We start from the raw sequence: 57671 nt of genomic DNA, 5'->3' as shown, positions 1-57671 counted from the left end.
CGGCGGGTGGCTTTCAACAACTCGTCAGTGGCGTTTCGACCCGCAGCAGCGGGGTGAAGCTGCCCGGCAGGTACACCGTCTGGATGCGGGTTTCGCTGGTCTGGGTGGTAGTCAGCCGGTCGCCGTCCCAGCCGTACCAGGTTTCTGCCGGGGCGGGGTCGCTTTGTCCGTTTGAGTGGCGGGAGTAATGCCAGACCCGTTTGCCGATACGCCGGCCCAGCGGGTCGTACACATAACGGCTTTCGGTTTGTTTTTCATGGTGCTGCGTCTGCGTGCAGTGCACCAGCCGGTGCTGGTTATCATATTCATAGCCCCATCTGCGGCGGTCATCTGCCCGGTATCCGGCGGTGGTCAGGCGGTCCGTCTTTTCCGTCAGCCTGCCGTGGCTGTCGTGATGATACAGGAAGAGCTCATCCTCTGAGAGGCGGTTATCGGGCCATGCCGTGAGAGTGTTGTGCGGATACAGCTGCGGGTCAGGCAGCCGGTTGCCTGCCGGGTCGGTGGCATACGCGAGGAAGTGCTCCTGCTGGTGGTCAACGGTACGGACCTGCGTCAGCCTGCCGCTGTCGCTGTAGTCATATTCTTTTGTCTGCCGCGGGCTGCGGATACGGATGAGCGCCCCGGCGTCGTTCCAGTCGTAATCGTAGCCGTAGTCGCGGTCCTGTAGCGGGCCATTCAGGTGACGGCTCTGCAGGTGTCCGCCCGGGGTGTAGGTGGTGGTGAGTTCGTGGGGGCCGAAACCGCGCTGTGTTTCCCGGTGCAGACGGTCGCGGGTGAACTCGATGAGCGGCGTGTCGCCAAGTTTCATCCCGGCCAGATAGCCGCTGCCGTAGGTCAGCCACTCCAGCACCGGCAGACCATCCGGTTTGACGCGGTTGATGAGCCCGGCGTGATATCCGTGCAGGGTTTCGTGCTGCCACAGCAGCGCGCCGGTCTGCGGATGCGTGACTGTCTGGCGTTCGCGGTTGAGGCGCCCGCGGGTGTCGTACCCGTAATGGACGGCCACCGGGTGGCCTTCGCTGAGATGGGTGATACTCTCCAGCCAGCCGTGTTCGTCATACAGCCACTGTTCGGTCAGCTCACCATTAACGGTGCGGTGACTCAGCCGGTCGCTCTCGTCATAGTGCCAGCCGGTAATGAGGTCCTCATCATCGCTCCGGGTGAGCCTGCCGCCCGGGTCATAGTGATAACGCTGCGTACGGCCGTCAAAACCGGTTTCTTCTGTCAGCCTGTCCATCGGGTCATAGGCAAACGTGGTGTGACGGTCGTTCTCGTTGGTCAGTTGCGTGACGCGCCCGGCGGCGTCGTACACCATCTGTCGGGTCAGCCCGCCCCGGGTGATACTGACGGCATGTCCGCGGGTATCGTACTGCGTTTCACTGCGGGTGCCGTCCGGGGATATCACGGTGGTCAGGTCGCCTGCCGGGCTGTAGCCATAGCGGGTTTCCAGGCCCTGGCCATCACTGACCTGAACCAGCCGACCCTGTGCATCATAGCGACGGGACAGACTGAGGCCTTCTTCGCGGTGCACCGCCGTCTGCTGCCCGAAGCGGTCGTACTCATAGCGGGTCTGATAGCCCGAGCAGTCGGTGAAGGTCAGCAACTGGCCGTAACGGCTCCAGGTCAGTTGCTTCCGGCTGCCGGTGGCGTCTTCAATGGCGGAGGGCAGGTCGCTTTCCGGGTCGGCGTAATGGTAACGGGTGACATCCCCGCTGCGGGCAGTTTCCGACACCAGTCTGCCCTGCGCATCATACTCCCGGCTACTGCGCACCCCATCCGGGTGATGGGTGGTCGTTAACTGCTGCTGGCGGTTGTAATCATAATGCACCCGCCTGCCGTCCGGCCCGGTGACGGAAGTGACCGCCCCCGAGGCAATATTCAGCCGGAACACGGTCTTACGCCCCAGGGCATCGGTCTGTGCCGTCAGGTGCCCGTAGTCATTAAATTCACTGTGAAGGATAGTGCCGTCGGCGAACACCTTTTTCACCACCCGCTTCAGGCCGCCTTCACCTTCGGTGTGCAGCACTTCACGGCGATGCAGGCTGTCGGTAATGATGACCCGGTTGGGTTCATACGCATACGCGTAACTCAGGCCACCCGGGTTGCTCTGGGTGATGACCCGGCCTGCGGCATCATACTCATACCGGCTCTCCGGCCTGCCGGCATAACGGTGGGCCACCATCCTGCCGGGATGCTGCGTGTCATAAGTAAAGGCGCGCACCTCTGACCCGCTGCGGTCATAGACCGCCACCAGTTCACCGCGCGGCGAGTACGCATAGCGCACCAGCGGCATAGCGGGTAAATCCTGCGGATATTCGGGGTCATGCGTGAGCCAGATTTCCGTCAGACGCACCCCGTTATCCACCCCAAACCGGGTCTGCGGCATATCAGCCATGCAGACATAATTCAGCCGGAAGCGACGACCTGCGCCGTCGGTAACGGTGGTGATGGCCCCGACAAATACGCCGTCAGCCTCGCGCTGATACCGCTGCGTGCGGCCAAAATTATCGGCCAGCCCGGTCAGCACCCGGTACGGCGGCAATGGCGCAGGCAAAACTTCATCAACGGAAGGAGCCCGCTCCGCCCAGCCTAAAATCCACCACGGGCCCAGCGTGCTGTTGGTGGCAAAATAAAGGTGGGGGCTTAAGCGTACCGTCTCCGGCAGGGTGTGCCAGAGTGATGCCAGCGGATTACTGTCATGAAGTTTTAACACCCCGCCGCGCATCAGCCAGAAGGATTCGTTGCGGCTGAAGGCCGACTCGCCGGGAAACAGCGGGTCAAAGAGAATGCTGCGCCCGTCGTTGTCGTTGAGGATGAGTACATTATCACGAATTTGCAGGCGGATATCCGAGGGGGCTTTCCAGCCGGGACCAAAGATGCCGACCGGGGCCGGGGTTTTCGTCTGGTAACTGCTGTAGGTACGGGAGAGCACAAAGGGCACTGGCCCCGGCAGGGCAAGGTCGGTCTCGCCGGGCAGGACTTTGGCGCCGAGCAACGGGTTCACCGGGCTCCCGGACACCACTCCGCCCGGGCATACTGAGCAGGCCACACCGGTCGGCGCGCCAATCATCACCCCGAGTGAACCCTGCACAATTGGGCCACCGATGGCCGTCATATCACCCTGTCGTGCCGCCGGTTTACCGCTCATGACCTTGTCCTGTTGAATAATAATGAGGGTCGAATATTAGGCAGGCAATACGATCGGCAACTGCGAGCCAGATCACGCAACAAGATAATAAATATTTGTTTTTAAATGGATTTATTCACAAGAATGATAATGTTAATAGCATGATTCCGGAGAACAATGTTTACAGCCTTTAACTCAGTGCCTTCCAGTCTGCGCGGGTATCACCCCATTATGGCAAATCTGACAAAACACCTGGCAGGTGCAGACAAACACCGTGAGCCTGCACGCTGTTAGGGTGAGCATGACGCAACTCAACACAACACCAAAAAACACAATAAGACGAGGTTAAGATGAGCCTTACTTCTTTCTCCGCCCGTAAGACGGCGTTGGCTGTGGCAGTGGCCCTGATGTGTAGCTGGCAAGCACCCGTATTCGCCCACGGCGGCGAAGCCCACATGGTGCAGATGGACAAAACGTTGCAGGATTTTGGCGCTGACGTGCAATGGGATGATTATGCCCAGATGTTCACCATCGCCAAAGATGGCGCTTACGTGAAGGTCAAACCGGGCGCAAAAACCGCCGTGGTGAACGGCAAAACCCTGGCGCTTCAGGTACCGGTGGTGATGAAGCACAACAAAGCGTATATCTCCGATACCTTTATCAACGACGTTTTCCAGTCCGGGCTGGATCAGACTTTCCAGGTCGAGAAAAAACCACACCCGCTTAATGCGCTGACAGCGGCAGAAATCAAAGAAGCCGTTGAGATAGTCAAAACCTCCCCGGATTTCAAACCGAATACCCGCTTCACCCAGATTGCGCTCGCCGAGCCTGAAAAAGCCAAAGTGTGGGATTTCGTCCTGAGCGGTAAAGCCGTGGACGAACCGCGTCTGGCGAACGTCACCATGCTCGACGGCAAACACGTCATCGAAAGTCAGGTCGATTTGCAGAGCAAGAAAGTGCTGCACTGGGAGCCGATTAAAGACGCGCACGGCATGGTGCTGCTGGACGATTTCTCCACCGTGCAGAACGTGATTAACGCAAGTTCTGAGTATGCCGACGCGCTGAAAAAACACGGTATCACCGACCCGACGAAAGTGATCACCACCCCGCTGACCGTCGGCTATTTTGACGGCAAAGATGGCCTGAAACAGGAAGACCGCCTGCTGAAAGTGGTCAGCTATCTCGATACCGGCGACGGCAACTACTGGGCGCACCCGATTGAGAACCTGGTGGCAGTGGTCGATTTAGAGCAGAAGAAAATCATCAAGATTGAAGAAGGCCCGGTCGTTCCTGTGCCGCTGACACCGCGCCCGTATGACGGCCGTGACCGCGTCGCACCGAAAATCAAACCGCTGGATATCATCGAGCCCGAAGGCAAAAACTACACCATCACCGGTGACATGATCCACTGGCAGAACTGGGATTTCCACCTGCGCCTGGATTCACGCGTCGGGCCGATCCTGTCGACCGTGACCTGGAACGACAACGGCACCAAACGCAAAGTCATGTATGAAGGCTCGCTCGGCGGAATGATTGTGCCTTACGGCGATCCGGATGTGGGCTGGTACTTCAAAGCTTATCTGGATTCCGGCGATTACGGCATGGGCACCCTGACCTCCTCGATTGCCCGTGGCAAAGATGCGCCGTCTAACGCCGTGCTGCTGGATGAAACCATCGCCGACTACACCGGTGCGCCGATGAACATTCCACACGCCGTCGCCATTTTTGAGCGTTACGCGGGGCCGGAATACAAGCACCAGGAAATGGGTCAGCCAAATGTCAGCACCGAACGCCGTGAGCTGGTTGTGCGCTGGATCAGTACTGTGGGTAACTACGACTACATCTTTGACTGGATTTTCCACGATAACGGGGTGATCGGCATCGATGCAGGCGCAACAGGCATCGAAGCGGTGAAAGGCGTGCAGGCGAAAACCATGCATGACCCAAGCGCGAAAGACGACACCAAATACGGCACGCTTATCGACCACAACATTGTGGGCACCACCCACCAGCACATCTACAACTTCCGTCTTGATATGGATGTAGATGGCGAAAACAACCGCCTGGTGGCGATGGACCCGGATGTGAAGCCGAACACCGCAGGCGGCCCACGCACCAGTACCATGCAGATTGATCAGCACACGATTGAAACTGAGCAGGAAGCCGCGCAGAAATTCGACCCGGGCACCATTCGCTTGCTGAGCAACACCACCAAAGAAAACCGCATGGGCAACCCGGTTTCGTACCAGATTATCCCGTACGCAGGCGGCACGCATCCGGTGGCGACCGGTGCAAAATTTGCGCCGGACGAGTGGATTTACCATCGTCTGAACTTTATGGATAAGCAGCTGTGGGTGACGCGTTATAAGGCCGATGAACGCTATCCGGAAGGTAAATACCCGAACCGGTCAACGCACGACACCGGTTTAGGGCAATACTCCAAAGACAACGAATCCATCGATAATCAGGATGATGTGGTCTGGATCACCACCGGCACCACGCACGTCGCCCGCGCCGAAGAGTGGCCAATCATGCCAACTGAGTGGGTTCACGCGCTGCTCAAGCCGTGGAACTTCTTCGATGAAACGCCGACGTTGGGTGAGAAGAAGAAGTAGTTTTCTGACTGACGCAAAGCCGAGCCCAGGTCTAACGACCTGGGCTTTATTTTTCATTCAGTGATTCAAAGATGGAAGGCGACTCGCTTCCCGGTCGGGAGCGTGACATCAATAGTCAATTCCCCCCCTAATGCCGCAACATAGCGTTTGAGCGTAGACAAACGTGGATCGTTGTCAGGCTGCTCCATTCTGGCCACAGTAGGTTGCTTTACCCCCATGGCCTCCGCGAGCTGGGCCTGCGACAGATTCAGCTCTTCACGCAACTGAGTCAGAATGACGACCTGCCGCAGCTCTTCCACTTTTTCTGCAACACGGCGTTGAGCCTCAGGGCTCTGCTGCGCCATCAATGCTTTTAGCGTAGACATACAGACTCCTTTACCTTGACAGGTGTTGACTAAACTCAGCGTCTGCAAGTTTGATCATCTCTTTATAAAAGCGCTTTTCATTCACGCCAGTTTTGTTGGCCGCGCAAAGAACCAGGGCTTTACGCTGTGGGTCGAAGGCAAAAAATGCCCTTACCGGCTCGCCTCCATGCTGAACCCGTAACTCTTTCATATTACTGTAGTGTGAACCGTGGACGGTATCGACAAAGGGTCGTCCAAGCTGTGGCCCATACTCTTCCAGCAGGTGCATGGCTGCCAGCATATCTATCTGAAGTGCTTCCGTTTGCTCCATGAACCAGTCGTCAAACAGTGTCGTTGTCTCAACGCCCCACATTTATGTTCCCTCATAGCTTATTGACTATAGCAGCGATATAGCATTCTCGCTATATCCTCAAGGGGCAGAACGCGACGATGCGTGGCAACTCGTAATCATTCGATGAGCGAATCATGCCGTTTCACGATTCAGTGACCATCGCCGGGCAATTTTCCCGCTTTCTCCGTATCCGCTAAACTCAAAGGATGGTCTGAGCGGGCATTGTGCATTACACTGCGCGCTGCAAAATTTGATGTTGTTGAAAGAATACTCAGAAGGTACTGGCGATGAACGGAACGATCACAACCTGGTTTGAAGATAAAGGTTTTGGCTTTATCAAAGATGAAAACGGTGAAAACCGCTATTTCCACGTGATTAAGGTCGCCAATCCTGAGCTTATCAAGAAAGACGCGGCGGTCACTTTCGAGCCGGGCACCAACAACAAAGGCCTGTCAGCCTTTGCGGTGAAAGTGCTGCCGGAAAGCAAATACATCTACATCGCTGGCGAAAAGATGAAGCTCACAGCCATCAAATCGTATGTCGTATTCAGCGAAGATGTGCCGGTCGACAGCAAAATCGACAAAGAAAACGCGGTGTTGTCTGTTGGGCTGCTGATGAACAGTATTCGCCCGAAAGACAGAGTTAAACCGGGCGAAACACGCTCAGTGAAGAAACTGGCAATCACCACTTTCCAGGGCACTACGTCTATCTTCTCTGAAGATGAGATTGATATTGAAGCCACGATTAAGATGCTGAAGGTGAAGTGAACGGCAGCACCCTTCCATCGTGTTACCCTCCTTCCGGAAACAGACCTTCTTTAGTCAGCCCAATCGCAGTATTCTCTTCCGGCACCTGCAAAATCAGGTGCCGGGTTTAGCATCCTGCGATATCTTAGTGGCGACATTCCGGCGCGCCTTGCGCCTTTTTTATGTCGTACGCACGGTCATACCTCAATGGCGGACCGGGCGGTGGCGTCGCAAGACGCGCCGGTGTCCACTATGGCCGGTAATGCTAACGCCGTTCGGTTCCGCCACCCGTGAAATTAGCATTTCCGCTGGCGGTAAATTTACCTCTTAGTGGAGTTTGTCTTATGACAACATTTCCCCATCCCGAGTACGAATCACTGGCCCTTTCCTTCAGCGCCGCCACCGATTTCAACATTCTGGCCGACTACTGTGACCTTTTTGCCCAGGACCTGATCGACTGTCACGAACCTGTGGCAAAACTGGCGCTGCTGGGCCGCCTGAACGCCGGACTCGCTCTTCTTCGCCCGGTCATCGGCCAGCCGATCCCTGCCCATCTTATCGCCCGCTTCACCGCCGAAAAGCTGCCCGATCCGCAGATGAATTTCGAACCCGAATCAGAAACACTGTGTGAATACTGCCAGTCCCTGACCCAGGTGCTGAGCCAGCAGTCGCTGCTGCCGGAAACAGAGACCACGCTGAAAGGTTTGCTGTGTGAACTGGTGTGGATGTTTGCCGCCAATATGCAGGCCCCGCAGTGGGTGACGACAAAACTGGTTTGATGGCACAATCTCCCCCTTCATGACTGAAGGGGGCCATTGCTTTCGCTACTTAGTCATTCTTTTCCCGCTTTCATCCACGACCCGCTCGCCATCTTCTTTCGTAAACGCCCCTTTCTGCGCTTCAGGCAAAATCTCAAGCAGCACTTCGGAAGGACGACACAAACGAGTGCCCATTGGCGTTACAACCACCGGGCGATTGATCAAAATCGGATGCTGAAGCATCAAGCCAATCAACTGCTCATCGGTAAATTTGTCTTCCGCAAGGCCCAGTTGTTCGTAAGGTTCTGTGTTCTTGCGCAGCAATTCGCGCGCGGTTATTCCCATATCGGCAATCAGTTTCACCAGTTCATCGTGTGACGGCGGCGTGTCGAGATAATGGATAATCGTCGGTTCGTTGCCGCTGTTGCGGATCATCTCCAGCGTGTTGCGTGATGTGCCGCAGGCCGGGTTGTGATAAATCGTGATGTTGCTCATAGCGGTTCTCGTTACAGGGTGAAAGAGAGTCGTAGCGCCAGCGCAGCCAGCGTAACAAACAGCACTGGCAGCGTCATGATGATGCCCGTGCGGAAATAATAACCCCAGGTCACAGTCATGTTTTTCTGTGCCAGGACATGCAGCCATAGCAGTGTGGCAAGACTGCCAATCGGCGTGATTTTAGGGCCCAGATCGCAACCAATCACGGTGGCATACACCATCGCTTCTTTGATAACACCCGATGCGGTACTGCCGTCTATCGACAGCGCTCCCACCAGCACGGTGGGCATGTTGTTCATGATTGACGACAGGAACGCCGTCAGGAAACCAGTGCCAAAGGTGGCTGTCCATAATCCCTTCTCTGCCAGTATGTTCAGCAGCCCGGAAAGGTATTCTGTCAGTCCGGCATTTTTCAGACCATAAACCACCAGATACATGCCAAGCGAGAAAATCACTATCTGCCACGGCGCGCCGCGTAAGACTTTCCCGGTGTTGATGGCATGGCCTTTTTTGGCAACCGCAAACAGCACTATTGCCCCGACTGCCGCAATCGCGCTGACAGGAATGCCCAACGGCTCCAGCACAAAGAAGCCTGCCAGCAGTAACACCAGCACAACCCAACCTGCTTTAAACGTTGCCCGATCCTTAATCACGCTGGCGGGTTCGGGCAGCAATGAAACGTCATACGTTGCGGGAATATCCCGACGAAAGAAGAAATGCAACATGCCCAATGTGGCTACGATGGCGGCAATATCGACAGGCACCATCACCGAGGCATATTCGGTAAACCCAAGCTGGAAATAGTCAGCCGAGACGATATTCACCAGATTAGAAACAATCAGCGGCAAGCTGGCGGTATCCGCAATAAACCCGGCGGCCATAACAAACGCCAGCGTCGTGGCCGGGCTGAAACCCAGTGCAAGCAGCATGGCGATAACGATAGGTGTGAGGATCAGCGCCGCACCGTCGTTGGCGAATAAAGCCGAAACCACTGCCCCCAAAAGCACTATCCAGGTAAACAGCAAACGCCCTCGCCCTTTTCCCCAACGGGAAACATGCAACGCTGCCCATTCGAAAAAACCGGACTCATCAAGTAACAGGCTGATGATAATCACGGCAATAAACGTCGCTGTCGCGTTCCAGACGATATTCCAGACCACCGGAATGTCATCCAGATGAATGACACCGAACAACAGCGCCAGTGCAGCACCGATACTGGCACTCCAGCCTATGCTCAGGCCTTTTGGCTGCCAGATGACCAGAACCAGTGTCAGTAAAAACAGACTCCCTGCCAGTAACATTTCAGGCTCCATATATATGATTATAAGAATGTGTTTGTGTGGATCAGCAAGATGTAGAGGCAGAATGTGCCAACCAGCCACGCACCTCTTCCCGCAGACAATGCCAGCTTGTGGTAATGGTCTCAGCTGCCCAGGCGGGCATATGCGGAGACAAACGGTAGTGAACCCATTTTCCTTCCCGGCGATCAAGCACTAACCCAGATTCGCGTAATATCGCCATATGTCGGGATATTTTAGGCTGTGGCTCTGACGTTGCCCCGCAGAGATCACAGACGCATAACTCGCCAGATTCTTTCAGAAGCAGGATGATCGCCAGACGGGTTTCATCCGACAGGATTTTGAAAAGCTGAATGGGCTGAAGCATGATGTTGTCCTGATGACACAGAATACACATATGATAAAACAGATATGTAAATTTAGATACAGCCAATACCTGTTCAGAGAATCGGGCGAACCATGGCATTTGCGGCCTTCTCTGTTAAACATTCACCCATGCTATAATTCGCCGCATCAGGGTAGTGAAAGGAATAGCCCATCGTGTTTAACCCCAAACGGACCGCCACTTTTGCGGCGATAGTCATTCTCAGCACGGCAGTGTTCTCTGGTCTGCTGTTTCGGGAATACCAAAGTCTGAAGAAATACATGGCTTACATTGCGGAGAATGGAAAATCCGCGCTGTTTCACGAAGAGTACATCAACCAGCGAGTGGCCTTTAGCCTGTCGACGGCGTTCTCAGCAACCCTGCCGGGGAGAGCAGGTTTCAACGATCCGCAGACTGTCTGTCAGCACGTTGAGCATATTAATGGCGTGTACGGTCTCAATCTGGCGGGGAAAACCTTTACGGCCCTGAATGGCACGCTGCAAACTCGCGATCCGCGATGCCTCGACTGGGCTTTCGATGTCCCTGAACTTTCGGTTTTGCTCGACAGCAACGCCAGCCCGTCGCCCAAATACAGTTTTTCCAACTATACCGGCTACATGTTCAATAACCGCCGCTATTATATCGATCTGGTGCATAACTATATCTATATTAACCGCCCTGTCGATACACGCCATTACACCTTCCAGAACTGGCTGGTCGCGGGAACCAGCGATATCGATATTGATAACAGCGCGATCTCTATCAATATCGACCGGGATGCGCTGAAGGATTTGCAAAGCGGGAACAGCATTGTGTCGCATATTTATCGCGACGGCTATTCGAAGAAAAATATTATCAGTATGCTTAACCCGGTATTTTCCAATGGTAAAATACGCGGCGTGATTGTGACCGATTTTAGCATCAGCGATCTGGTGACGTCGTTTTATACGCCAGACCGCCCTGCTTTGTGGACGTTTTTAACGATGTACGTTGAGGATAACAACAGCCACAAGGTTATCCATTTCCACAAACCGAAAGTTGCCTCATTTGATTTTATTGATCACAAAGAGGAGATCACCCGTTATTACACGCTCCACGCCAGCCTCGATTTTCTCTATTTTGTGCTGACCAATCTCTGGCTGTTTGTCCTTTACATCGTCATCACATTACTGCTGTGCCAGTACGCTCGGTATCAGTTAAACCGCCATGCGTCACTGACGAAAGACAATGTAACTGACCCACTCACCGGGCTGTTTAACCGTAAAATCATGTCGAAACAGCTGGAGGATAGCGTGCACGTGATGATCGGTAAGCATATCGGTGTGACGGTGATTGCCATCGACTGTGACGGGCTGAAACGCATTAACGATACATTGGGTCACGCAATGGGTGATCGGGCAATTAAATTGCTCGGCAAGGCTATCGAAAAATCGATTCGAAAAAGCGATTTTGGCATTCGTCTCGGCGGGGATGAATTCAATATTATTCTGGTTGATGCCAACCTGAATAAAGCGCGGGAGGTGATTATTCGGGTTGAGGATAAATTACAGGAGATGGATAGCGCCCGGCTGGTGTCGTTTTCATGGGGAAGTTATCAGATGACAGAACAGGACTCTTTCGAGACTGCATTTATCAAAGCGGATGAACTGCTGTACGAACACAAGCAAAGTAAATATACGCCCCGTCATCGTTAACAAGCACGGGGCGTGAAATCATCAATAGAACTGCAGGTTTAGCCCGGCAAACACCTGCCAGCGTGGCTGACCGGGTCCACGATCGGCAATCGAACCCTGAGGTTCAATAAAGAAGTTGTAGACCGTTTTGCCCTTCTTAACGACCTGTCCGATACCTAAGCCCAACGGCACGCTGTAGCTATCATTATGCAGATTGTAGGCCCAGATTGGCGCAGAGCGCAGATAGGTTCCGCCCCCAAGCTGATAGAACATAAACGGCTGGAAGGTCGCCAGATTCACCGCACTGCGGTCGCCTTCTCCCGCAAAACTGTGTTGCCAGGAAGCAAGATAGCCGTACTGAAACTTAGGTGAACTGGCGTTAAACAGCACGTTGACCAGTCCTGCCGACCACTTCCCGGTTCCCACCGCATCATCTGTGCCCGTAGGCGCCGTAATCTGTGGACCAAAGCCAAAGCTGACTGCCGGGTTCCCCGTGTCAATCAGCCATGACGCAAATAAGTTAAGGTCGCCGACACCGGTCTTATGAGCCCCATTCGGCGGTGTCGGATAAGTATTAACCGGTAATGAACCACGCAGAAGCCAGTTGCTATCACCTAATGAAAAGGGTTGCGCATAGCGAAGCCAGAACTGATTAGCGTCTTTATCGGTACCGCTGATGTCGCCAATGTAATAGTTCTGCATGTTGAATGCGGTCATATTCGCCAGCGGGTTATTCGCCTGCGCTGAATCACCTGCCGCATTCGCGATTAATGGACATGCCAATGCGGCCATTAATAACCCTGCTTTTACCCTACCTTTCATTAATGAATTCTCTTAATTGTTATAGTGGTTAAATGAGCTTAGCCGAAATCAGCAAAAAAGTATCTTGCCCACTGACCTCAACTTAGACGTGTTTCCCCAGAGGGTATCCCTGGCATCACGACGGCCTTCGCGTTTGGTATCACGCTTGTCACGACGGCAATCACGGTTGCTCTTATGGTCTTTCAGATAGCATTCGCGCTTTTCTACACGTGCCTCAGTCCGCGCATCCTGACGGATATCACGCGCCTTCTGGTGACGTTGATGCAAGTCATTCAGGCTGGCCTGTGCTGTCAATGTGGGAACAGAGGCAGCCAGAACGACCACAGCAGCATATAAGTAATTTTTCATAGAACATCCTCCTGGATATCTTTCATCCATTAAAAGGGCGTATTAATAAATGAAAAACTGGGTGATGACGACATTTATTAAAAGACGTTTGAAACGTTGAAAAATCATATCCCACACTTTTTAAGTGCCTTTATTCTCTGCCCTGCTCGGCATTATTCATTAATAAACGTTCAGCGACTTGATTAAGGCACACCTCTAACGGAATAATTTCTTTGATAAAACGCGTGCTTTTGCTCATTTTTATCCTACAGTTCATGAGGATAGAAGCTAAACACCTGCTCATTAAGGAAGCAGCTATGCCTATAACACGTAGAGAATTTTATAAACTGGCGCTGGGTTCAGCCGTCGGTCTGGCTGTCCTGAAAACCTCGTCTCCCGCCCTCGCGCAAGGGATTTCATTGAAGAAACCTTTGCCTTATGGCGCCGGTGAGAAAGGTGAAACCGATGGCGGTTTGCCACCCCGGGACGCGGCCTGCTCCATCGAAGATTTTGATTACCAGATTAAATACCAGCGCGCCTTTGAAGCCGTGTTGTGGAACATGCCTGCGGTCGCTATCTACAGCTTCCGCCGTGCCGCTTTTAATAATCTAGGCCTGAAAGACAACGACATCATCGCCTATTCAAAACCAGCCACTCCGCACCTGGAAGCCATCACCGCCAACAGCACAACGCCTTACATCACGGCGTTTACCGATTTGCAGAAAGGCCCAGTGGTTCTGGAAGTGCCCGCGGCCGGGGCAGATGGCAGCTTGTATGGTCAGATTGTGGATGCCTGGCAGTTCACCATTGCTGACGTCGGCCCTTCCGGGCTCGACAAAGGTAAAGGCGGCAAATTCCTGCTGACGCCTCCGGGTTACACCGAAGCGATTCCGGAAGGTTATCTGCACGTGCCTTCGCCAAACTACCGAGTCGCATTTGCTTTCCGCTCCGTTCAGGCGCCAGGCAAAACGACGGAAGATGCGTATCACTATTCTAAGCGTATGCGCATGTACTATCTCTCGGAAGCGGCGAATCCACCGACGCAAAAATTTGTCGACCCAGGCAACAAGCGTTACCCGACCCTGCCGTTCTACGACGAACGTCACTTCGAAGATTTGCACGCGGTGGCAAGCGTCGAACCTGTGCGTGAGCAAGACAAAGTCATGCTGGGCATGCTTTCTTCTCTGGGAATCGGTCACGGCATTAAATTCGATCCCGATGAAAAGACCAAAAAGGCGATGCGCCAGGCCGCGATTGACGCCTGGTTCTATATGCAATACTGGTACGACAATTTCCCGAAAGAGAAACTCTACTGGCCAGATCGCCACTACGCTTCCCTGCTGCAAACCGATGACAACAAGAAATTCACCTTCATCTATGAAGACAGAATTGACCTGATTAACCGTGCCGCTGAGTACTTCTGGTGTACCTATATGCCGCAAGTTCTGAGCGATAGCCCAGCGACTCAGTATCTGATGTGTCTCGCCGATAAAGACGGCAAGCTGCTGGAAGCCGGTCAGACGTACAAAATTACGGTGCCTGTAAAAATGCCGGTCAAGCAGTTCTGGGCACTCACCGTCTACAACCGCGACACCATGTCTTTCATCTACAGTGAAAGTGAGCGTACGACCCTGTCCTCTTACGATCTCGACAAGATGAAAAAGAACGCAGATGGCAGCGTCACGCTGTATGTCGGGCCAAAAGCCCCTGAAGGTCTGGAGAATAACTGGATCCCAACCAGTGGCAAACGCCCCTTACCGGCTATGCGCTTCTATGGCCCTACGGACGAACTGAATAACAAAACCTTTAAACTAGCCGATTTCGAACGCGTATAAACGTTTAATCATTACCGGAGTACGATATGAAGAAGTTAATCCTGGCCGCTGCGCTGTGCAGTGTTGCAATCCCTGCCTTCGCTCAAATCAGCGACAAAATGGCGGAAGATGCCTACATCTATGGTTACTCCATGGATGAAGCTTACAAGTTCTTCTACAACACCGCGGTGAAAACTGACACCCCGATGAACCGTTTCCAGAACATCCGCCATCTGGCAGATGACACCTATACGGATCACCCAACCATCAACAACGACACCTTGCACCTGCAGGGCTGGCTGGATGTGAGCGCTGAGCCGGTGATTGTTAGCGTCCCGGACATGGATAAGGGCCGTTACTGGATCCTGCACACCATGGACATGGGTCATTACACCACCTCCATGATCGGTTCCCGTACTCGTGGCACCAAAGGCGGCCACTTCATGTTCGCCTCCCGTACCTGGAAAGGTGAAGTGCCTCCAAGCGTAACCGAGGTCATTCGTGTTGATTCCGACATCCTGAAACTGATGGGCCGCATCATGGCTACTAGCCCAGAAGACACTAAAGTAGCTCTGGGTTATATGGACGACTGGAACATCCGTACCCTGTCTGCCTACCTCGGCGTACCTGGCCCGAAAGCGACCGTTCACAACTGGCCTGACCCAGCCAAAACCAACTGGCTGCAGCGCGTGAACTTCGTGCTGTGCGAAGGCGATATGGGTACTGCGGACAAAAAATGGATCGACCAGTACAAAGAAGCAGGTATCGAGCCTTGTAAAACAAGCTTCACCGCAGAACAACTGACCGCGGCGAAAAAAGGGGAAGAACTGGGCCTTGCGCACCTGAAAAAACTCCAGCCGACTATGACCACTTCTGAAGGCCTGCTCGGGACTCGTGAAGAACTGCAAAACCAGAAGCGTGATCTGTTCGCTGAAGGGACGCTGATCGGCCAGTGGGGCTTGCCGCCAGAAGAATCTGTTTATGCTCAGATTGTTAAAGGGTCCGATGGTCAGAGCATTAACGGTTCGAACGGTAAAAAATATCAGCTGCACTTTAAGGCGCCAAACGTCAGCCAGTTCTGGTCCTTTACCGTTTATGGCATCGACAACATGCTGATGGCTCACAACGAAATTAACCGTCACAGTCGCGGTGATCGCACCCTGAAACCTAACGCTGATGGCACTTACACCATCGACCTGAGCGCCAAAGGCGATGCGAACAACCCTAACTGGCTGCCGATTCCGGAGAAAGATGCTTACATCGTTCTGCGTATGTACGGCCCGGATAAGACCATCCGCGAAGGAAAATACCCAACGCCGACACTGGAAGTGGTTAAGTAAGAATCTAAGAATAAGGGATAGCAGTATCCTAAATTGAGTTAAGGTCTTTGCCCTTCATGACAATGCATGAAGGGCTTTTTTCGTCTAATATCTTGTTCATGTTCACGTTTTATCAGGTTCTTCATGATCACTTATCCAGTCAGACCTAAGGCCGCCATAGAGCGACTGATTGCTGTACTTCAGCCTTTGGGAAAAAAAATCGACATTGCCGCACGCAAGCGCCTCCCGTGGGATAAAGGGCACTCTCCTTTCCTGTATATTTTCCTTGAAGGCGAAATGTCCGTGTCGCGTATTTCTGACGGCATTTTGGTCGCCACCGCTGTTGACCCCCACATCTTTGGTTTTTCTGAAATGTTTCACCCAATGAGAAGCAATATGCTGCGGGCAGAAACAGACTGTGTGCTGTATAGGGTTGAGACGGACGTTGCGGAGCAAGCCATCGAGCAGCATGGCTTGTGGCGAGATGTCGCCGAGATTCTGGCGTTTCACACAAACACCATGCTGTGCCGCGATCTGCAAATTGTGAACCAAAGGACTTACCCTATTGTCTGCCACTATTTGCGCGAACTGGATGCATTGTCAGAAGAAACCAAGGAACGAGTGAACATCCTCAGCTATGTGCAGGAACGCACCGGCTTATCACGAAGCAGTATTCTGAATATTATTTCGTCGCTGAAAACCGACCGGCATATCGATTTTGTGCGCGGCGGTTATAAATTGCGTATCAACAGCCTTCCCGAATAACGCATTGTTCCTGCTCATGATACCAGCGACCTCCTCTGAGGCCGTTGGTATCACTGCCGTTGCTGCTATGAACGATGACCTTACGAGGCAGTACGCAAAATCAACAGAACCTTCAGCAAGCCTCTCCTTTCGGGCTTATATTCCCTGCGGATTATTTCAACACAACTGAAATGACGGTGTACATAGTACCCATTGCAGGTGTACTATGTACCCGCACAGGGAGAATGTGCCAGTGACCCATGCTATTGAGTTTATCGAAACCCCGCTCTTCACCCGGCAAATCAAGAGCATTGCCACAGATGATGAGCTGAAAGAGTTGCAAAAGGAGTTGATCCAGTATCCCGCCAGAGGCGATTTGATAGCGCAAACCGGTGGTCTGCGTAAAATCAGGATGGCGACAGGAAATCAGGGAAAAAGTGGCAGCGCGAGGGTTATCTATTTCATCGCATCCGAAGAGATTGTCTGGTTTGTGCTGGCGTACCCGAAAAGCGTAAAAGATTCGCTGACGGATGCCGAAAAATCAGCACTGAAGACACTCACCCAACAACTGAAAAATGAGGCGTGATATGACCTTTTTTAACGAGCTGAAAGCTTCGCTGGAAGAAGCCGTCGAAATTAAAAACGGTAAAAAAGCGGCAGGAAAAGTCACTCGCTATGAAATTGCCGATGTGCGAGCCATCCGCGAGCAACTTAACGTTTCTCAGAGTGAGATGGCGACAGCACTGGGCACCAGCGTGGATACCATCAAAAGCTGGGAAGCCAAAAGGCGAAACCCAACAGGACTTGCCGCTAAAGTGCTGGCCGTTATCCAGTCGGATCCCGCCTTCTTTCATGCGCTCGCGGCGCATTGAAAAAACGAGCGAGGGGCGCTACAGGCTGAACATTCACAGCCTGCCGCATTAATCCTCTGATGCGCTCCGGCGAAACGTTTTTCGGTACGCCAGCGGCGTCGTTTGCAGCCGCTGGCGGAAATAGCGGCGCAACAGCATGGCGCTGGAAAAACCGCTCTGCTGCGCCACCCTTTCAACCTGCATATCCGAAGATTCCAGAAAACGCTGGGCCAGTGCCAGCCGCTGGTTTAGCAACCACTGACTCAAAGTCGTGCCCGTCACTGCGGCGAAACGGCGGGTAAAGCTCCTGCGGCTTAACCCCGCTCTTTCAGCCAGACATTCCACGGTCAACGACTCTGTCAGGTTTTCCGTCGCCCAGGTCAGCGTGGCCAGAAAACGATCGCCGCTGCGGCTGTTATACACAGGCTGCTCGATATACTGCGCCTGCCCACCTTCACGAAACGGCGGCGTAACAAGCTGGCGGGCCACGCTGTTGGCCATCTGCGCTCCAAACTGATTGCGTACCAGCCACAAACAGCAGTCGATACTGGCCGACGTGCCCGCCGAGGTCACTATGTTGTCGCTATGTAGATAGAGCACATCCGGGTTGAGCCGCACCTGCGGATACAGTTTGCGAAAAGGTTCTACCCACTGCCAGTGAGTGGTGGCAGGTCGTCCATCCAGCAGACCAACGGCCGCCAGCACAAACGCCCCCATACACAATCCCACCACTTGTGCGCCCCGCTGCGCGGCTTCCAGCAACACGTCACGCAATGCGCAAGACGGCGCAACCAATGGGTCACTCCAGCTTGGCACAATCACAATCTCGGCCTCACGGGCAAAGCTCAAATCTCGCTCAACCTGAATGGAAAACCCCATGCTGGTTTTGAGCAGGCCGGGCGTGGCGGCACAAATAGCAATCTCATAGGCAGGCTGCCCGGTGGCGTCTTTAGCGGTTTCAAACACCGCAAACGGTACCGACAGGTGAAAAGGAATAATGTCATCAAAAGCCAGGATTGCTACACGCGTGGTCATGTCCGTCCTTATTGGCCCAAAAGGATCGCTTTTGGTACACCCGGTTCTGTTTTGTCTTCGCTACCCTTTCTACTATGGACAGCAATGCAAACCAACACAATCGATGAGGAATGTTATGACAACTGCACCCACTCTCAGAACGCTTGGCGGCGCAGCCCGCACCGCTGAATTACCGGCACACGCCACCGCGCTGGTGATCATTGATGTTCAGAACGAGTATTTCCCGGGAGGCAAACTACTGATTCCTGACGGACAGCGGGTACTGGAGAAAAACCAGCAATTAGTGGATTTCGCCAGAAGCCACGCGATGCCGCTCTTTTTTGTCCAGCATCTTGGTCCTGAAGACAGCCCGATTTTTGCCAAAGGCAGCGGCTTCGATGATTTCCACCCGGCGCTGCAACCGCAAACCGGCGACAGGATTATCCAGAAGGCAACGCCAAGCTCTTTCGTTGGCACGGAGCTGGAGTCGCAGCTTAAATCGGCCGGGATCCAGCAACTGATCGTCAGTGGTCTGATGACGCACATGTGCGTGTCCAGCACAGCCCGCGATGCAGTGCCAAAAGGTTTTAACGTGATAATCCCTGATGATGCCTGCGCAACGCGTGATGTGGCGGGCTGGGACGGGAAAATTGTCGGTCATCAGGAACTGCATCGCGCCGCGTTAACCGCCGTCGGCGATGTCTTTGCCGAAGTGATGTCGACAGAAGAAGTGACGGCATTGAGCGTGCGATAAACAGCCATCGGTGGACCGAACGGTCCTGTAGGCCGGGCAACCACAGGGCCGCCCGGCAATTTACATCAACCTCAATAACGCACGCAAACCGATTTGGTTTCACACCAGCCGTCGAGCCAGTCAGGGCCAAAATCTCGTCCGGTTCCGGACTGTTTCATGCCACCAAACGGCAGGTTAGGGTCGATAAGCGTGTGGCTGTTGACCCAAACTGTGCCCGCCTGTAAGCGGTCGGTGTAACTCAATGCCTGCGAAATATTCTGCGTCCAGACGCTGGCGGTGAGACCATATTCTGTCTCATTGGCCAGCTTCAGCGCTTCTTCGCCGTCTGCCACGCGAACCAGGTTCACCACCGGGCCGAACACCTCTTCGCGAGTCAGGCGCAAACGTGCATCAGGATTGACCACCAGCGTAGGACGAACGTAGTAACCCTGTCCTTCTGGCCCTGAATTACCACCAATTAACTCGGCATGATTCTGTTCGGCTTCATGAAGGAACGCCGCCACTTTGTCACAATGCGCACGCGACGCCAGCGGGTTAATCTGCGCGCTTTCAGACATCCCCGGCCCAACGCTCAGCGATTTCACCGCTTGCTCAAAACCGGTGACCAGGGTGTCAAACAGCGGCGCTTCGATATAAATGCGCGAACTGGCTGCACACACCTGCCCTTGATTGAGGAAACTGCCCATCATCAGGCCTTCAATCACCCACTGCGGATCGGCATCTTTCAGCACAATCGCCGGGTTTTTGCCGCCGAGTTCCAGCGTCACGCGCGTCAGTCTGTCTGCGGCTGTACGGGCAATCTGTTTACCGGTTTGGGTTGAACCGGTAAAGCTCACTTTCGCTACCTGAGGATGCGACGTCAGCGCAGAACCGCATTCCGCACCGCTTCCGGTAACCACGTTAAACACACCGTCAGGCACACCTGCTTCGCTCGCCAGTTCTGCCACTCGCAGCAGTGTCAACGGCGTGGTTTCTGACGGTTTGATAACAATCGAGCACCCTGCCGCCAGCGCTGGCATCACTTTCCACATGCCAATCATCAGCGGGAAGTTCCACGGTACAATTCCCGCGACAACACCCACCGGCTCTTTGCGAGTCCACGCCTGATAGCGTGCGCCTGCTGGCAGCGGAATGGAAACGTCCAGCGTTTGTCCGGTGATTTTGGTGGCGAGCCCGGCGGTATAGCGCATCCAGTTCAGCGTGCAAGCGACTTCAAACGCACGGGAAATATTGATCGATTTGCCCTGCTCCAGCGTTTCCAGTTGGGCGAGTTCTTCGGCATGTTGTTCAACCAAATCGGCAAAACGCAGCAAAATGCGTTCGCGTTCCGCAGGCAAGCGCCCCGCCCAACGGCGATCAACAAAAGCTCGCCAGGCGGACATCACTGCCGCATCCACATCTGCACGGTTAGCATCTGCGGTGGTGGCGATCGATTTTCCGGTTGCCGGGTCCCAGACGGTCAGGCGTTTGTCGCTGAGCGAGGCCTGCTGTTTGCCGTCGACATAAAGCCCGTGCTGGCGCGCCAAAAAGTGTTGCACGCTCTCAAGCAGTGCGACCTGTGAATCAGACATATCAGCTCCTTATTACCCTTCACGGTTTTGTTCAGTGTAGAGCCGGAGCGCACATTCTGTTTTTGTCTCTCTGTCATTCGCTTTGTCGCCTGTGACAGCCCTCGCAAACAGTGACAATAGTCGGCTTAGCGCCTGTTGCCGGTGATAGTTCTTTCGTATAGTCACCAGCACACCCTTGCTAGCGCAACATAAATGCAACATTGTGATAGCACTTTTTGACTGAGGCTGACTATGGCGCAGATATCCGGTGAAGAGCAGTTCCAGCAGTGGCTCGCACAGATTAACCATGAATGCGGGAATTTCGCCGCACGGCAACTTGAAGGAGCGTTTTCAGGGCATCTGGAAACCGGGTACACCCGCTCGCTAAAGCTCAGCACAGTCACCAGCGCCAACGTCAATCTGTACCGCACCAACCAAGAAATCAAAAGTTACAACGACAACTGGTTCTATACCGTTTTTCAGCTGGAAGGCCAGGCCATCATTGAACAAAACGACCGTCAGACGGTGATCCAGCCTGGGGATATCACTCTGGTGGATGCTTCGCGCCCCTGTTCGATAGTGTGGCAGCAGCCCTCACGACAAATCTCGTTATTGTTGCCAAGAAGTCTTGTCGAGCAGCAACTGCGGATCAGTGAAGGACACTGTGTGCAGCGTCTGGAGAAGTCGTTGCCGATGGTACAAATGAGCCACAGGTTGTTGCAGGAAAGCATGAGCAACCGCGAGCTGTCGGGCATTGAAAGCGAAGCGGCGCTGGAGGCGATTGTGTGCCTGCTGCGCCCGGTCTTACAGCAACAGGACCAGCAACCGAGCCGCCGCGAGCGGCAGTTTGAAAAAATTGTGCGGCTTATCGACGACCATATTCAGTCAGATTGTTTGCGCCCGGAATGGCTCGCAAACGAAACGGGGATGTCGGTGAGAAGCCTTTACCGCATGTTCGCCGATAAAGGCCTGGTGGTGGCGCAGTACATTAAAAACCGACGGCTGGATCTGTGTGCGAAGGCGCTACGCAGCGCCGCCGACGATGAAAAACTGGCAGGCATTGGCTTTAACTGGGGCTTTACCGACCACAGCCATTTCTCTACCGCATTTCGCCAGCGCTTTGGCATTTCGCCAGGCGAGTACCGGAAACAGCATCGGTGAAGGCCTTGTTCGGTGGCGCTACGCTTACCGAACCTACAAAATCCTCCCGGCCGGAGGTAGGCCTGTGCCAGCGCAGCGCCGCCAGGCAACATGTCACTTCTTCAGCCATTTGCCATTAATGCCCTTCACATACTCACCCGGCTGAGCGCGAGCGACCAGCTTTTGCCCGGCCATTTTGGCCACTTCATCTACCGGTATATTGTTGCTGTCAGCCAGTTGCTGATAGCTCTCACTGCGTGCATCGTTAATCTGCTTCACCAGCGCCAGCGTTTGTTTATCTTGCTTGAGTGGCGCCAGATAGCCGCTCAGCGTTTCACCGACCAGCCCTTCGGAACGAGCCTGCTCCAGCGTCAGTGCGAAGACGCTTTGGCTTATCAGACAGAGACTCAGCACCACCATAACCCCTAATTTCTTCATGATGGCCTCAGAACAGATCGCTACGTGATTTCAGTAAATCTTCGACGTCTTTGTCGACCTTGATATGAATTTCGTGTTCGATTTTGACATTCATATTGATAGTGATCGGCTCCTTCGGTGCGGCCACCTCAATCCTTGGTGTGCAGCCGCTCAGCGTCAATACGGCAATCCCGCCCAACAGGGCGATGGTGGTTTTCATTATTGCTCCTTACATTCCTTGCCTGCCTGGCAATGCGGCTGCGGAAGCGCCGTATTCTGCTCAAGCCACGCCTGAAGATTGTCGCCAAAGCGCAGGCTGCGCCACAGGTCGAACACATTTTCTTCATGGGTATAGTTTAAATTCACTTTGCCGGTTTTGCCGTCAGCCTGGCTGGTGCCGGACACCGTGGCTTGCAGCGTTAACACGCCAAGATTATCGAGATTGATTTTGGTCCATGAGCGGGTAATTTCCATATACCGTAACCAGTTAATGGCTGCCCCAGCGGCCATATTATCTTTCACGACTGCGTCCGCAGTGTCTTTATCTATGCGCAGCGTCATAGGGCCAGGGTTGCTCAGCCAGCCATCTTTGATTATCCACTTTTCATTGTTGAGCCACAGGGGCAGCGCACCGCTGACCGGGCCTGACATGGTGAACTGTTTCGGGTTTACTGCGCTTATCAATTCGCTGGTGGAAATATTCTGCACGCGCAGCAAAGCCGGATCGTGCTGCGGCATGCGCAGTTGCAGCATCGACAGCTTGCCGCCCATTACATCTACGTTGACATCACTCAGGATCAGCGGGTTTTCTTCGCTCCAGGGATAGCTGCCCTGCAAATCGGCGGTGAAATTATTCGCTGTGACCTGGTTGACGATTTCGCCAATGCGCAGCGACACCGGGCCACGCGTGCCGAGATCCCAGGTGCCCTGGCGGAAACGGAAGGGCAACACGAAATCCACGCCGTTGATTTGGTTATCTGGCATCCAGGCACTGCCGTTTTTCAGCACGCCGTGCCCGCCCGCTTCAAAGCCCTGCTCCGCGGCGGCAGAAAACGCCACCTGCGCATACAGCTCACCATCACGCAGATTCATTTTCCAGTCAGGTGGGATCAGCGGCTGGAAGACGCTCAGCGACTGCTTCGGCCACCACGCTTCACCGCGAAGACGTTCGCCATCCCAACGGCCATTCACCCGAACCGGGCCAATTTTCGCCGCATGCAGGTCGCCTTTAAACTGGAACCAGGTGGGATCGCGCCCGTCAACGCTGAACTTGAGCGTTGACGGCGGAAGCACGCTGCCGCCGCTGAAACGCGTTTCGCCCGCATCCATCGATAACGCGCCGGTCAAGGAAGGATGCTGTTCATCGCGGATCCAGTGAATCGGCTGTTCAAGCACCAGGCGTGGCTGGCTTACCGTCATCGTGCCGTATTGCAGCTTATCGAAGCCAGTCGACAGGCTATTCAGCACAATAGCGCTGTCTCGCCACTCGCCGTCACCTTTCACATCCCAGCGCGCCTGCATTGGGGTGAAATTGCCATCGCCCCAGTAACGCCAGCGCCAGCTGCCTTTGTCCGGCATAAAGTTGTCAGCTTGTCCGTCGAGGTGCAGAACAAAATCGCCAGTATCTTGTTCGTGCGCGCGCAAAATGGCCTGTAATCGCCCGGCAACGCCCTGGCTACTGACATGCACACCTGCCAGCGGCCAGCGAACTTCATCAATGTTTAAGGTATCAATCAGGCGACCACGCGAGCGCAGCAGTGAACCCGGTTCGAAGCTCAGGCGTGGATCAGTGAGTGGCCCGGTTAACGTAGCGGGCAACATGGCGTAGAGCACCAGATCGTCATACTTGGCTTCGCCGCTAAGATGTAAAGGCATGGCGCTGTTGTCCATGCTCAGCGTCCCCGGCCCGAGGGTCAGCACGGCATTACCTTTGCCTGCCTGGCCTTGCGTTAGCACGTTCAGGCGCCCGGCAATCTGCATTTTCTCAATGCCCTGCTGCCAGTTATCGATTTTCAGCCCCACGCGCCCGCTCAGTGGAATGCCTTCGAGCCACGGCCAGTTCCAGCGTCCGTCGCTGATGGTCAGTCTTTCACGCGTCAGTTCCCAGGGTAAATCCAGCAGCGGGTCATCGTTACCGCGCGCCATCACCACCAGCTGGCCCTGATTTTCACGCCATTCCAGTTCAGCATCCACCAGCGTGCCAGGCTCAGGTACCTGAAACGTGGAAACCAGATGACCATTAACCGGCAGCCCGTCCGGCACTAGCGGCATCGTGAACTCACCAACTAATTTGATCGGCGGGCGGTCTTCCTCAACCTGAGCTTCAAACTGGCTGACGGTCAGCGCCTGTCCGCGTAATTTTGCTTTAAGATGAACGGCGTCACCGTTATAGCTCAGTTCCTGTTGTGCTGGCGTCAATGACACGGCCAGCTTACCCTGCCATTTTTCCCACGGCGAAAGACGAAACTGATCGATAGTCAGCCAGCTGTAGGGCAACATGGACTGCCATTCGGCGAGCGTTCGCGGCGCGCCTAGCGTCGGCGCACTTTCTGGCAACTTGCTCAGACAGGCAGAATTGATGTCCAGCTGGCCAACGTGCAGTTGCCAGCGGCTGGGATGAGAAAGTTCAGCGTCGGTGAGTACCGCTAATTGGCAATCCTTAACCAGATAGCGCAGTTCCGGTAAACGCATGGAATGACGGGTAAAACGCGGGCTATGATCGATAGCGATGCGTGTGCCCGCAGGCAGCCAGATCCCGGCCAGCGTCGGCACCCAGTGCGTCAGCGTGAGCAGCAGCGTCAGTGGCAGAAGTATCAGCAACAGCAGTAGCGCAATTGCGGCTTTCCAGGTACCCTTCATGGGCGGTTAACATCCTGATTCTTTGTGATTAAAAGCCGAAGTGGCAAGTATTGTGGCATGTTCAACGCACCAGTTAAAGTCACCGTCAGGTTTAAGCATAGAGGATGGGGTCTGATGCGCATGCCGTTTCGCAAAAACATCCCTTCATTATGCTCTACACTCACTGTTATAACCTGATGATTAAACTAAAGTTTAATATTTGTAAGATAATTTGAATTATGCTACCGTGACGGTAAAATCACTGGAGAAAAGTCTTATGAAAATCGCAGTTTATAGCACAAAGCAGTACGATAAAAAGTATCTGCAAGATGTTAATGATGCATTTGGCTTTGAACTTGAATTTTTTGACTTCCTTTTAAGCGAAAAGACAGCTAAAACCGCTCACGGCTGTGAAGCGGTCTGTATTTTCGTCAACGACGACGGCAGCCGCCCTGTTCTGGAAGAGTTGAAAAATCATGGCGTTAAGTATATCGCACTGCGCTGTGCAGGCTTTAACAACGTTGATCTGGACGCTGCGAAGGAGCTGGGGCTGAAAGTGGTGCGCGTGCCAGCCTATTCCCCGGAAGCGGTAGCCGAACACGCCATTGGCCTGATGATGTCGCTGAACCGTCGTATTCATCGCGCCTATCAGCGGACCCGCGACGCTAATTTCTCGCTGGAAGGCCTGTGTGGTTTCACTATGTACGGTAAAACGGCGGGTGTTGTCGGCACCGGTAAAATCGGGGTGGCTACGCTACGCATCCTGAAAGGCTTTGGTATGAAGCTGCTGGCATTCGACCCTTATCCAAGCGAAGCAGCACTTGAACTGGGCGTGGAATATGTCGACCTGCCGACGCTGTTTTCGCAGTCAGACGTGATTTCTCTGCACTGCCCGCTGACCGAAGACAACTACCATCTGCTGAACCACGCAGCATTCGCGCAAATGAAAGATGGCGTGATGGTCATTAACACCAGCCGCGGCGGATTGATTGATTCCCAGGCCGCCATCGAGGCACTGAAAACCCAGAAAATCGGAGCGCTGGGGATGGACGTGTATGAGAACGAACGCGATTTGTTCTTTGAAGATAAGTCCAATGACGTTATCCAGGATGACGTGTTCCGCCGCCTTTCGGCCTGCCACAACGTGCTGTTTACCGGCCACCAGGCATTTTTGACCGCCGAAGCGCTGACCAGCATTTCCGAAACCACGCTGGAAAACCTGCGTCTTATCGCCAACGGCGAAACCTGCCCTAACGCTCTGGTTTAACCTTTTCTGCTCCCCGTTCGCGGGGAGCACTTTCAGATAATCCCCATTAACCCACCCGGTACCAGAATGTCATTCTGGTTTGGTAATATTTATTTGGTGAATAGTTAATGAGTCATATAAAAATGAGCGCCGCATTGTTGGCGGCCGGAATGCTGCTGGCAGGCTGTGTGTCCACCAGCGACGTCACTACCCAGCCTGAACAGCTTCAGCACCATCGTTTTGTGCTGGAAAGTGTCAACGGCAAGAACGTTAGCAGTGATAAACCGCTGGAGCTGAGCTTCGGCGAGAAGATGCACGTGTCCGGCAACATGTGTAACCGTTTCACGGGTGAAGGGAAATTGTCTGACGGCGAGCTCAAGGTGAAAAACCTGGCAATGACGCGCATGCTTTGCACCGATCCACAAATGAATCAACTGGATAGCCTGTTGAGCGCGATGCTGCATGACGGCGTTCAGGTGGATTTGACCGCCAATCAATTAACGCTCGCGACATCTCACGATTCGCTGGTGTATAAACTCGCCGATCTGGTGAACTGAGTGACTCAGTAGTTGCCGCAGCTCCCGGTGGCAAGAGACTGCTCGCTGCATCGCTTGCCATTGGGTAATGCGCACATCCCGATGGCCGAGCCATCAAGCTGACGGGCAACGGATAACGCGCCGCCAATCATCGCGCAGTTGGCCTGCCCGGAATCTGACATCGCCGCACGCATTCCTGGCGTGACGTGTGCCGCTGTGGCCTGCTGTTCTGGTTCACTGCTGCATGCGGACAATAACAGTGCCGCGCACCCTACCCAAAAAGCTGCTCGCATTCTCTTTACACTCCCCTGTCAAAAACGTTAGCAAAACCTGTTCATAATAGGCAGCAAGCGGCCTGCCGTCGAGAGACGAAACGCGCAAAACCTGGCCTGGAAACAATTTCTCGCAATTTTTATCGCCTAAATCCCTCTCTCACTTCTGCTCAAATGAACACCAAGGACACAAAAGCAAAAATGGCTTTCCCGACCCTTTGCTAAAATAAAAGGATAATTACAGGACTCGTCGACGTATCACGGGTCCCTTTTCTTGCGCAATGTAAGGGTGTCACATGATTACAACTGATGGTAATGGCGCTGTCGCGTCGGTGGCGTTTCGCGCCAGTGAAGTAATCGCCATCTACCCCATTACGCCGAGTTCTACCATGGCAGAACTGGCTGATGCGTGGGCGGGTAACGGGCTGAAAAACATCTGGGGCGACGTGCCGCGGGTGGTTGAAATGCAGTCAGAAGCTGGCGCGATTGCCGCCGTGCACGGTGCATTGCAGACCGGCGCGCTCTCGACATCGTTTACGTCTTCTCAGGGATTGCTGTTGATGATCCCAACGCTTTACAAGCTCGCCGGGCAACTGACTCCCTTTGTATTGCACGTCGCCGCCCGTACGGTCGCGACCCACGCCCTTTCTATTTTTGGCGATCATTCAGACGTGATGGCTATCCGCCAGACAGGTTGCGCGATGCTAAGCGCCGGCAGCGTGCAGGAAGCTCAGGATTTCGCCCTCATTTCCCATATCGCCACGCTCAAAAGCCGCGTGCCTTTTATCCATTTCTTCGATGGTTTCCGCACCTCACACGAGATCAACAAAATCGTTCCGCTAGCGGATGACACGATTCAGAATTTGCTGCCCCAGGCGGAGATTGATGCCCATCGTGAACGTGCGTTAAACCCTGAGCATCCGGTTATTCGTGGAACGTCCGCCAACCCGGACACCTACTTCCAGTCTCGCGAAGCCACCAACCCGTGGTACGACGCCGTGTATCAGCACGTTGTACAGGCAATGAATGATTTTGCCGCCGCAACGGGTCGCCAGTACAAGCCGTTTGAATACTACGGGCACCCACAGGCTGAGCGCGTTGTGGTGTTAATGGGATCGGCCATCGGTACCTGCGAAGAAGTTGTTGATGAATTGCTGACTCGCGGGGAAAAAGTCGGCGTGCTCAAAGTGCGTCTGTACCGTCCTTTCTCCGCTGAACATTTGATTGCTGAACTCCCGCAGTCGGTAAAAACGGTTGCCGTCCTTGACCGCACCAAAGAACCTGGTGCACACGCAGAACCGCTGTATCTCGATGTAATGAGCGCCCTCGCCGAAGCCTTTAATGCAGGAACGCGTGAGTTTTTACCACGTGTCATTGGCGGACGTTATGGCCTGTCTTCTAAAGAATTTGGCCCAGACTGCGTGCTGGCGATTTTCAACGAACTGAGCACGGCAAAGCCGAAGCCACGTTTCACCGTAGGTATCTACGACGATGTGACCAACCTTTCGTTGCCGCTCCCGGAAAATACCCTGCCTTCCACAGCTCGGCTGGAGGCGCTGTTTTACGGCCTCGGCAGTGATGGCAGCGTTTCCGCCACCAAGAACAACATCAAAATTATTGGTAATTCTACGCCGTGGTATGCGCAGGGCTATTTCGTCTATGACTCGAAAAAAGCGGGCGGCCTGACGGTTTCCCACTTGCGAGTCTCAGAGAAACCGATTCGTTCAGCGTATCTGGTTTCTCAGGCGGATTTTGTCGGCTGTCACCAGTTGCAGTTTATCGACAAGTATCAGATGGCTGAACGCCTGAAGCCTGGCGGGATTTTCCTGCTCAACACGCCTTACAGTGCCGAAGAAGTCTGGTCGCGTCTGCCTCAGGAAGTGCAGGCTGTCCTGAACCAGAAAAAAGCGCGTTTCTATGTCGTGAACGCCGCCAAAATCGCTCGTGAATGTGGGCTTGCGGCTCGTATCAACACCGTCATGCAGATGGCGTTTTTCCAGTTGACCCAAATCCTGCCCGGCGACAGCGCATTGGTTGAACTTCAGGGAGCCATCGCGAAAAGTTACAGCAGCAAAGGTCAGGAGCTGGTGGAGCGTAACTGGCAGGCGCTGGCAATGGCGCGTGAAAATCTCGCTGAGGTGCCGTTACAACCCGTCGATGGTAGCAGCCCGAATCGGCCGCCGGTGGTGTCCGATGCCGCGCCAGATTTTGTCAAAACCGTTACCGCGGCGATGCTTGCCGGGCTTGGCGATGCGCTGCCGGTTTCCGCCCTGCCGCCTGACGGCACCTGGCCAGTAGGCACGACCCGCTGGGAAAAACGCAATATTGCCGAAGAGATCCCTATCTGGAAGGAAGACCTTTGTACTCAGTGCAACCACTGCGTGGCGGCTTGCCCGCACTCGGCGATCCGCGCCAAAGTGGTTTCTCCTGAGGATATGGAGAATGCGCCAGCCAGCCTGCACTCTTTAGATGTGAAATCACGCGACATGCGCGGCCAGAAATACGTGCTGCAGGTTGCACCGGAAGACTGCACTGGCTGTAATCTGTGCGTAGAAGTTTGCCCGGCTAAAGATCGTCAGGATCCTGAAATCAAAGCCATCAACATGATGTCGCGTCTTGAGCATGTAGAAGAAGAAAAAGTGAATTACGATTTCTTCCTCGACCTGCCAGAGATCGACCGCAGCAAACTGGAACGTATCGACATACGCACTTCACAGCTCATCACTCCGCTGTTTGAATATTCTGGCGCGTGCTCCGGCTGTGGCGAAACACCTTACATCAAGCTGCTGACTCAGCTTTATGGTGATCGCATGCTGATTGCCAACGCCACCGGTTGTTCTTCTATTTATGGCGGCAACCTGCCCTCAACGCCGTACACCACGGATATCAACGGCCGTGGCCCGGCCTGGGCGAACTCATTGTTCGAAGATAATGCTGAGTTTGGTCTGGGCTTCCGCCTGTCAGTCGACCAGCATCGCCAGCGTGTCATGCGCCTGCTGGACACCTTCGCGGATAAACTGCCTGCTGAACTTAATGAAGCATTGCATGCCGAAGCGACGCCAGAAGTTCGTCGTGAGCAAGTTGCTGCCCTGCGTAAACACTTACAAGGTGTTGAAGGTGCGGCAGAACTGTTGACTGACGCGGATGCTTTGGTCGAGAAATCCATCTGGCTAATTGGCGGTGACGGCTGGGCTTACGACATCGGCTTTGGCGGCCTCGATCATGTCCTGAGTTTGACCGAGAACGTCAACATTTTGGTGCTGGATACGCAGTGTTACTCGAACACAGGCGGACAGGCTTCGAAAGCGACCCCACTGGGCGCAGTCACCAAGTTTGGCGAACACGGCAAGCGCAAAGCGAGGAAGGACCTTGGCGTTAGCATGATGATGTACGGGCATGTTTATGTGGCGCAAATTTCGCTGGGTGCGCAGCTTAATCAGACCGTGAAGGCGATTCAGGAAGCCGAAGCTTATCCTGGCCCGTCGCTGATCATTGCCTACAGCCCTTGCGAAGAACACGGTTACGATCTGGCGTTGAGCCATGATCAGATGCGCCAGCTTACCGCGACCGGTTTCTGGCCGCTTTATCGCTTCGACCCACGTCGCGTCGATGAAGGCAAACTGCCACTGGCGCTGGACTCTCGCCCACCTTCTGATGCGCTCGCGGACACATTGATGAAAGAGCAACGTTTCCGTCGCCTGAATGCACAGCAGCCAGAAGTCGCAGAGCAATTATGGCAGGACGCCGCGGCGGATTTACAAAAACGGTATGATTTCCTCGCGCAAATGGCCGGTAAAGCGGAAAAAGCCTCCAGCGACGAATAAGATGTAAAATTTAAAATTAAATAAAAAAGCCCGAACAATCGTTCGGGCTTGTCATTTTTAACATTGACAAAATAACAATTAAAAAAATACACACAGCAACATGCTTAATTTGTGTGACAATATAGGCATATAACGGCGCGATCTTAGCGACAATTTTGAAATCTGTATAATTTTTATCATGAATGGTTAAGCATTATTCATATATTTTGCCAATAATGATTTCATTTGAATTATTTCATTGAGATTTTACTCATATGGTTACAATTGAAACTTACCTTCTTTAGATATCTCTCCATTAGGATTGCTGCACTTCCCAAAGGAAGCAAAAGTATAAAAACAGCTTAAAGGATTATTTCAATGAAAAGAAAAGTACTGGCCCTGATGATCCCTGCGTTATTAACCGCAGGTGCTGTTCACGCAGCAGAAATTTATAACAAAGACGGTAACAAGCTGGATTTGTACGGCAAAGTAGACGGTCTGCACTACTTCTCCGATGACAAAGGCGCTGATGGCGACCAGTCCTACATTCGTCTGGGCTTCAAAGGTGAAACTCAGATCAACGACCAACTGACCGGTTATGGCCAGTGGGAATACAACGTGCAGGCGAACAACGCTGAAAGTGCTGACGGTAACCAGGCATGGACTCGTCTGGCCTTCGCTGGTCTGAAATTCGGTGACTACGGTTCATTCGATTACGGCCGTAACTACGGCGTTCTGTACGACGTGGAAGCCTGGACCGATGTGCTGCCAGAATTTGGCGGTGACTCTTACTCCAAAGCCGACAACTTCATGACCAACCGTGCGAACGGCGTTGCGACTTACCGCAACAGCGATTTCTTCGGTCTGGTTGATGGTCTGAACTTCGCTGTTCAGTACCAGGGTAAAAACGAGAACCCAGGTTCCGGTGAAGGCACCAACAACGGCGATCGCGAATACCGTAACGCCAACGGCGACGGTTGGGGCATCTCCTCTACCTATGATTTCGGTGAAGGCTTCAGCGCGGGTGCGGCCTACGCCTCTTCCGATCGTACTAACGACCAGCAAACCCTCAGCACCGCGAAAGGCGACAAAGCCGATGCGTGGACTGCTGGCCTGAAATACGACGCGAACAACGTCTACCTGGCAACCATGTATTCTGAAACCCGTAACATGACCCCATACGGTGATGGCAACGGTATTGCAAACAAAACCAAAAACTTCGAAGTGACTGCACAATATCAGTTCGATTTCGGTCTGCGTCCGGCTATTTCCTACCTGCAGTCTAAAGGCCAGGATCTGGGCGTGAACGGCGTTGACGGCGACAAAGATCTGGTTAAATACGTGGATATTGGCGCGACCTACTACTTCAACAAAAATATGTCTACCTACGTTGATTATAAAATCAACCTGCTGGACAACAACGACAGCTTCTACCGCAACAACGGTATCGGCACTGACAATATCGTGGCGACAGGTCTGGTTTACCAGTTCTAAGTCGACGAGTGACAGAAAAGTTGTCAATACAACCCGCCCTTGTGGCGGGTTTATTATTTTCAGCGCTTAAACAGGAATAGATGCAAACTTTTATTCCTTGGGACAGGTTATTATTCAGACAAGAATAACGTCTATTCAGAAGCCCCGCTTGCCACAAACCCGGAAGTCTATTTTATATCCTATCCGTTTTTCTTCAGGTTTTTGTTCACTACAGTGAGTTCACCCCTACAGGAGATCACATCATGAGCAAAAGCATCGAGAATTACCTCAAGACAATGCGCGCATTTTGGCAAAAAGAGCCGGACACAGCCAAAGCATTGGCCCCTTTCTGGTTAACACCCGAAGAGCGTTACGCGCTGTTAAAAGAGCTGATGCAGCCCATCAGTCATGACCGGCAATCTGGCAGATAAACACCTTGCGACATCATTCAGGGCTGGCATTCGTCAGCGTAATCCGTACCATACACGCCAGATTATCGTCCTGGCTGCCACAGATTATTGCTACAATCCGTCGTGAATACCGATGTTTGTCAGTCTCCCTGACGCTGGTTGCCATTTACAAACGACCCGAGCCATCATTAAATGTCGCAAAATCAAGATATTAGTAAGAAAGACCAATACAACCTGAACAAATTGCAAAAGCGTCTGCGTCGTAACGTGGGCGAAGCCATTGCTGACTTCAACATGATTGAGGAAGGCGATCGCATTATGGTTTGCCTCTCTGGCGGCAAAGACAGCTACACAATGCTGGAAATTTTGCGCAATTTACAACAAAGCGCCCCGGTTAACTTCAGCCTGATTGCCGTCAACCTTGACCAGAAGCAGCCAGGCTTCCCGGAACACATTCTCCCGGCTTATCTTGAAGCGCTTGGTGTCGAATACAAAATTGTTGAAGAGAACACTTACGGCATCGTTAAAGAGAAAATTCCAGAGGGCAAGACCACCTGTTCTCTTTGCTCTCGCCTGCGTCGCGGCATTCTCTACCGCACGGCGACAGAACTGGGCGCGACCAAAATCGCCCTCGGCCACCATCGTGACGACATCCTGCAGACCCTGTTCCTGAACATGTTCTACGGCGGCAAAATGAAAGGCATGCCACCGAAACTGATGAGCGACGATGGCAAGCATATTGTTATCCGTCCGCTGGCTTACTGCCGTGAGAAAGACATTGAACGTTTCGCCGAAGCGAAAGCGTTCCCGATCATTCCGTGCAACCTCTGCGGTTCACAGCCAAACCTGCAACGTCAGGTTATCGGCGACATGCTGCGTGACTGGGATAAACGTTATCCTGGGCGCATCGAAACGATGTTCAGCGCGATGCAGAACGTGGTCCCTTCTCACCTGTGCGACACCGAGATGTTCGACTTCAAAGGTCTGACACACGGCGCTGAGGTAGTGAACGGCGGCGACCTGGCGTTTGACCGGGAAGATATCCCGCTGCAGCCAGCAGGCTGGAAGCCGGAAGACGAAGAAACGGACATCCTCGCCAATCGACTCGATATCGTCGAAATCAAATGACACGAAGCCCTCCGAATGGAGGGCTTTTTACTTCTACCGCTAGCCAAACATAATCGGATGAGGATCAGGGTCGAGCGGCGGATCGGGAATCGGTTGGGGTCTTGGGATGGGATCGGGCACCGGAACGGGATCCGTTGGGATGGGGTCGCTCATTCGTGAAGTCATCTTTGCCTCCGAACATTTCGGGTGAGTGTTAAGCCTGGTCGTTCAGGAAAAAAAGGCAAAAAAAAGCCGACTTATCTAAGTCGGCGTCGTACGAATCAATTGTGCTATGCAGTAATTCAAAAAAGGAAGTAAGACAATATGGAGCGCAACGCCCATCGCTTGACGTTGCATTCACCTGCGAGAGAGATAGTGCCCTGAATGGGGTAGAGGTTTATTGACTTCGCTCAAATTTAGCGGCTTTTTTAGGCTTGTGCGGGGCCGTAATTGTGTAATTTTACAACCATTTACTGCGATGCAACCACCATGTAACACCCCCGATCAGCACCACCAGTCCAATACAAAACAGCGAGAAACCGAACTGCCAGCCACCGCCTGGGATCCCGCCCAGGTTGACACCAAACAGCCCTGTCAGGAAGGTGCTGGGCAAAAAGACCATCGCCATCAGTGACATGGTGTAGGTTCTTCTGGCAAGCGACTCCTGCATAACCTGCGCGATTTCATCAGCCATCACACCCGTTCGGGCGATGCAGGCGTCAATTTCGTCCAGACCGCGGCCTAACCTGTCGGAAATATCCTGCATTCGGCGGCGGTGATCGTCAGTCATCCACGCAAAGCGTTCACTGGCCAGGCGCGAGTACACATCACGCTGCGGGGCCATATAACGACGCATCACAATGAGTTGTTTACGCAGCAGCGCGAGGATACCGCGAGGTGGCACCTGCTGGTCGAGCAAGTTGTCTTCCAGATCGATGATCCTGTCATGCAGCTCTTCGATAAACTCACTGGCATGATCGGTCAGCGCATCGCAGACATCCACCAGCCAACTGCCGCAGTCTGTCGGGCCGGTGCCCTCTTCCAGGTCTTTTACCACGTCATCCAGCGCGAGCACTTTGCGTTGGCGAGTTGAGACAATCAGCCGCTCATCCATATACAAACGCATCGCGACCAGCTGGTCTGGCCGCTCATCGGTGCTGCCGTTAATGCAACGCAGCGTGATCAGCGTTCCCTCACCCACTCGCGTCACCCTTGGACGCAAGCTGTCGCCCGCAAGCGCATCACGAACGCTGTTTGGCAGCAACGGTGTTGTCGCCAGCCATTCGGCGCTCCTGGGATGGGTATAGTTCAGATGGAGCCAGCACGGGTTCTCTTTATCAATCGCGCTCTCATCCTGCAGCGGAATGACTCCGCCTTTGCCGTCCAGTAACCAGGCAAACACTGCATCAGGTACATTCACATCGGCTCCCTTAATGGCTTCCACAGCGCCTCCGTTAATCTTTTACACATGCCATTGAGTCTAGCGTCGACACATCATTAAGCAATAGGTGCATCAGGCATAGCACTGAATTTGCTCACGAAAGCGGAATTATCTGGCAGCACTTCGTTGGCAGCAACAAACAAATCGTTAACAAGAATGAACGCGGGGAATATGGGCAATAAAAAAAGGCCTGGATAACCAGGCCTGAAAAAATAATGAGGGATAGATGAAGAGATGGTTAGAACGAATGCCAATAATTTTGCTCATTGCTCACAGCAGGCACAACTTGAGGTCTCTCCTGCATTACAGGAGTCATTTCTGATACGGTTTCATTACCGAGACGGAAATTACGCGTGCGGGTTTGAAGCTCGACCACTTGATGTTTAAGCACATCAGACGATCCAGCCAGTTCCTCAACGACCGCCACGTTACTTTGAGTCACTTTTTCCAGCTCAGATAACGCGAGAGTTATTTGTTCAATGCCTTTTTCTTGTTGCAGTGTCGAGCAAGATATTTGCTCCATCAGGCTGCTTAATAAGCCTGAACCCGAGACAATTTCCTGCATGTTTTTTTCCGCTTCCGCCACGATATTCGCCCCCTGTGTCACGTTATCATTCGTCACACTGATCAGCGTTTTGATGTTCTTCGCGGCTTCTGCACTGCGATGTGCCAGATTACGAACCTCACCCGCCACCACCGAGAAGCCTTTCCCGTGGTCGCCTGCACGGGCTGCTTCTACCGCCGCGTTCAGAGCCAGAATGTTCGTCTGGAAGGCGATGCCGTCAATCAGGGTGATGATTTCCGCCATCTGTTTGGCACAGTCCGTTATCGATTGCATGTTGGTGGCCACATCGACCATCAAATCGCCACCTTTACGGGCACACAGCGTTGCGTCTCCGGCCCGGTCGCTGGCGAGGCGCGTATTCTCAGCATTATTTTTGGTACTGGCGGCAATTTCTTCCATGCTGGAGGCCGTCTGCATCAGGGTCGCAGACTGCTGTTCCGTTTTCACCGACAATTCCGCACTGCGGTTGGCTAATTGTTCAGAAAGCGTCATCGCCGTCTGCGACGAAGCGCGAATTTCTGACACCAGAGTAGAGATATTACTCGACAGGCTATTTATTCCAGGAATAAGGCGTCCGGCACAGTTGTTACCAAATTCAGGAATGTTGACCGAAAGATTGCCAGAAGTGACCTCATCAATACTTCGTTTCACTGCATTAATCGGCGTAACGAGGTACTTCGTCATATAAAGCCATAATAACGAGACCGCAATCACCCAACTGATATTAAACATGACAAGCACAGCGGCATTCGCCGCGAGGAGGACAGCCAAAATATCAATAACAATAAAAACCGCCAGCAAAAACATCAATATGAAGGTTCTGACACTAATATTTCTAAGCATAATCAGACTCACAAAGACACTCGGAGGGGTGATATGTTTATAGCACTCGCCCCTGCTATTTCAATATACTTTCCATGAGAAACTACTATTCGCCGTTTAAAAGGGGTAGTTTCGCTTTAGCAAAATAGTTATCTGACGCTGACCGACAGCCACAGGATATAACGCTAAAACCGACACAGATCACATCAAAAACAAGCACAAAATTTTATTAATGTGCCAGCAAAACGGGTTTGATGTTATTGGTGCTTTAGCATAATTAAGCAATACTTAATTATCTGAGTGGAAAGGGAACGACGATTAAGTGGCCGTTGTCACCTTCGGTTAATCGTTCATCAATCAACAGAAATACGGGGTTTCTTCACTTTTATTTCAATAGCACCCGCCCTGAATTTACTGTTACATTACTTTAACAACCTTAAAAAGACGTGGATTGCATGATGCTGTACGTTTCGTGGGACCCGGTTCTGGTCGGCATTTCGTTTCTGGTAGCGTTTATTGCATCATTTGTGGCGCTGGACAGTGCCGCCAAAATTGCGGCGTCCACTAAAAATGCCGCCCTCTTCTGGCGTATTGCCGGGGGTGCTACGCTCGGGATTGGGATTTGGTCGATGCATTTTATTGGCATGCTGGCGATGAAAATGCCGATGATGATGCATTACGATCTGGCGATCACCGCATTTTCATTGTTGGTCGCTATTGTTGCCGCCACGTTGTCTATCAATATCGCCGTGAATGGCAATATCCTTTCCCTTAAGCGTCTCTGTCTCGCCACGGCCATCCTCAGCAGCGGCGTGGTGGTGATGCATTATGTCGGCATGGCTGCGCTGATGATGGATGATGGCATCGACTGGAATTACGGTCTCGTCGTGTTATCGGTGATCATCGCCATTGTCGCGTCTGGCGTCGGCCTTTGGCTTGCCTTCAGCCTGAGGCTCAACAGTAAAGGCGCGTTGATCAATCGCATGACGGCCGCGGTGGTCATGGGCATCGCCATTGCAGCGATGCACTACACCGGTATGAGCGCCGCAGAGTTCGTTGACAGTGGTCACTACATGAATGGCGGTGTCAGCGAGCTGGGCCTTTCCATCTGGGTATCAGCGGTGACGCTGACCATTCTTGGCATAATGCTGATCATTTCAATGGTGGATTCGCAACTGCGGACTAATCGTCTGACGGAAAATCTGCAGCAACTGAACCAGCAGCTTGAACAGCAGGCGCGTTTTGATGGACTGACCGGTCTTGCCAACCGAAGTCAGATTGATTTACGGCTTGAAGCCTGTTTGCAGCAGTCGCAAATTACCCTCGCGCCTTTCGCGCTGATTTTTATGGATCTTGACCGCTTCAAACTGGTCAACGATGCCTGGGGCCACCACGTTGGCGATCACCTGCTGGTCTCCGTCGCCAATCGAATCAGCGCCTGCCTTACGCCCAAAATGACACTTGCCCGGCTCGGTGGGGATGAGTTTATTTTGCTGGTGCCGGGTGCCAGACAGGGCGATGTCGAGGATTTGGCTTCACGTCTTGTGGAAAGCATTCGTCGCCCTTTCTATGAATCCGGGCAGATTTTGCAGGTTTCGCTCAGCGCGGGGATCAGCCTCTATCCCGATCACGGCAAAACCCTGCAAGAGCTCAAGCTGCGAGCGGACACCGCGATGTACAACATCAAGCAGCAAGGCCGCAACGGCTGGGCGATTTATCACCCCGAAATGGTGCAAAAAGCCTGGGAAGGCGCAGAGTTTCTGCAGGCGTTAACCCAGGCGCTGGAGCGAGACCAGTTTGAGTTGTGGTACCAGCCGAAATACCGTGCCGGGCAGAAAACCATTTATGGCTTTGAAGCCCTGCTTCGCTGGCATCATCCGGCAAAAGGCGTGCTGCTGCCGGAAGTGTTTTTGCCCACTCTGGAAAACACCGGGCTGATTATTCCTGTCGGCTATTGGGTTATCGATCAGGCTTGCCTGCAATTGCGCCAGTGGGCCGATCAGGGCCGCCATGACTGGAGCCTTTCCATCAACCTGTCCGCGGCACAGTTTGAACAATACGACATTTACGACACCATTTGCAGCGCGTTGGCACGTCATGCCGTGCCGCCTTCACGCCTGACCATTGAACTGACCGAAAGCACGGCGCTGCGCAATCTGGAACGTAGCATTGAGATCCTCAACGACTTTAACCGTCTGGGCATTACGGTTTCTATTGACGACTTCGGCACGGGTTACTCGAACATGCTGACGCTGAAAAACCTGCCCGCTCGCGAACTCAAAATCGATAAAAGTTTTGTCCGGGATATTCGCGACAACAGCAAGAATGTCAAAATTGTGGCGACCATTATCGATATCGCCCACTCCATGAACATGAACGTGGTGGCGGAAGGGATTGAAACGCAGGATCAGCAGCAGCTCTTAACCAGCCTGGGGTGCGGTTATTTGCAAGGCTTCTTGTTCGCGCGGCCATTGCCCGCGAAGGAGATCCCTCAATTGCTGATGCAGTTGGAACAGACGCAAAATCAGGGGGTTGCACAACAACTGGCGACGGGGCAAAAAAAGCAGGCCTGACGAGGTAAAAAATGCATTATGTTTACTACGTGCCAGCGGCAAACAAGTGCACGACCAGGAGATAATGCATGAAGCCCGAAGAGCTGTCCGCTTACCATTACCTGACTACGCCCGTTTGGATAATTGATCCCTTTGATGAACGGCTGGTGTTTGCTAATCATGCTGCTCAGGCACTCACAGGCGAGCGTTCTGTCAGTGCCCTGCGGTTTGGGGCGCTATCTGCTTGTGCGCAAACCCGGCTGTCACTGTATCTGGCCGATCTTAACCATCAGCATGAAGTGGTTGAGATCTGGACCGTCACTGGCTCCACAGGCGAGCTTCCCTTGCGCTGTCGGCTCTCGCTCGCCGCGTTTGCGGATAAGCCGCCTTTTATTCTTTTCGAAGGGGCAAATATTCAACATGGCGCCAGCGAAGCCGCCACTCACGGTGCAGGCTATAAATCTCGTCGCCATAATTTCTATCACCGTTTCTTCACCACCACCACCGCGCCGATGTTGCTGATTGACCCTGCGCGTGACGGCCTGATCGTTGACGCGAACATCGCTGCCCTGCGGTTCTATGGTTATCGTCGGGAAGAGATGTGCCAGAAGCATACCTGGGAAATTAACACCCTGGGCCGCCAGGTTTTGCCGGTGATGGCGGAAATTGCGCGGCTGCCGGGTGGACATAAACCGCTTTATTTTGTGCACCGTATGGCGGATGGCTCGACACGCCATGTGTTGACGTACGCTGGGCCGATCATGATCAGCGGTGACAAGCTGATGCTGTGCATCATTCACGATATCACCGAGCAAAAACGACTGGAGCAAGAGCTGGAGTATGCTGCCCTGAGAGACTCCTTGACCGGGCTGTTAAACCGGCGGCAGTTCTACGCCCTGACCGAAAGCCAGACCTCAAAGCATCTGCCCCTGAAAAGTGATTACTGTTTACTGCTCGTCGATACCGACAACTTTAAAGCGATTAACGACAAATATGGTCACCTTCTGGGCGATGAAGTGCTGGTACAGCTCGCCCGTGTGCTTGAGGCCAGCTGCCGCAGCGGAGACTTCATTTTCCGTTGGGGAGGAGAAGAGTTTGTGCTGCTGTTGCCGCGAACGGCGCTGGATACCGCACTGGATATCGCAGAAACAATACGTGACAGCGTCACAAAAATGCAGGAACACGGCCTGCCCGCTTTCACGGTTAGCATTGGTGTGGCTCGTCATCAGGCAGAAGAAACTATCGACGAGTTGTTTCGCCGTGTCGATAAAGCCCTTTATCAGGCCAAAAATGACGGACGAAATCGGGTTCTTGCAGCATAAATCACCACACCCTACGAATTCTGTCAGGTTAAGTCTCTGCGAATACACGCTAGAATAGCGCAGTTAGTTTGATGACTGATGAGTCAGGCTAACGCATAATTTGCTTTAACTGTTTTGCCCGCCCTCCGGCGGGCTTTTTTCTGTGTGTCAGGCACAAAAAAACCGCCCGCAGGCGGTTTCTACACTCAGAGGCGTTAATGGTGCTTAAACTCACCAGCGCTATGCTGGGGCCCAATTCGCCCGGCCTCCATCAAAATTTCTTCGATTAATTCTTCCAGACACTCTTTGCCGTGTTTATCACAGACCAGATGGACCTGACGGGCAATTTCTTCGCCCTGCATACCATCACAGAGTGCTGATTTAAGCATGATTGCCGCCCATCGCTTGGCTTCAGAATGCGTCAACATAAGTCCTCCCACTCCAGACTATCTTTTAAAGCGTAGTTCGCAGCGGGAGCTTTATCCATGTCAAGAACGTGGTTTTCAGACAAATAACCCGGCAGACGTCGCCGGGTTAATTAAGAACGCAGTGATCAATGTTTGATGATGTACATCGTCCGGCTGTACGCCACGTCTTCCGGGTTCTCAATCGGATAACCTTTCAGCCATGGTTTGATCAAGCGCCCATTGGTGTACTGATATATCGGTGCAATCGGAGCCTGAGAAGCAATGATTTTTTCGGCTTCGTTATAGTCCGCATTACGCGCTTTTTCGGTCGTTTCCAGCGTGGCCTGGTTAATGACTTTGTCATACGCCGGATCGTTAAAGCGTGAAATGTTGCCGCTGTGGGTTGAAGTCAGCAACGACAGGAAGGTGGACGGCTCGTTGTAATCCCCTACCCAGGAAGCGCGGATCACGTCGAAGTTGCCGGTGTTACGGCTGTCGATATAAGTCTTCCATTCCTGGTTTTGCAGCTTCACGTCTACACCAAGATTTTTCTTCCACATCGAGGCCACGGCGATAGCAATCTTCTGGTGGTTTTCAGAGGTGTTATACAGCAGCGTCAGTTTCAGTGGGCGGTTCGGGCCGTATCCCGCCGCTGTCAGCAGCGTTTTGGCCTGCGCGTTCAGCTCTTCCTGGCTCATTTTTTCCATTTCAGAAGACTGCGGCGTAAAGCCTGCGGTCACGTCCGGCGTGAAGCGCCAGGCGGGTTTTTCGCCAGTGCCCAGCACTTTATCCGCCATGATCCGGCGATCGATAGTCATGCTCAATGCCAGACGGACTCGCGCATCGGCAGTCGGGCCTTTTTGCGTGTTAAACGCGTAGTAATAGGTTCCCAACTGCGGCGGGGTATAAACTTGCCCCGGAATGTCTTTCAGCAGCTGCTGGTACTGATTTTTTGGGAACGATTCAGTGATATCAATATCGCCCGCCAGGTAGCGTTTTGTGGCGTTAGATTCCTGGTTAATCGGCACAAACGTCACCTGTTTGATGACCGTTTTGGCGTTATCCCAATAGCTGGTATTCGGCACGACCACCAGTTTTTCGTTCACTACACGCTCTTTCAGCACGTAAGCTCCGTTGCCGATGAGCTTGCCGGGGCGCGTCCAGTTTGGATCGCTTTCTACGTTGGCTTTCTGCACAGGATAGAGCGAGAAGTTAGCGGTCAGATTCACGAACCACGGCAGCGGTTTATCAAGCTGTACGCGCAGGGTTTTAGCATCGACAGCCGTCACGCCCAGCTTATCGGGCGTCGCTTTACCATCGATAATGTTCTGAGCGTTGGTGATGCCTGCCAGTGCGGCAAACCACGCAAACGGTGAAGTGGTTTTCGGGTCAACCAGGCGCTGCCAGCTGTACACGAAATCCTGTGCGGTGACCGGCGTGCCGTCGGACCATTTAGCATCGTCACGCAGCGTGAAGGTCCAGATGCGGTTGTCGTTGGTCTGCCATTTTGTGGCGACGCCCGGAATGATATTGCCTTTGCCATCCTGATTAACCAGCCCTTCGAACAGGTCACGGATCACCTGAATTTCCGGCAAGCCCACAGCTTTTGCCGGGTCCAGCGAAGCGGGTTCATCTTTAATATGGCGAACCAGAGTCTGCTGCTGTGCCAGAACGGTACCCTGCGGCACCTCCGCCGCAACAGCCAGTGAAGAGACGCCGCCCAGCGCCAGCGCATAACACAGAAGCGATACAGGAAACTTCATGGGATCCCCTTTATTCAGATATACCCTGCCAACTCAGTCGGGTAATTATTTGTTTCGGCAGGAAGAATTGCAAACGACTTGTGACAATTAATTGACGGCTGCGCGAAATATTCATCAGAAAATGCTCACGGGAAACCCGTTGATTATCTGCCGGTTTTGCACAACACTGCCAGAAACAACACCATAATGCAGGAATGAGTATGTCTTTCACCCGACCACGTCAACAGCGCGGCGCGTTCCCGCCGGGAACGCAACACTATGGCCGTTCACTGCTGGGCGCCCCGCTCATCTGGTTCCCCGCGCCGCTGGCCGATCACAACAGCGGCCTGATCATTGCGGGCACTCACGGCGATGAAAACTCGTCAATCGTCACGCTTTCCTGTGCGCTGCGCACGCTCGCGCCAGATTTACGTCGCCACCATGTGGTGCTGACCGTCAATCCGGACGGTTGCCAGCTAGGCTTACGCGCCAATGCCAACGGCGTGGATCTCAACAGGAATTTCCCGGCGGCAAACTGGAAGGCGGGTGAAACGGTCTATCGCTGGAACAGCTCGGCAGAAAGCCGTGATGTGGTATTACTGACAGGCGACAACCCCGGTTCCGAACCCGAAACCGAGGCACTGTGCCAACTGATTCATAAAATTCACCCATCCTGGGTGGTCTCGTTCCATGACCCGTTGGCCTGCATTGAAGATCCGCAACAGACCGTGCTAGGGAAATGGCTGGCTGACGCCTTTGAATTGCCGTTAGTCACCAGCGTCGGCTATGCCACACCGGGTTCCTTCGGCAGCTGGTGCGCAGATATTGGCCTGCATTGTATTACCGCTGAGTTCCCGCCGATTTCATCCGATGAAGCCAGCGAGAAATACCTTGCCGCGATGACAGGGCTTCTGCACTGGCATCCTGAACTTCCAACAGGTAAGTGACGATAAGGGTTTTGTTGTTTTCTCCAGAACCCCTTACCAAAATCATATCGCGACGACAGTTCCCTTGTCTGTTCTGTCGTCAAAATACACCTCGGACAATTTTTTTGATTTTTATCCTCTCATCACACCTGCAACTACTTTCCCCACATATGCTTTTCCGCCATATCACCGTAAAACCAGGTAAAAAAGGCTCCCATTGCAAGTAAGGGAACAAGAGTGGTTAAAAGTGCAATAACGATAAACCAGCCTGTTACGATTTTATCGTCGCCAAAACGACCAATCCCCATAACAATACTCAAAAATAACATCAGCCCGGCGCACCCTCCGGCAGACAACGGCGACGAGTATATTTTTTCCGCTGGGTACGCGGGCTGACCGGATAATCGTGACGACAGCGCAGTAATGGAAAAATGATTATCTTGTGATGCAGCCACAAGCTGGTCCCCCTGTGCATACGTTACCGCATCTGATGCCAAAGCCAGTGCTAGCCACCGGTACCCAGCGGAATGCTCTCCAAGCGATATTTCAAGCTCGAGCCTATCAGGAGTCACTTTTTTATCGTCCAGCACTTCCAGCAAAGGATACTTTTCAGTGCGGGACAACCCGGTATACCAGAGGATTTTGGGTTTGCTAACGGGTTCAACCTGCAAGTAAATGGGTAGTGCAGCCTCTACGTCGGTTATATCGGTCATCGGCTGATACAGATAAACGGATTTCTCCCCTTCAGCTTTGGCGTACCCATTTGTAAAAAGCAGTGCTGTAGCATTCTCCATCCCTTTAGATTCGCCTTCTTCAGAATGCAAATCTACACAGATCAGCAGGCGACTGAGATCGAAGTTTTTCGCCTCCTTGATCCACTCCGTAAGCTGTGTGTAATCCGGACATTCAGGCAAAAAAGTAATGCTGTCACCGGTGATGGCAAGGCCGTCAAATACGCGCCGTAGTTCATCACAACAGGAATCGTCAGCCCCTCTTACCCATACAGCTGACTCGAATCCCCGGTACTGAGATTGTTTTAGTTTATCCGCCAGCGGCCCCAGCAGACGGGAAAATGCCAGCCCATTTCGGGTTAACTCGAAGGAATCTGGCATATCGATTTTTGATAACATTTTGGGCGCCAGAGGAAACTCCCCTTCCAGCTTGAGCATATTCAGCCCCAAATCTGCCGTCGGGGTCAGCACAGACCAGCCAGCAATTTTTATTCTACTCCTGGCATAGCTGACAACCTTGTATTCCTGCCTGGCCGCTATCAGCAGGCGTGTTTCTGTATAATGTCTGATTCCGTTAGTTATTATGCAAAAAATCTGTACCAGAACAGTCATGATAATCACCGGTAGCAGCACAGACTCGACCAAAAAATCGATATCAACATGCTTGTTACCCGGCCAGGTAACGGCCCTGATACCGATACAAATAAGTACAACAGCAATATAAAAAATAAGCACCGCTAAATACGGAAAGCTTTTTTCGTCATATTCTTCCTGTTTTGAGAACAACCACCATTTCATCAGGCGGCCCCCGCAACCGGTAGCGTGGTCCGAATGGCACAACCACAGGCAGCTTTACAGCCATCCACGACCACACCGCGGCCATTCATGGTCCAGGTCGGGTGGCATTCATTAATCGGAAACACCCCTTTGTGTTCTGGGCACGTCACTGTATCGCCTTTGAGGGCCACCGGCAGGCCCATAAACTGCGCGCCAGATGCCTTGATTACCTTCCCGCCGCTCACCAGCGGGTCATTCAGTCGAATTACACCGTTCATTGTCTAATTTCCTTATCGCCCTGCATTCATATCACAGCGCATATGGTCCCAGCCGGTATAGCCTCTTACTTCCGGTACTTTGTCGGGTAGCCCCTGATAGTTAGTCTTAAACTGGGCCGTGTCTTCTTTCAGTCCTTGCTTGGTGATGTAATCCAGCCCCCAGGCAGGGCCAGGAAAACGAGGTTCAATGTGATTTACCGCCCCATCTGACGCGGTATATGTAATCCCTGGGCCACCAGGCTGAAGGCGCGGGTCATCAAATGGCTTGGACGACATATACAGTCGGTGTTTGGTCTGCAAAAAACCCTGATCATTAACGACGGTGAACGACACTGCGTCTTCTGCTGGCGCTCTGTTATCGCCATTAGGTTCATTAGGTGCAGATGAAAAGCCCACGGATCGCCATGTTTTCCCAAAGTCTTTTGAAACCATAAAACCACTTACATCCCAGCTTGTAATAGCAATATATTTTTCAGAAGGATGAACAAATTTACGGGGAAAAATCCGGAAAAATTGAAAGTAAGGCTGTGAATGTATTCCTCGCTTCGTATCCGTATACCAGAGCTCGCCTTCGCAGTCCCAGCCTTTCAGCTCCAGATAACGGTGATCGTCAAAACGGTAAACTACCTGTGTCGGCGGCTCTGAAGCCTAGCATCCGGCCGCCAGTAGAATAGCGCTGACCGCCAGGCCGGGGAGTAATCCTTTCATCGCCTATTTCCCTAAATCCATATTGCATTGCATGTGATCCCAGCCGGTATAGCCTTTTACTTCCGGTACTTTGTCGGGTAGCCCCTGATAGTTAGTCTTAAACTGGGCCGTGTCTTCTTTCAGTCCTTGCTTGGTGATGTAATCCAGCCCCCAGGCAGGGCCAGGAAAACGAGGTTCAATGTGATTTACCGCCCCATCTGACGCGGTATATGTAATCCCTGGGCCACCAGGCTGAAGGCGCGGGTCATCAAATGGCTTGGACGACATATACAGCCGGTGTTTAGTCTGCAAAAAACCCTGATCGTTAACAACGGTGAAGGAAATAATATCGTCGTAAGGAGGTGATGAATCACCGTTAGGCTCATTTTCTCTGGGAGCAAAGGCTGAAGGATACCAGGTCACGCCATAATCTTTCGAAACCATAGCCCCTGGAGAATCCCAGGTAGGAATAGCAATATAACGTTCAGAGGGATGAATAAATTTTTTGGTGTAAATCCGGTAATACTGACTGACTGGCTCCGTATGGATACCTCGTTTGGTATCCGTATACCAGAGCTCACCTTCGCAATCCCAGCCCTTCAGCTCCAGATAACGATGGTCATCAAAACGGTAAACTACCTGCGTCGGCGGTTCTTTCGCCTGGCAACCGGAACCTATCAGTACCGCAACTAAGGCAATACCCGTTGTATATTTCAGACTCATATTTGTCTCCCTGTCATGATTCCCACCACGATTTTTGTTTTGCTATTCCCAGACTACTGTCAGATTTAGGCTTAGGCATATCCCATTGTAGATTTGCCACCTCCTGATTCCCGGCAGCTAAGTCACGGGACGGTTTTACTGTCGTAGCGTTGTTAAACTGATTTTCCACACCGAACTCACCTTTTGGCAGAATGTCATCCGGCTTGTTCATGAAAAATTTTGTCGTCGCGTTATCCAGCTTACCGGTTCGGTAATATTCTTTAGCGAAAGGATAACCATTTTGAGGGTCACGCCAGTCCGCGCGGTGTAACAATCCCTCCCAGAATTTTCCCGCCTGATAGTCAAAGGACTTACACTGGCCGATAGCCAGATCGAACGCCATCGCGTGCGACGGCGCAAACTCACTCGCCACAATAGAAGAGTGCTGGCTGTAGCCTACCGGATCGGTTTTCTGCCACTCCTTTTCAAGTTCATCACGGGATTTAAGCCAGGTGAGAGTTAGCTGAGAAAAATCTCTCGTTCCCGTCACTTCACCGCGAATCACTTCATGCCCCCGGTCAAAACTTTCCACCTGCAGCTCGTTAGGTGTTAATACATGGCCCGGCGGCCAGCTAATACGTTGGTAGCTATTAAGCGCATAGGTAGCCGATGCAGTGCGCGAAATAGCAGAGGCTTTGGCAGAATAGGAAATGTAGGCATCCGGGCTTTCCGGATCGATATACGCGGTATAGGGTTTATCACTGGTCTTCGGATCGTTATCCGGATGGTTATCCTGCCCCATGAGTTTGAAAATAAACGGCTCCGGCAGTTCTTCGCCGTTAATCACCACGTCACTGTACGAGTACCCCGCATTCATCACCGGCGTGGTGCTGAAATCGCCTTTCCTCTCCGGTGCCATCTTAAACGGCTCTTTCTCCAGGCGACCGACCCAACGGTGCTGGCAAAACACCCGCTGACGCAGGTTAGGAATGCCAGCGGCTAACTTATCGGGAATGCCCCGCCAGCCGAATCCCTGAATATTTTGCAAAGACACTGTGCCATCCTGCGGGCACCAGTAGTTATAGACTTTGCCGTTGTTATCACGCCGATATCTGGCATCCTCACGTAACGGGTTATCAGAAGACTTGCGTGATGCACAGCTGGCTTCCATCGCCAGCATATCTGCGTCTGACAGTTCACCGCCTTTGTACTGGGTCGCCATCAGTGCGCAAAAGTGTTTAAACGTCTCCTGGCGGGCAAATGCTGTCTGGTGATGACCGGGCTGGGCGTCTTCACTGAGACGGCCTTCCAGCGAATACGGCGAATGATTCAGAATAGTGCAGTTAACTGGCGCTTCCCCTTCTTTCATGACCAGCATATTTGCCAGCATGGTGATAATCGTGCCCTGACTATGCGCCACAACATTAATCACATCATTTTTTGTGTCTGTATTACGGCGGATAGTCAAAATCAGATCAGCCAGGCGCTGCGCTGCAAAGAATTGATAGATGCGGTGCGGGTTCGGGAAGATCGGGTGCGTGTAATCGCCGCCGTTCATGTACAGCGTACCAAAACCAGCAGCGGCCAGCGCCAGACCTCCCGCGCCCGGCCCCAGCATATCGGGGATGTTGGTTGTCGCGTTAGCAAACGTCCCGCCACCTTTGGCAAAGTTCGTATCGAGGGCATTTTTGAAGTTATCGTTCTGGTACTTAAACGAGCCTTTGCCGTCGTTACCCAGCGCCGCTTTTTTCTCCTCGTCATTCTCCTGATAGGCATCAAATGCCAGATGCGCACTGCTACCCAATCGGTAAACTTCATCCCGGTAGCGCTGCTGGTCCGCAACGTAATCCTCATGCGTAACCGGCTTGTACCCCCAGTAAAACGGAATAACAGGCGAGCGGCCGGGGCGGGTAATTCTGTACTCACCCCACTCATGCGCGTAAAAATCCTGCCGGTTAAGCCGCTTCCCTAATCCCTGAAGAATGCCCTTCTCCTGGTTCTGATACGCTTCACCCACGTCATTCACGCCGTGAACCAGGATCACAATCCCCGGCATAGGACGGGGTACACTGACGTGGCAAACCTGCGCTTCAGCCCCAAGTGAAGCGTGAACACCCACATCATTCTCTGAAACAATCCTTGGGGCGTACGGGCTTTTTTTTGTTTCCGTCATTCCAGCAACTCCATTTTATAAGTATCGAGATCGGCTGCATCGAGCAGCGGTGTATTGCCGTTGCTGTCTGTGACGCCTTCAATGACGTCCCCGGCCGAGCTCGTCAGTCTGAATTTTCGATTGGCAATAGTTTGTTCAGGATCGTCCGGAGAACTCAGTCGATAGCTGCGTTTGAACGTCCCCTTATTAAACGAAGGGATCTGGACCTGCGCACTTTCCGGACCGTCGTACTTCAGATTTGGCGCTTTCAGTTCGATTCCCGTAGGCGAGAAGAGTGTGACCAGACCGTTCGGGCTGATTCGAATACCTCCACCACCACAGACCAGCTGTATGCCCTGCCTGGCGCTGCCGTTCAGCTGCCCGGCGGTGCTGGTCATCGTGAAATCCTTCTGTGCCAGCATGTGCATTTCACCGCGCTGGGCCTGCGTCGTGATATCACCGGCACTGGCGATCATCTGAATGCCGAGCTTGCGGGCGAACAGCGAGAGTTTTTCCCCCACGGCCAGCGAGAACTTTTTCACGACGTTCACGCTGGCATCGCTGCCCGCCGTGGCGATCAAATTTTTCCCGGCCGACAGCTGCAGGTTGTCCGGCGTAACGTGCGCCTGCCCTTTATCGGCATAGGTCAACAGACCCGCCCCGGTCAGGTTAGTCAGTGTCTGGATGAGGGCATTTTGTTGATCAGTTTCCACATTGCTGGCCCCAGCCGTTAGGGCGCTTTGTTGTAGCGTCTGCGCCAGTACCAGCGCTTTCTCCAGTTGCGCAATAGCGGCCGTCATATCCAGCTGCTTGCCAGCTGCGCGCGGCTGGGCTTCCGTGGTGAGCAATATCCCTTTCGCCGCACGTAGCGCCATATGGTTGTCGGTTCTGGCTTCCACACCTTCACCACGCTGTTTTCCTACCGAATCAACAAGGTGCCCAGCGCTGACCTGGCTCTTGCCGTACTCCGTGGAAATCTTGATATGTTCCTGCCCGCGCTTGTCCTCCAGACGAATTTTGTTAAACGCGGCCGTGCGGATCACGTTGCGGGTATCATTGCGATTTGTGACCAAATCCGGGCGGCTGCCATCATGCATAACGTGTGCGATGAAAGGTCTGTCCGGATCGCCATTTTCGAAATCAACGGCGACTTCGGTGCCATCCAGTAGCGGGAAGTGAAAACCAAAGGTGTCACCGGCATATGGCCTGCCGAGACGTACTAGCGCACTTTCAAATCCTTCCCGCTTTTCATCCAGGTCAAAATCAAACTTCACCCGGTAGCGGCCTTTCACGTCGAGTCCGGCATAAACCTTATCTCCACCGATGGCCGCCACTCTGGCAGGTACCGTCCCGGCAATCACCGGCCGGGGCAAAAGCTTAGGCCGGAAACTGTAGCCATTGATATAGGGGATACCCGTCAGCTCGGCGCAGTAATGTTCCGCCCGGCTACTGCGGATAGTCATCGTCGTTATCAGGAACCCGGGCTTAAAACCATCAGGAATGGGGCCGGTCGGGTTAAACATAATGCCGGGCTGAAGTTCCGGATCGCTGGTTGTCGCCCCCAGAAGACTCTGGTCGTTCAGTAGCCGTTCATAGCGCAGGCGCGCGTAAAATGTGGCGGTTTCCGCCTCTTCCCCGTAAAAATCACCATCGTCCAGATAGTGATCGGCATAGTGGTATTCCTGGCCTACCGTTACGCCGTCCGGAATTTCATTCGTTTCGATGGTGTTGTCGGTCTGTGATGACCGTGGGTCACGGTAGTTATAGGTACGGACCAGCACATTTTTGGGGATCAGATCATGCTGTTCCTCTAGTTCAGTAATGTATTCGTCATAGCTGGTCATGCCAGAATTGCGGACATACGGCACAGTTTTATCGCTGAAGATGTAGCGATTGCCCGAATCCCCAAAAATGACGACCGTTTCCGCCTGCACTTTGTCGTGATTTTCAAAGCGGAACCATATACCCACTTCCGCCAGCAACCGGCGGATGAACTGCAAATCAGTTTCTTTCCACTGAACAATCATTTCCCGGTTTGGGTAGCTACGGCTCAACTGGTCGAAATCGATGTTGTACCCGTCAAAATGACCGCTGTCCTTCATTACCTTCGTCACGAGTTCTGGGACGGTCATGTTCATGTACACCGCAGAACGGTAATTTCTGTCCAGCAGCGCCAGTTCATGCTCCAGCACACACTCATATAGCGCTTCGTCACCTGACGATTTCAGACGGGAGAATTTGGTGACCGTGCCATTAATCTGGCGAACCGGCAGCCAGGGGGCTTCGCCGTGCCAGGTCGCTTTCGGATTCGGTGCTCGTAAAATAAATTCAGCCATCTGATTAAGAACGGCATTGAGTGCAATATTCTGATCCGAACTGGTGAAGCGAATGGTATAGCGGTAGGGCTCACTTAATCCTTCCGTTCCTGTAAACGAGTGAACATCAGGGATAAAGTCTTTACTGCGGGGAAAATATAACAAATAACGGTTTAAAGTATCCTGCTGTTGAACCGTTTCAGAGTGTCCTGCCATAGTGAAAGATCCTTTTAATAAATGGTGAGCTTATCTAAAAATCATAATACCCAACACTAGGGATCAAAACATTATTTCATATTCAAAAAAGCAATATGATGAATCTTAATAGATTCACAACATAAATATATTAATACACAATAAATCACCAATTTAATGATTGAGCATCCTTTTTTCATCTGTTCGCCAAATACGATATTTTAACGATGGAATAATATCTTCATGAGCCACCAAACCCCATTACACCTGAGTTTACTCTCCGAAAAGCGGCTGCGCGGGTTGGTTTTTACGGACTGTCTGATGATGATTGCCACCATCGAGACACATAAAGGCTAATGTCGAGGGACGTGAGTTGTCCGGGTAAAATATTGTTCCTGAACTTTCCCCAACACTATTTTTATTCTTACCTATTTCTCGTCCTCAATTCATTAGAAACGAGGCCAGAAAAAGCAGTTAATATCACGATATGGCATGACAACAACGCCTTCTGACCTCCCTGTCCCACTGGCATCCTGAACTTCACAAATAAAGCGCACCGGTTTCAAAGCGTAGCGCCGGTTCTGCATCGACGGCCAGCCAGGTTGGGCCGTCGAGATCGGCGAAGCGTACTTTTGGCGTCAGCGGTAGCGCAGCGCTGATGGCACGTGAAGTGCACAACATGCAGCCAAGCATCACCTCGAAGCCCTGCGCTTTGGCTTCTGCCGCCAGAGCCAGCGCTTCCGTTAGCCCACCTGTTTTATCCAGCTTCACGTTGATCATCTCGTAACGTCCCGCGAGCTTCGGCAGGCTTTCGCGAGTGTGGCAGCTTTCATCCGCACAAATCGGCAGTGGGTGGATAAAATTCGCCAGTGCGGCATCTTCACTGGCGGGCAATGGCTGTTCAAGCATCGCCACATTCAAATCGGCAAGAAGCTGACAACGTGCCGCCAGCCCGTCGCTGTGCCAGGCCTCGTTAGCATCAACAATCAGCGTGGCATCAGGTACTGCGGCGCGAATAGCGACCATGCGTTCGCTAATCAGGTGATCGTCGAGCTTGACCTTCAGCAGATGCGCACCCTTTTCCCATAAGGCTTTGGCACTGTTCGCCATTTGATCCGGCGTGCCAATCACGACGGTCTGCGCAGTGGTGATTCTCTCGGCAAGTTCTACCTTCGTCAGTTGAGCCAACGATTTACCGGCCTGGCGCGCCGCCAGATCCCACAGCGCGCAATCCACTGCGTTTCGTGCTGCACCAGCAGGCAACAAGTGCTGGATGTCTTCGCGACTCGCGCCTGCTTCAAGCTGTTCGCCAATGCTGACAATCTGTGCCATCACCGAATCGATGCTCTCACCGTAGCGTGGATAAGGTGTGCATTCGCCGGTGCCTTTGACCCCGTTTTCTTCAATTTCAACCACCACCACTTTCGCTTCGCTGCGGCTGCCGCGGGCGATGACGAAAGGCGTATGTAGCGGCCAGGCTTCCTCGTACACTCTCAAACTTCTCATTCCCTGCACCTCGATTTACCAGCACTAAAAGGATTTGCTGTCGTTATGATTGTTGGCATACACTAGCCGCGACGTTAACTATATGTAAACAGGAAGATAATCATGTCACAAACTGTGCATTTCCAGGGCAACCCCGTTTCCGTTCAGGGCTCCATTCCGCAGGCGGGCGCCAAAGCACCAGCATTCACACTGGTCGCTAAGGATCTCTCCGACGTCGCACTGAGCCAGTTCGCGGGCAAGCGTAAAGTGCTTAACATTTTCCCAAGCATTGATACCGGCGTTTGCGCGGCATCCGTGCGTAAATTCAACCAACTGGCCACCGAACTGGATAACACCGTTGTTCTGTGCATCTCTGCTGACCTGCCATTTGCCCAGTCCCGCTTCTGCGGCGCGGAAGGCCTGAGCAACGTCATCACCCTGTCCACCCTGCGTGCACCTGAGTTCCTGCAACAGTACGGCGTTGGCATTGCCGATGGCGCGCTGAAAGGTCTGTCTGCTCGTGCCGTGGTCGTTATCGATGAGAACGACGCTGTGGTCTTCAGCGAGCTGGTGAACGAAATCACCAACGAGCCGGACTACACCGCTGCTCTGGATGCGCTGAAAGCGTAATCCTGCTGTCCTGGCCTTCGGGTCAGGACGCTCTCCCTTCACACCGCTTCCGCTCTCACCGCATAACGCGAGATAAACCGCGCAATCGCCGGCCCCGTCAGCAAAATACTGAACAACCGCAACGTTTGCATCGCCATGATAAACGACATATCCGCGTGGCTTCCTGCGGCAATAATCGCAATCGTGTCCAGCCCGCCAGGGCTTGTTGCCAGGTACGCCGTCATAAAATCCAGCCCTAAGAGTTCGGTTAGCCCAAACGCCATCAGCGAGCACAGCAGCATCATGCAAAGAATAGAGGCGATGATTTGCGGCAGTGTTTTCAGCGCCAGCATAAAAATCGCCCGGTTAAACTTCAGCCCAACGCTCCAGCCAATCGCCATGTAAGCCAGCGCCAGCATCCACTCCGGCAGCTCAATGGTGACCCAGCCACTGGTTTGTAGCCCTGCGCCTATCAACATCGGAAACAGCATCACACCTGAAGGGAAACGGCTTAGCCGCCCGAGCACGCCAGCGGCCACCGTGAGCGTTATCGTCCAGACGAAATTCACATCCAGCGGCGGGAACCAGACAATCTCCTGGCTCAATGCCTGCGCATCGTTGCCCATCGTAAATCGCACAACCAGCGCCGCCGCACCAGCCACAAACAGCACGCGTAAATACTGCATAAAAGCAACAAGCCGGACATCCGCGCCATAATCCTGCGCCATGGCAACCATGGCAGATGCCCCACCAGGTGAAGAACCCCAGGCTCCAGTTGCGCCAGGTAGCGCGCTGTAGCGCACCAGCAGCCAGCCAGACAAGGCACTCGCACCGAGCGTGGCGAATAAAATTACCAGCACAATGCCCCAGTTCGCCAGTAACACGCCCAGAATGGAGGAAGTGAGCGTTTGAGCAATCATGCAGCCGATGACGGCCTGAGCAGCAAGGAAGAAAGGACGGGGGATGCTAAGAGTGGAGCCGCGCAGACTGAGGAGGATCCCGGCGGCCATCGGCCCTAATAACAGGGCCGCAGGCAGGTGGAAATAAAGCAAAATGGCGGAGGCTGCCGCTGAAATCAGCAGCAGTTGACTCCATTGGGCCAGGCCCTTACTCATCACCCTTTTTCTGGCTCAGGCCATATTCACGCAGTTTGTTGGCAATCGCGGTATGCGACACGCCCAACCGTTTTGCCAGCTTACGGGTACTTGGGAAGCTGCGATAAAGCTGGGTCAGCACCGAACGTTCGAAGCGGCTGGTGATTTCGTCCAGTGAGCCTTCCATCGCATCTTCGCCCACCGCCACCGTTGTGGTGTCGTAATCTGGCAGCAGGATGTCCTGCGGGCGAAGTTCATAGCCTTCCAGCTGAGTCAGCGCGCGGTACACCGCATTTTTCAACTGCCGAACGTTGCCCGGCCAGCCATAGCGCGTCAGCACGGTATTGAGGTCAGAAGCCAGTTTTGGTCGAGCGATGCCCTGCTCATCGGCGAAACGCGCCACAAACAGCTCTGTCAGCGGCATGATGTCCTGTGGACGATCGCGCAGCGGCGGCAGGTTCAGCGTCAGGACGTTAAGGCGATAATAGAGATCTTCGCGGAACAGCCCTTTTTGCACCAGCTCCACCAGGTTTTTCTGGGTGGCACAGATAACGCGCACATCGACGTGGATCTCATGATCTTCCCCCACGCGACGGAAAGTGCCATCGTTGAGGAAACGCAGCAGTTTGACCTGCATACGCGGCGACATCTCGCCAATTTCATCCAGCAGCACAGAGCCGCCATTGGCCTGCTCGAAGAAGCCTTTTTTGCCTTCCGGTGCGTGACCAAACAGCTCACTTTCTACCGCATCTTCCGGAATCGAAGCACAGTTCAGCGCCAGATACGGTTTTTGCGCACGCGGGCTAGCCAGATGGCAGGCATTCGCCAGTAAGTCTTTCCCGGTTCCGGTATCGCCAATAATCAGCAGCGGCGCACTGAGCAATGCCAGTTTGCGAGCCTGCTCGACAACGTGACGCATTTTCGGGCTGGCCGCGATTATCTGGCTGAACGCACTGACGTCCTGGCTGGTCATGTTCTGCAACTGGCGGCCCATACGCAGGGTCGAACGCAGCATCACCACCGCGCCCATCAGCACGCGCGTGGCGTTTTCGCCTTCCAGCGTCACAGGGGTGATTTCCAGCAGGAAGTTCTGACCGTTGATTACCACATGCTCGGCATGAGATTCCACCGGTGCCCCTTCCAGCCAGCGCAGGAAGTTAAACCCGTTAATCAATTGACCGGCGTTATGATTGCGCAGTTTGTCCTGCGATTGGCCAAACAGCTGGCAGCTCGCCGGGTTCGCCAGTTCCACCTTACTTTTGGTGTCCAGCGAAAGCACAGGTTCAGGCATCGCTTCCAGTAATGCACTAAGTGCCAGATGCTCACGTTCAGAAGGCATCCACGGCACTGTACGCACGTCCGTCACGCCAGAGATACGGCGGATCTCCGCCATCAACGTGCTGAAACTGGTAAAATCCAGCTCCGCAAAATTGAGGTAAATTCGGCCGATGGGGTCGATGTCGATACCGCGTAAGTCAATGCCTCGCAGCACCAGCAAATCAAGCAACTCACGTGTCAGACCAAGCCGGTCTTCACAAAACACTTCAAGACGCATGGGAAAAGTAACCCTCATAGCCATTAACATCGGAATAATAAGACAGTTCGCCGCTTCGAGGAAGATGGCTGTCAACAATTATTGACAGTATGGCGGGAAATCAGGCACTTTGCCGTAAACTTGCGCGGATAGAGCACAAAGCGAAAAGAGAATGGGGTGTGAAAACCTGCGGCGAAGATACCGCAGGCCAGTAAATAAGGTTAAATCAGCCCAGCGAGCAGGCCAATGCCGGTAAGCGAAGCACAACCACCGAGCACTTGTGCCCAACGTTGCTGCATTGAAGACTGGATAATCAGCCAGCCGATACCCAGCCCGGCCAGGTGCAGCCCGGCTGTCGCGAGAACCATACCCGAAAGTGCAGCAGCAGAATGGGAAAGCTCGGCACCGTGCGCCAGGCCGTGGAAAATGGCGAAGGCACCGATGACCAACGCCCCCGTCACCGCAGGCAGTTTCAACTGCAATGCCACCATCGCCCCAAGACCAAGCAGCGAGGCCGCGACAATAAATTCCGTGCCGCTTAACGCCACCCCCGCCATGCCTGCTAACGCGCCTGCAAGCAGCAACCCCGCAAAGGCCACTGGCGAGTGTTCATGGCGCTCCAAATCCCCACCAACAACATGACGATCAAGTGATCCGCCCCTGTCAGCGGGTGAAGAAACCCTTCGGCAAAACTTAAGGTGTGATGCGTGCCGCCGTCATGCCCGACATGAGCAAAGGCCAGCGCTGGAAATAAAGACAGCAGCGACATCGCCACCTTACTGATATTACGCATAAAAGAATCCCCTGAAGAATAATGTCCTTGCAGGGGAAAGCGATAACACATCAGACAGGTGAATGTCTCATAGCACTTTCTTCTGGCTGCTCAGAATGTGACATTCACCTAATTTATGTGTGGATAATTATTTACGCCGGGTAGCGTGCTATGAAGGTTTCCGGGTCACCGTCTCTTTCAACTGCCCAATCAGCTCGCGACGGAAATCGCCGAGCTTCGGTTTGTCGTTGTCGATCCAAGGCAGCGGACGGCACACTTCCATCGCTTTAATCCCTAAACGAGCTGTCAGCAACCCTGCCCCGATGCCCTGAGCGGCGCGAGCGGAAAGGCGCGCAGCAAGATCCTGCGACATCC

The 57671-nt window shown here is 53.2% G+C and carries 48 protein-coding genes and 3 pseudogenes (2 of these 51 cut by a window edge); 21 read left to right on the top strand and 30 right to left on the bottom strand.

Annotation, left to right across the window (positions count from 1 at the left end):
- Positions 1-3148 (bottom strand): annotated as a pseudogene (locus ACI2I2_RS00530) (RHS repeat-associated core domain-containing protein); it reaches 949 nt to the left of the window's first position.
- Between the two features lie 329 nt (positions 3149-3477).
- On the opposite strand from ACI2I2_RS00530, the gene tynA reads away from it, so the two are divergent.
- Positions 3478-5742 carry a primary-amine oxidase gene (gene tynA / locus ACI2I2_RS00525; RefSeq protein WP_404656098.1) on the top strand — a complete coding sequence of 755 codons (2265 nt, stop codon included), beginning with the start codon at positions 3478-3480 and terminating at the stop codon, positions 5740-5742.
- 65 nt (positions 5743-5807) lie between these two features.
- Here tynA and ACI2I2_RS00520 read toward each other — a convergent pair whose 3' ends face one another.
- Complete coding sequence (locus ACI2I2_RS00520; RefSeq protein ID WP_404656097.1) at positions 5808-6107, bottom strand: helix-turn-helix domain-containing protein; 300 nt, start codon at positions 6105-6107, stop codon at positions 5808-5810.
- Between the two features lie 10 nt (positions 6108-6117).
- On the bottom strand, positions 6118-6459 hold the full coding sequence (locus tag ACI2I2_RS00515; protein ID WP_404656096.1) for a type II toxin-antitoxin system RelE/ParE family toxin: 342 nt from the start codon (positions 6457-6459) through the stop codon (positions 6118-6120).
- Positions 6460-6719: 260 nt separating this feature from the next.
- Between ACI2I2_RS00515 and ACI2I2_RS00510 the strand changes: the two genes are divergently transcribed.
- Both ACI2I2_RS00510 and ACI2I2_RS00505 read left to right on the top strand, forming a co-directional pair.
- Positions 6720-7205 carry a cold-shock protein gene (locus ACI2I2_RS00510; RefSeq protein WP_404656468.1) on the top strand — a complete coding sequence of 162 codons (486 nt, stop codon included), beginning with the start codon at positions 6720-6722 and terminating at the stop codon, positions 7203-7205.
- Positions 7206-7528: 323 nt separating this feature from the next.
- Positions 7529-7963 carry a hypothetical protein gene (locus ACI2I2_RS00505; RefSeq protein WP_404656095.1) on the top strand — a complete coding sequence of 145 codons (435 nt, stop codon included), beginning with the start codon at positions 7529-7531 and terminating at the stop codon, positions 7961-7963.
- Between the two features lie 45 nt (positions 7964-8008).
- On the opposite strand, the gene arsC is transcribed toward ACI2I2_RS00505, so the two are convergent.
- From arsC to ACI2I2_RS00490, 3 genes are read right to left on the bottom strand one after another with little or no spacing between them, the layout of a single operon-like run.
- Positions 8009-8437, bottom strand: a complete 429-nt coding sequence (gene arsC, locus ACI2I2_RS00500) for a glutaredoxin-dependent arsenate reductase (protein WP_404656094.1) — start codon at positions 8435-8437, stop codon at positions 8009-8011.
- Positions 8438-8448: 11 nt separating this feature from the next.
- The gene (locus ACI2I2_RS00495) at positions 8449-9738 is read right to left on the bottom strand and encodes an arsenic transporter (RefSeq protein ID WP_404656093.1); all 1290 of its coding nucleotides are present in this window, start codon (positions 9736-9738) and stop codon (positions 8449-8451) included.
- A 43-nt stretch (positions 9739-9781) separates the two neighbouring features.
- Positions 9782-10102, bottom strand: coding sequence for a transcriptional regulator (locus ACI2I2_RS00490; RefSeq protein ID WP_404656092.1), 321 nt, complete (start codon positions 10100-10102; stop codon positions 9782-9784).
- A 173-nt stretch (positions 10103-10275) separates the two neighbouring features.
- Here ACI2I2_RS00490 and dgcJ point away from each other — a divergent pair, with 173 nt between their 5' ends.
- Positions 10276-11793: a diguanylate cyclase DgcJ gene (gene dgcJ / locus ACI2I2_RS00485; RefSeq protein ID WP_404656091.1), complete on the top strand. Its 1518-nt coding sequence runs from the start codon at positions 10276-10278 to the stop codon at positions 11791-11793.
- Between the two features lie 21 nt (positions 11794-11814).
- Here dgcJ and ACI2I2_RS00480 read toward each other — a convergent pair whose 3' ends face one another.
- Together ACI2I2_RS00480 and ACI2I2_RS00475 are read right to left on the bottom strand one after the other, a co-directional pair.
- Positions 11815-12564, bottom strand: coding sequence for a hypothetical protein (locus tag ACI2I2_RS00480; RefSeq protein ID WP_404656090.1), 750 nt, complete (start codon positions 12562-12564; stop codon positions 11815-11817).
- A gap of 78 nt (positions 12565-12642) precedes the next feature.
- Positions 12643-12942 (bottom strand): hypothetical protein, encoded by a 300-nt coding sequence (locus ACI2I2_RS00475; RefSeq protein WP_404656089.1) that lies wholly within the window; start codon positions 12940-12942, stop codon positions 12643-12645.
- 296 nt (positions 12943-13238) lie between these two features.
- Between ACI2I2_RS00475 and ACI2I2_RS00470 the strand changes: the two genes are divergently transcribed.
- From ACI2I2_RS00470 to nadS, 5 genes are all read left to right on the top strand, one after another.
- On the top strand, positions 13239-14756 hold the full coding sequence (locus ACI2I2_RS00470; RefSeq protein ID WP_404656088.1) for a DUF1254 domain-containing protein: 1518 nt from the start codon (positions 13239-13241) through the stop codon (positions 14754-14756).
- Positions 14757-14782: 26 nt separating this feature from the next.
- Positions 14783-16075, top strand: coding sequence for a DUF1254 domain-containing protein (locus ACI2I2_RS00465; protein WP_404656087.1), 1293 nt, complete (start codon positions 14783-14785; stop codon positions 16073-16075).
- Between the two features lie 66 nt (positions 16076-16141).
- Positions 16142-16819 carry a helix-turn-helix domain-containing protein gene (locus tag ACI2I2_RS00460; RefSeq protein WP_404656086.1) on the top strand — a complete coding sequence of 226 codons (678 nt, stop codon included), beginning with the start codon at positions 16142-16144 and terminating at the stop codon, positions 16817-16819.
- Between the two features lie 232 nt (positions 16820-17051).
- Positions 17052-17384: a type II toxin-antitoxin system RelE/ParE family toxin gene (locus ACI2I2_RS00455; protein ID WP_404656085.1), complete on the top strand. Its 333-nt coding sequence runs from the start codon at positions 17052-17054 to the stop codon at positions 17382-17384.
- A 1-nt stretch (position 17385) separates the two neighbouring features.
- Entirely contained in the window at positions 17386-17670 is a 285-nt protein-coding gene (gene nadS, locus ACI2I2_RS00450) for a NadS family protein (RefSeq protein WP_330981802.1), read from the top strand.
- A gap of 48 nt (positions 17671-17718) precedes the next feature.
- On the opposite strand, the gene ACI2I2_RS00445 is transcribed toward nadS, so the two are convergent.
- Positions 17719-18684, bottom strand: coding sequence for a GlxA family transcriptional regulator (locus ACI2I2_RS00445; protein ID WP_404656084.1), 966 nt, complete (start codon positions 18682-18684; stop codon positions 17719-17721).
- A 115-nt stretch (positions 18685-18799) separates the two neighbouring features.
- Between ACI2I2_RS00445 and ACI2I2_RS00440 the strand changes: the two genes are divergently transcribed.
- On the top strand, positions 18800-19417 hold the full coding sequence (locus ACI2I2_RS00440) for a cysteine hydrolase family protein (RefSeq protein ID WP_404656083.1): 618 nt from the start codon (positions 18800-18802) through the stop codon (positions 19415-19417).
- A 71-nt stretch (positions 19418-19488) separates the two neighbouring features.
- Here ACI2I2_RS00440 and ACI2I2_RS00435 read toward each other — a convergent pair whose 3' ends face one another.
- Complete coding sequence (locus tag ACI2I2_RS00435) at positions 19489-20988, bottom strand: aldehyde dehydrogenase family protein (RefSeq protein WP_404656082.1); 1500 nt, start codon at positions 20986-20988, stop codon at positions 19489-19491.
- 231 nt (positions 20989-21219) lie between these two features.
- Here ACI2I2_RS00435 and feaR point away from each other — a divergent pair, with 231 nt between their 5' ends.
- Entirely contained in the window at positions 21220-22128 is a 909-nt protein-coding gene (feaR, locus tag ACI2I2_RS00430) for a transcriptional regulator FeaR (protein ID WP_404656081.1), read from the top strand.
- A gap of 93 nt (positions 22129-22221) precedes the next feature.
- Here the strand turns inward: feaR and ACI2I2_RS00425 are convergent, their stop codons facing one another.
- Genes ACI2I2_RS00425 through ACI2I2_RS00415 form a run of 3 tightly spaced genes read right to left on the bottom strand, consistent with a single transcriptional unit; the run spans position 22222 to position 25383 of the window.
- Positions 22222-22545 carry a YdbL family protein gene (locus tag ACI2I2_RS00425; protein ID WP_404656080.1) on the bottom strand — a complete coding sequence of 108 codons (324 nt, stop codon included), beginning with the start codon at positions 22543-22545 and terminating at the stop codon, positions 22222-22224.
- A gap of 7 nt (positions 22546-22552) precedes the next feature.
- Positions 22553-22744 (bottom strand): YnbE family lipoprotein, encoded by a 192-nt coding sequence (locus ACI2I2_RS00420; RefSeq protein ID WP_330981806.1) that lies wholly within the window; start codon positions 22742-22744, stop codon positions 22553-22555.
- Positions 22744-25383: a YdbH family protein gene (locus tag ACI2I2_RS00415; RefSeq protein ID WP_404656079.1), complete on the bottom strand. Its 2640-nt coding sequence runs from the start codon at positions 25381-25383 to the stop codon at positions 22744-22746. Before ACI2I2_RS00415 ends, ACI2I2_RS00420 begins: the two co-directional genes overlap by 1 nt.
- A 256-nt stretch (positions 25384-25639) precedes the next feature.
- Between ACI2I2_RS00415 and ACI2I2_RS00410 the strand changes: the two genes are divergently transcribed.
- Positions 25640-26629 carry a 2-hydroxyacid dehydrogenase gene (locus ACI2I2_RS00410; protein ID WP_404656078.1) on the top strand — a complete coding sequence of 330 codons (990 nt, stop codon included), beginning with the start codon at positions 25640-25642 and terminating at the stop codon, positions 26627-26629.
- Positions 26630-26745: 116 nt separating this feature from the next.
- Entirely contained in the window at positions 26746-27165 is a 420-nt protein-coding gene (gene hslJ, locus ACI2I2_RS00405; protein ID WP_404656467.1) for a heat shock protein HslJ, read from the top strand.
- A gap of 5 nt (positions 27166-27170) precedes the next feature.
- On the opposite strand, the gene ACI2I2_RS00400 is transcribed toward hslJ, so the two are convergent.
- The gene (locus ACI2I2_RS00400; protein WP_404656077.1) at positions 27171-27437 is read right to left on the bottom strand and encodes a DUF333 domain-containing protein; all 267 of its coding nucleotides are present in this window, start codon (positions 27435-27437) and stop codon (positions 27171-27173) included.
- 275 nt (positions 27438-27712) lie between these two features.
- Here ACI2I2_RS00400 and nifJ point away from each other — a divergent pair, with 275 nt between their 5' ends.
- The 4 genes from nifJ (at position 27713) to ttcA (ending at position 34230) form a co-directional block, all read left to right on the top strand.
- Positions 27713-31240 carry a pyruvate:ferredoxin (flavodoxin) oxidoreductase gene (gene nifJ, locus ACI2I2_RS00395; protein WP_404656076.1) on the top strand — a complete coding sequence of 1176 codons (3528 nt, stop codon included), beginning with the start codon at positions 27713-27715 and terminating at the stop codon, positions 31238-31240.
- 357 nt (positions 31241-31597) lie between these two features.
- Positions 31598-32713, top strand: coding sequence for a porin OmpC (gene ompC / locus ACI2I2_RS00390; protein WP_404656075.1), 1116 nt, complete (start codon positions 31598-31600; stop codon positions 32711-32713).
- A gap of 242 nt (positions 32714-32955) precedes the next feature.
- Positions 32956-33123, top strand: coding sequence for a hypothetical protein (locus tag ACI2I2_RS00385; protein ID WP_404656074.1), 168 nt, complete (start codon positions 32956-32958; stop codon positions 33121-33123).
- A 171-nt stretch (positions 33124-33294) separates the two neighbouring features.
- Complete coding sequence (gene ttcA / locus ACI2I2_RS00380; RefSeq protein ID WP_404656073.1) at positions 33295-34230, top strand: tRNA 2-thiocytidine(32) synthetase TtcA; 936 nt, start codon at positions 33295-33297, stop codon at positions 34228-34230.
- A 60-nt stretch (positions 34231-34290) separates the two neighbouring features.
- On the opposite strand, the pseudogene ACI2I2_RS00375 reads toward ttcA, so the two are convergent.
- The 3 genes and pseudogenes from ACI2I2_RS00375 to ACI2I2_RS00365 all read right to left on the bottom strand — a co-directional run.
- Positions 34291-34395: pseudogene (locus ACI2I2_RS00375) on the bottom strand (hypothetical protein); the annotation flags it as partial.
- Between the two features lie 274 nt (positions 34396-34669).
- The gene (gene zntB / locus ACI2I2_RS00370; protein ID WP_404656072.1) at positions 34670-35653 is read right to left on the bottom strand and encodes a zinc transporter ZntB; all 984 of its coding nucleotides are present in this window, start codon (positions 35651-35653) and stop codon (positions 34670-34672) included.
- Between the two features lie 235 nt (positions 35654-35888).
- Positions 35889-36947 (bottom strand): methyl-accepting chemotaxis protein, encoded by a 1059-nt coding sequence (locus ACI2I2_RS00365; protein ID WP_404656071.1) that lies wholly within the window; start codon positions 36945-36947, stop codon positions 35889-35891.
- 548 nt (positions 36948-37495) lie between these two features.
- Between ACI2I2_RS00365 and ACI2I2_RS00360 the strand changes: the two genes are divergently transcribed.
- Both ACI2I2_RS00360 and ACI2I2_RS00355 read left to right on the top strand, forming a co-directional pair.
- Positions 37496-39610 carry a putative bifunctional diguanylate cyclase/phosphodiesterase gene (locus tag ACI2I2_RS00360; protein ID WP_404656466.1) on the top strand — a complete coding sequence of 705 codons (2115 nt, stop codon included), beginning with the start codon at positions 37496-37498 and terminating at the stop codon, positions 39608-39610.
- Positions 39611-39678: 68 nt separating this feature from the next.
- Positions 39679-40911 carry a GGDEF domain-containing protein gene (locus ACI2I2_RS00355; RefSeq protein WP_404656070.1) on the top strand — a complete coding sequence of 411 codons (1233 nt, stop codon included), beginning with the start codon at positions 39679-39681 and terminating at the stop codon, positions 40909-40911.
- A 194-nt stretch (positions 40912-41105) separates the two neighbouring features.
- Here the strand turns inward: ACI2I2_RS00355 and ACI2I2_RS00350 are convergent, their stop codons facing one another.
- On the bottom strand, positions 41106-41318 hold the full coding sequence (locus ACI2I2_RS00350; protein WP_330981817.1) for a hypothetical protein: 213 nt from the start codon (positions 41316-41318) through the stop codon (positions 41106-41108).
- Positions 41319-41443: 125 nt separating this feature from the next.
- Positions 41444-43060: an ABC transporter substrate-binding protein gene (locus ACI2I2_RS00345; RefSeq protein WP_404656069.1), complete on the bottom strand. Its 1617-nt coding sequence runs from the start codon at positions 43058-43060 to the stop codon at positions 41444-41446.
- A gap of 200 nt (positions 43061-43260) precedes the next feature.
- Here ACI2I2_RS00345 and mpaA point away from each other — a divergent pair, with 200 nt between their 5' ends.
- On the top strand, positions 43261-43986 hold the full coding sequence (gene mpaA, locus ACI2I2_RS00340) for a murein tripeptide amidase MpaA (protein WP_404656068.1): 726 nt from the start codon (positions 43261-43263) through the stop codon (positions 43984-43986).
- Positions 43987-44120: 134 nt separating this feature from the next.
- On the opposite strand, the gene ACI2I2_RS00335 is transcribed toward mpaA, so the two are convergent.
- The 7 genes from ACI2I2_RS00335 to ycjG form a co-directional block, all read right to left on the bottom strand.
- Positions 44121-45494: a hypothetical protein gene (locus ACI2I2_RS00335; RefSeq protein WP_404656067.1), complete on the bottom strand. Its 1374-nt coding sequence runs from the start codon at positions 45492-45494 to the stop codon at positions 44121-44123.
- Entirely contained in the window at positions 45494-45751 is a 258-nt protein-coding gene (locus ACI2I2_RS00330; protein WP_404656066.1) for a PAAR domain-containing protein, read from the bottom strand. The genes ACI2I2_RS00335 and ACI2I2_RS00330 overlap by 1 nt, the downstream gene beginning before the upstream one ends.
- 12 nt (positions 45752-45763) lie before the next feature.
- Positions 45764-46147: a hypothetical protein gene (locus ACI2I2_RS00325; protein WP_404656065.1), complete on the bottom strand. Its 384-nt coding sequence runs from the start codon at positions 46145-46147 to the stop codon at positions 45764-45766.
- Positions 46148-46462: 315 nt separating this feature from the next.
- Positions 46463-47161 carry a hypothetical protein gene (locus ACI2I2_RS00320; protein WP_404656064.1) on the bottom strand — a complete coding sequence of 233 codons (699 nt, stop codon included), beginning with the start codon at positions 47159-47161 and terminating at the stop codon, positions 46463-46465.
- 13 nt (positions 47162-47174) lie between these two features.
- Positions 47175-49313, bottom strand: a complete 2139-nt coding sequence (locus ACI2I2_RS00315; protein WP_404656063.1) for a DUF3274 domain-containing protein — start codon at positions 49311-49313, stop codon at positions 47175-47177.
- Complete coding sequence (locus ACI2I2_RS00310) at positions 49310-51823, bottom strand: type VI secretion system Vgr family protein (protein WP_404656062.1); 2514 nt, start codon at positions 51821-51823, stop codon at positions 49310-49312. The genes ACI2I2_RS00315 and ACI2I2_RS00310 overlap by 4 nt, the downstream gene beginning before the upstream one ends.
- A gap of 519 nt (positions 51824-52342) precedes the next feature.
- Positions 52343-53308 carry an L-Ala-D/L-Glu epimerase gene (ycjG, locus tag ACI2I2_RS00305; protein WP_404656061.1) on the bottom strand — a complete coding sequence of 322 codons (966 nt, stop codon included), beginning with the start codon at positions 53306-53308 and terminating at the stop codon, positions 52343-52345.
- A 102-nt stretch (positions 53309-53410) separates the two neighbouring features.
- Between ycjG and tpx the strand changes: the two genes are divergently transcribed.
- Positions 53411-53917 carry a thiol peroxidase gene (gene tpx, locus ACI2I2_RS00300; protein WP_404656060.1) on the top strand — a complete coding sequence of 169 codons (507 nt, stop codon included), beginning with the start codon at positions 53411-53413 and terminating at the stop codon, positions 53915-53917.
- A gap of 38 nt (positions 53918-53955) precedes the next feature.
- Here tpx and ACI2I2_RS00295 read toward each other — a convergent pair whose 3' ends face one another.
- The 4 genes and pseudogenes from ACI2I2_RS00295 to ACI2I2_RS00280 form a co-directional block, all read right to left on the bottom strand.
- Complete coding sequence (locus ACI2I2_RS00295) at positions 53956-55011, bottom strand: AbrB family transcriptional regulator (protein WP_404656059.1); 1056 nt, start codon at positions 55009-55011, stop codon at positions 53956-53958.
- Positions 55004-56545: a transcriptional regulator TyrR gene (gene tyrR / locus ACI2I2_RS00290; RefSeq protein ID WP_404656058.1), complete on the bottom strand. Its 1542-nt coding sequence runs from the start codon at positions 56543-56545 to the stop codon at positions 55004-55006. The genes ACI2I2_RS00295 and tyrR overlap by 8 nt, the downstream gene beginning before the upstream one ends.
- 200 nt (positions 56546-56745) lie before the next feature.
- A pseudogene (locus ACI2I2_RS00285) lies at positions 56746-57293 on the bottom strand (HupE/UreJ family protein).
- Between the two features lie 172 nt (positions 57294-57465).
- A protein-coding gene (locus tag ACI2I2_RS00280; RefSeq protein ID WP_404656057.1) for a TIGR01620 family protein crosses the window boundary here: on the bottom strand, positions 57466-57671 show its 3' portion. 844 nt of this gene lie beyond the right edge of the window; only the last 206 of its 1050 coding nucleotides appear in the window; the start codon falls outside the window, past its right edge — the gene reads right to left on this strand; it ends in the stop codon at positions 57466-57468.

Source organism: Scandinavium sp. NPDC088450 (genome assembly GCF_044900545.1).
In the GTDB taxonomy this organism is placed as follows: domain Bacteria; phylum Pseudomonadota; class Gammaproteobacteria; order Enterobacterales; family Enterobacteriaceae; genus Scandinavium.
Note: the sequence above shows the minus strand (reverse complement) of the source record. Positions and strands in the feature narration are given on the sequence as shown.

Bases quoted from the DNA above. Each gene is read 5' to 3' on its own strand.
- tynA (WP_404656098.1), top strand. From the start codon at position 3,478: ATGAGCCTTACTTCTTTCTCCGCCCGTAAGACGGCGTTGGCTGTGGCA.
- ACI2I2_RS00520 (WP_404656097.1), bottom strand. From the start codon at position 6,107: ATGTCTACGCTAAAAGCATTGATGGCGCAGCAGAGCCCTGAGGCTCAA.
- ACI2I2_RS00515 (WP_404656096.1), bottom strand. From the start codon at position 6,459: ATGTGGGGCGTTGAGACAACGACACTGTTTGACGACTGGTTCATGGAG.
- ACI2I2_RS00505 (WP_404656095.1), top strand. From the start codon at position 7,529: ATGACAACATTTCCCCATCCCGAGTACGAATCACTGGCCCTTTCCTTC.
- arsC (WP_404656094.1), bottom strand. From the start codon at position 8,437: ATGAGCAACATCACGATTTATCACAACCCGGCCTGCGGCACATCACGC.
- ACI2I2_RS00495 (WP_404656093.1), bottom strand. From the start codon at position 9,738: ATGTTACTGGCAGGGAGTCTGTTTTTACTGACACTGGTTCTGGTCATC.
- ACI2I2_RS00490 (WP_404656092.1), bottom strand. From the start codon at position 10,102: ATGCTTCAGCCCATTCAGCTTTTCAAAATCCTGTCGGATGAAACCCGT.
- ACI2I2_RS00480 (WP_404656090.1), bottom strand. From the start codon at position 12,564: ATGGCCGCATTGGCATGTCCATTAATCGCGAATGCGGCAGGTGATTCA.
- ACI2I2_RS00475 (WP_404656089.1), bottom strand. From the start codon at position 12,942: ATGAAAAATTACTTATATGCTGCTGTGGTCGTTCTGGCTGCCTCTGTT.
- ACI2I2_RS00470 (WP_404656088.1), top strand. From the start codon at position 13,239: ATGCCTATAACACGTAGAGAATTTTATAAACTGGCGCTGGGTTCAGCC.
- ACI2I2_RS00465 (WP_404656087.1), top strand. From the start codon at position 14,783: ATGAAGAAGTTAATCCTGGCCGCTGCGCTGTGCAGTGTTGCAATCCCT.
- ACI2I2_RS00460 (WP_404656086.1), top strand. From the start codon at position 16,142: ATGAAGGGCTTTTTTCGTCTAATATCTTGTTCATGTTCACGTTTTATC.
- nadS (WP_330981802.1), top strand. From the start codon at position 17,386: ATGACCTTTTTTAACGAGCTGAAAGCTTCGCTGGAAGAAGCCGTCGAA.
- ACI2I2_RS00445 (WP_404656084.1), bottom strand. From the start codon at position 18,684: ATGACCACGCGTGTAGCAATCCTGGCTTTTGATGACATTATTCCTTTT.
- ACI2I2_RS00440 (WP_404656083.1), top strand. From the start codon at position 18,800: ATGACAACTGCACCCACTCTCAGAACGCTTGGCGGCGCAGCCCGCACC.
- ACI2I2_RS00435 (WP_404656082.1), bottom strand. From the start codon at position 20,988: ATGTCTGATTCACAGGTCGCACTGCTTGAGAGCGTGCAACACTTTTTG.
- feaR (WP_404656081.1), top strand. From the start codon at position 21,220: ATGGCGCAGATATCCGGTGAAGAGCAGTTCCAGCAGTGGCTCGCACAG.
- ACI2I2_RS00425 (WP_404656080.1), bottom strand. From the start codon at position 22,545: ATGAAGAAATTAGGGGTTATGGTGGTGCTGAGTCTCTGTCTGATAAGC.
- ACI2I2_RS00420 (WP_330981806.1), bottom strand. From the start codon at position 22,744: ATGAAAACCACCATCGCCCTGTTGGGCGGGATTGCCGTATTGACGCTG.
- ACI2I2_RS00415 (WP_404656079.1), bottom strand. From the start codon at position 25,383: ATGAAGGGTACCTGGAAAGCCGCAATTGCGCTACTGCTGTTGCTGATA.
- ACI2I2_RS00410 (WP_404656078.1), top strand. From the start codon at position 25,640: ATGAAAATCGCAGTTTATAGCACAAAGCAGTACGATAAAAAGTATCTG.
- ACI2I2_RS00400 (WP_404656077.1), bottom strand. From the start codon at position 27,437: ATGCGAGCAGCTTTTTGGGTAGGGTGCGCGGCACTGTTATTGTCCGCA.
- nifJ (WP_404656076.1), top strand. From the start codon at position 27,713: ATGATTACAACTGATGGTAATGGCGCTGTCGCGTCGGTGGCGTTTCGC.
- ompC (WP_404656075.1), top strand. From the start codon at position 31,598: ATGAAAAGAAAAGTACTGGCCCTGATGATCCCTGCGTTATTAACCGCA.
- ACI2I2_RS00385 (WP_404656074.1), top strand. From the start codon at position 32,956: ATGAGCAAAAGCATCGAGAATTACCTCAAGACAATGCGCGCATTTTGG.
- ttcA (WP_404656073.1), top strand. From the start codon at position 33,295: ATGTCGCAAAATCAAGATATTAGTAAGAAAGACCAATACAACCTGAAC.
- ACI2I2_RS00365 (WP_404656071.1), bottom strand. From the start codon at position 36,947: ATGTTTAATATCAGTTGGGTGATTGCGGTCTCGTTATTATGGCTTTAT.
- ACI2I2_RS00360 (WP_404656466.1), top strand. From the start codon at position 37,496: ATGCTGTACGTTTCGTGGGACCCGGTTCTGGTCGGCATTTCGTTTCTG.
- ACI2I2_RS00355 (WP_404656070.1), top strand. From the start codon at position 39,679: ATGAAGCCCGAAGAGCTGTCCGCTTACCATTACCTGACTACGCCCGTT.
- ACI2I2_RS00350 (WP_330981817.1), bottom strand. From the start codon at position 41,318: ATGTTGACGCATTCTGAAGCCAAGCGATGGGCGGCAATCATGCTTAAA.
- ACI2I2_RS00345 (WP_404656069.1), bottom strand. From the start codon at position 43,060: ATGAAGTTTCCTGTATCGCTTCTGTGTTATGCGCTGGCGCTGGGCGGC.
- mpaA (WP_404656068.1), top strand. From the start codon at position 43,261: ATGTCTTTCACCCGACCACGTCAACAGCGCGGCGCGTTCCCGCCGGGA.
- ACI2I2_RS00335 (WP_404656067.1), bottom strand. From the start codon at position 45,494: ATGAAATGGTGGTTGTTCTCAAAACAGGAAGAATATGACGAAAAAAGC.
- ACI2I2_RS00330 (WP_404656066.1), bottom strand. From the start codon at position 45,751: ATGAACGGTGTAATTCGACTGAATGACCCGCTGGTGAGCGGCGGGAAG.
- ACI2I2_RS00320 (WP_404656064.1), bottom strand. From the start codon at position 47,161: ATGAGTCTGAAATATACAACGGGTATTGCCTTAGTTGCGGTACTGATA.
- ACI2I2_RS00315 (WP_404656063.1), bottom strand. From the start codon at position 49,313: ATGACGGAAACAAAAAAAAGCCCGTACGCCCCAAGGATTGTTTCAGAG.
- ACI2I2_RS00310 (WP_404656062.1), bottom strand. From the start codon at position 51,823: ATGGCAGGACACTCTGAAACGGTTCAACAGCAGGATACTTTAAACCGT.
- ycjG (WP_404656061.1), bottom strand. From the start codon at position 53,308: ATGAGAAGTTTGAGAGTGTACGAGGAAGCCTGGCCGCTACATACGCCT.
- tpx (WP_404656060.1), top strand. From the start codon at position 53,411: ATGTCACAAACTGTGCATTTCCAGGGCAACCCCGTTTCCGTTCAGGGC.
- ACI2I2_RS00295 (WP_404656059.1), bottom strand. From the start codon at position 55,011: ATGAGTAAGGGCCTGGCCCAATGGAGTCAACTGCTGCTGATTTCAGCG.
- tyrR (WP_404656058.1), bottom strand. From the start codon at position 56,545: ATGCGTCTTGAAGTGTTTTGTGAAGACCGGCTTGGTCTGACACGTGAG.